Origin of the sequence: Pseudomonas fluorescens (assembly GCF_902498195.1) — a bacterium.
GTDB lineage: Bacteria > Pseudomonadota > Gammaproteobacteria > Pseudomonadales > Pseudomonadaceae > Aquipseudomonas > Aquipseudomonas fluorescens_BU.
The window spans coordinates 1-57,671 of the sequence record NZ_CABVIY010000003.1; the positions used below are offsets into that span (position 1 = coordinate 1).

Here is a 57,671-nt window from a genome sequence, read left to right on the forward strand (position 1 = left end):
CATCCCGAACTCAGAAGTGAAACGATGCATCGCCGATGGTAGTGTGGGGTTTCCCCATGTGAGAGTAGGTCATCGTCAAGATTAAATTCCGAAACCCCAATTGCGAAAGCAGTTGGGGTTTTGTTTTGCCTGCGAAAAAATGGCGTAAAGAAAGGGACAGCCTAAGGGCTGTCCCTGTTCCGTGGTATCGAGTCGCGCTCGGCGATGTTCCGAGCACTGTGTCGGTAACCTCAGAAATACACCAATGCTTCCACGGTTCCGGTCAGTTGGTTGCGAGCATCACCCTGGCCGAAAGGTCGGGCGTCGTCCTGGCCATTGAACCAGTCGTAGCGCAGTTCCGGGCGCAGTGACAGGTATTTGTTGAAGTCGTAGCGCAGCCCTGTGGTCAGTGCATTGAAGGCGCCGCGGGCGGTGGAGGAGGGGAACAGGACGTAGCCGTCCGGGTCATCAAAATGCTCGGCCCGTACGGAAAACGACAAGTCCTTGCGTTGCTGGTAAGTCAACACGAGGTTGGCTCCCCACCAATGTGCGCCATCAAAACCGGGGCCGGTGACGATGTCCACGGTCGACGACTTGCCGTCTCCGTCCTGGTGGCCATAGACCATTTCACCGCCCATCGACCAGCGCTCATTGAACCTGTGCCAGCCATTGAGCGAGTGTTGCTGTTTGAACTGGCCATCAGGGGAGATCACGCGGCCGCGGGGCGTTTGTATGTCGCTGCGGCTGTCGTTTTGTGAGTCGCCAACCAGAAATTCATAGTCGATCCAGGTGTTCATGTCTGGCGTACGCCAGCGAAGTGCGCCGAGCAACGCCTTGCTGTCGTTGTTGTCGCGCAGGTTGCCCTGGCCCTGAATCACGCCTAACTCGGCGCCGAACAACAGGCTGGAGTTGCTGATCAGGCGTTTGCCCAGCAGGAAACCGGACACCGCACCGGACTCGGTCATGAACGCATAGGAACGGCTGGCAAACGGGTTGCGCGCGGCACGCACGTTAGGCGGGATTTCATAGCCAAGGGCCGGGCCGAAAATACCGGCAATGGCAGTAAAACCGCCGGCATACGGCAGGTAAGCCGTGGCGGCGATGTTGGGTACGGCGAGGAAGTTCTGTTTATCGCGTCGGGCCTTGTCCGGATCGTCGTCGCCTGGAGAGTTGATGCCCCAATGCATGTCCCAGCCGTAAGTGCGGGCCTGTTGAGCATTGCGTCCGTAGGCCGCTTCGAGCGTGAAGCCAAACGACGCTTCGGTGGGGGCAGGGCCTGGCAATGGAGTGACACGGGGGACGAAGTTGGCCTTCAACGCTTTGTCGGCAAACAGGTGCAGCGTGGCTAGCTCAAAGCCTTCATCGCCGAACCCGGCCACTGGGGTGTTGGTCTGTCCGGACTCGCGATCCTTGTGGGATGAGTTGTTGTTGAGTGAATAACCGGCATCCAGCAAGCCAGACACCTTGATGCCGTAGTCACGCTCAAGCGAGTCGCCGAAGACGCTGCGAAACACAGTGCCTTCGCCGACGTCGGCAGGTTGACCGGCCAGGCAATGTCCCGTTGCGAGGGCGAGCAGAACCGCACCAAACGATTTGACGTTGATGTTCTTCATGGGGTTTCTCTTGTTCTTATTGGGCAGGCGGCCATCCACTGGCCGCTTTTTTGTGGGTACTTATTGGGTAACGGGCACAGCGGTGGTTCGATTCATACGCCAGAAGCCAATGATGCCGATGGCCGTAATGCTGGCGGGAACGGCGGCGGCCACCAGCAGATCACTGGTCGACCACTGCAGGGACAGGAGCAGGGCGCCGACAAAAGGCCCACAGATGCCCCCCAGTCGGCCGAGTCCCAAGGTCCAGCCCGTGCCGGTGGCGCGCAGCGCCGTTGGATAAAAGGTGGCGGTCATGGCATTCAGTGCGGCTTGACCACCGAGGATGCCGAAGCCGGCAACGGCAATGCTCAAGTAGGCCAGATTGATCGAGGTGTAGAAGTGGCTGAACAGAATGATGGCCACGGCGGAGACGATGAAAGTGGGGACCAGCACGGCACCGAAGCCGCGTCGGTCGACAAACCAGCCCAGTAGCCAGCCGCCCGCCAATCCACCGAGCCACATGGCTGTGCCTGCCAACACTGCTTGCGACGGTGAATGGCCTGCGCCACTCATCAGCACCGGTGTCCAGGACGCCAGGAAGTAGACGCAGAGCATGTTCATGAAGTTGATCAGCCACAGCAACAAGGTGCCGATCAGCCTGCCATCGACAAACAGGTGAGTGAGCGAAAGACCTTTTTTGCGCGGTTCACCGATTACCAGGGTCGTCTGTTCGCCGATCTGTAGGCCTGGCTCGATGCGGCCAAGGATAGTCCGGACGCGGTCGAGTTGGCGCGAGCGCAGCACACACCACTGCAGTGATTCGGGCAGTGCGACAAGCATCAGTAAACCCAGGCAAAACGGGGCGATGGCACCCAGATAAAAAACTGCCTGCCAGCCGTATAGCGGAATCAGCGCAGCAGCAATGGCGCCACCGACCAGCCCGCCGACAACCATCCCCGACGAGACCAGCGTCAACAACATCACGCGGTTGTGCCGGGGAGCGTATTCGGTCACGAGCGTGGCGACGTTGGGCACGATTGCACCCATCGCGATGCCGGTGAAAAAGCGCAGTACCAGCAGGCCATCCACTGTGGTGGCCTGAGCGGTGAAGTACATCAGAACCGCCATGACCAGGGATGCGGTCAGCAGCACGGGCCGTCGACCGACGCGGTCGGCAATCGAACCCAGGGCCAGTGAGCCGATCAACATGCCGAGCATGCTGATGCTGAACACCGGGCCCAGGTTTGCTTTGGCGATGCCCCATTCGGCGATCAGGCTGGGGGCGGCGTAGGCCATGGCTTGAATGTCGAAACCATCGACGACCATGCACAGGAAGCATTGGATGAGCACAAGCATCTGAAAGGCGCCCAAGCGACTCCTTTCGACAATCGCGCAGATGTCGAGTTGATTGTTCACGGGAATACCTCTGTTGTAATTATTTTCGGTAAGAGCGGTGTTCTGAACGAAGGGTCAAAGCGGTTGCCGTGCCTGGGAAATCCCCATTGAGGGCGTAGGCGAAGATAAGTAATCAGTCGGCGAGCCAGGCGCTGGCCTCAGCCCGCATGACTTGCTCCAGGTCGCTGCCGCGGGTGGCGAAAACTCGATTGAGCGGGAAGCCGCTTTTCTCCAGCAGATAGGCAAGCGGTGCGTACTCACGTGGGTAGCGCGACACGGTTTCACGATCGATCTCAACCAGGCCTTGAGGGAAAGTGAAGCTGCCCATGTCATAGATGCTCTGACGCTTGACCAGCTTCCAGGCACCGTCGCGTTTTTCCACCAGGTCATAGAAGCGGTTGTGCGCGCTGCAACCCAGGTTCAGACGGACGTTTTCAGCAACGATCACGGCATTGGTTTCGACGACCGCCTTGTTCCCGTTGAGGCTAACCACTGGCGTACCGATCAGGTGTTTGGTACGCAAGTCGGACTTGCCCATGCGCTTGGACCCCTCGACGAACTGCGCGAACGGGCCTTCAAACCAGGTGACTTCGATGATGCCGTCCGGGTGAGCCAGGTTGGCCAGTTGATCCCATTGGCCGAGATCGCGATGAATCCAGCCAGTGATCAGATCGGTGATTTGAAGACGGTCTTCCAGGTAAGTCTGCATGGGATGTCCTTGGCAGGTGGTGTGTTGTTGAATCAGCATCCACCTCTGGACAGACAACTTCAAATAGATTGATATGAACAATCAATCATTAAATCTGATGGAGTTAAGTGCCCATGGATCTGCGGCATTTGCGGTACTTTCTGGCGGTTGCGCAGGAAGGTCATTTCGGCCGGGCAGCCCAGCGTTTGCACATTGTCCAGTCTGCGCTGAGCATGCAGATCCGCGCTTTGGAAGAGGAGCTCGGTGGCCCGTTGTTCCTGCGGACCAGCCGTCGCGTGGAGCTGACCGAAGCCGGGGTGCTGTTGCGTGATGAAGCACAGCGCACACTCGACCAGGCCGCGCATGCCCAGCGTGTGGTGCAGCGTTCCTTGCGGGGCGAGATGGGGACTGTGCGCATAGGCTTTGCCGGTAACGCGGTGTTCAGTGGACGGTTGATGGCTGACGTTCGCGCCTTTCGAGCGGCGTACCCGGATGCTGAAGTGATCCTGCGCGAGCTGGCGCCACAGTTGCAGGTCGAGGCCATCCAGAACGGCCAACTGGACCTGGGTTACGCGCCCAGTCATGGCGGTCAGGTTCTGGATAGCGATCTGTTGTTTGAGCGAATCGGCACGTGGCCACTGGTCTTGGCATTGCCGCAGGACCATCTCCTTGCGAACCAGGAGTCCTTGCGCGTGCCCATGCTCGGTGGCGAATCGTTGATCATTTACGCAGCTCACGGCGCCGATGAGTACATGCTGGCGGGGTTGCGAAAAGCATTGGGGCGCGAGCCCAAGGTCCAGCGCACCACCAGCACCTTAAGCGTGCTGGCGCTGGTGGCGGCCGGCATGGGCGTCGCAATGGTGCCGGCACCGTTAATGCAGGTCACCATTCCGGGGCTGATCTATCGGACATTCGACGACGTTGAACCGCATACCGACTTGCTGCTGATCAGTCGTGCCAATGAAACCGGTGGTGCGGTGCGTGCGTTCCTGAGGGTTGCGCATCAAGGTGGCGAGGCGGCTGCGACGCTTTTCTAGAGCGCAAGATTGAGTTGTCGATCTGTCAGGCCGCGTTCAGCTTTCCGTATTGGCCGGAGAAGAATAGTAGTGGTCGCGCCTGTTCGGCCTCTACAAGTTCGACCACCTCAGCGATGTACAGTTGGTGATCGCCGGCGGCATGGATCTGGACAACCCGGGCAACAATGTGTGCCAGGCTGCCCTCGATGATGGGTACGCCCCGGACTTTGTTCATGGTCACGTTCAGTCCCTCCACAGTGCGGCCTGCGAAGTGTCCGCTGATGTGCTCCTGTTGTTCGGTGAGAAAGTTCACGCCGTAAAAGTCGCCTTGCCGGATGTGCTTGCAAAAGCGTGATTCGTTTTTGATCGAGACCAGAATCAGCTGGGGCTCCAGCGACACTGACAGGAACGCATTGGCCGTCATGCCCGCTGGCTCATTTTCTCGTTCGTAGGTCACCACTGTGACACCTGTGGCAAATCGGCCCATGACACGGCGAAACTTGGCGGTGTCATTGTGTGCATCATTCATTGTCGTTCTCCATTCGTTTGCCAAGCGGCCAGTGCGGCTGACCGCGCGAGACGTGCAATCACACCAGAGGGGTATTGGCCTCTTTGCCACACAGGATCCGACCAAACAGTTCCAGGTTGGTGGAGGTGCACACCACACCATGCAGATTGGCCACTCTGGCGTCGCGCCACAGGCGGTTGAATGGATTGGCGCTACCTGCCAGGGAACCGCCGCTTGCCGTTGCCAGCAAGTCGACACCTTCCCAGATCAACTGACTGGCATAACCCGTGTCGCGGCGGATGCGGGCCCGTGTTTGCCGGTCCATCGCCGATCCGGCAGAAGCGCAGGCGTCGATTTCCCCTACGCAACGCTCCACCACCAGGCGCGCGGCATCGAGCTTGGCCGAAGCCTCGCCCACCTGCAGGTGAGTGACCGCAGCTTCGTCCTGTTGGGTGTACCAGGTGTACTGGATGCCGCGGCCCGGTAGCTTGGCGAGAAAGGTTTCCAAGGCTGCCTTGGCAATGCCCAGGGCGGGGAATACCAGAATGATTGCCAGCAACGGGATGAATGCGCCGCGATAAAGCGCTTCGCCTTGCAAGTGGGTAGAGGCGTATTCGCCGGCGATCGCTTTGGACACCGAGGCAATGCGCTCATCGGGTACGAACAGATTGTTGACTGACACCGAGGTACTGCCACTTCCCCGCAGAGCCATGGTGTCCCAATCGTGTAGCAGCGTGATGTCTTCCACCGGTATGAGGGCCAGGCCCTGGTCCACGGTTTCACCCGCTTCATTGACAATTGGAATCCCGAGCAAGTCCCACTGTGCGTGATACACGCCGCTGTTGAATCCCCACAGGCCTTCTTCGATGAGGATACCGCCTGCCACACGCTTCACCTTGGCTTTGCGTGGGGACAGCACACCACTGCTGCGCACCTTGCTACCACTAGCGAAAATGGGATCACTGACGGTCTTTGGATACAACGTTGCGAGCATCCAGTTGCAAATATTGATCAGTGCACAGGCCCAGCCAGCCGAGGCATCACCACGGCCTATTTCACTGACCACTTCCATGTAGGTTCTGATGCTGGTTTGCAGACCGCCATGCTGGCGTGGAATCATCAGATCGAAGGCGCCGATGGCGTCAAGGTCGGCCACGGTTTTTTCGGGCAGACGCGCCAGTTCGTCGACTTCACGAGTACGCGAACGCAAAGTCTCGACCAGACCGCTGGCGCGGGCGATCAACTCGCTTTCATGAATGTGCTCATTGATCGTTGCATTGAGGAGGACAGAGTTCATGGCTTTTCCTGTTATTGAGATTATTGGATGAGCTTCTGACACAATAGTGACGAATTCGTCACGGTGACAAATTCGATACTAATAGAAATATATTTTTTTAGTAAAGATATAAATTCATCTATTCGCCGATGCGATTCGATGCGAAAAGGCATAACGCAAATGGAAATCACGGCAACACCTGTAAACGACCTGGACGTACCGCTGGATCACCGGAGCGTGACCGCCCAACGCAAGCGGGACGCGATGCGCGCGCGGATACTGTCGGCGACCATGGACTTGCTGGAGGACCCCGCCAAGGTGTCCGTCACCATCGAGGACGTCGCGCGGGAGGCGAAAATTTCCCGGGGAGCTTTCTACAAACATTTTTCTTCACTGGAGGAGGCAGTGGCAGCCATAGGCCAGGAAGCGACCGATGGCATGACGCTGCATATCCTGCCCGTGTATGACGTACTGACTCACCCGCTGGAGCGCATCAGCACGGCGATGCGTCTGTTTTTGCTTCGCGCACATACTGACCGTCGCTGGGCAGCGTTTTTCATCCGGGCGGACTTGATGCAGGACCAATCGATTTTGCTGAAGTACGTGTTGGCCGATCTGGAAGCTGGCTGTCATGCCGGCTTGCTTGACCTACCATCGATGCAGGCAGGCGTCGATGCCTTGATTGGTGCGACCCTGGAAGGGGTTCGGAGCATGAACCAACGCAAGGTGGACGATCCGCAGGCCTACATCGATGCAGTCATCTTGATGGTGTTGCGTGGTTTCGGCGTGGGGAACACGGCGGCGCATGAGGCCGTGGCGTTCTCCAGGTCCTACCTGCAAGCGCGAGCTCAATCGGATTTGAAAGATCCAGCGAGCCCCTGAGAAGGCTCGCTTTTTCCTTCAACCTGGCGTTCTGGCGGCCCATTCGATTCTCAATCGTGCCAGCACCGATACCAGCCGTTTTTCTCGCTGATGTGCAACGGGGTCTGGTACAGGTCCGAAAGGTGCGCGCTGGTCAATAGTTCGGACTTGGCACCGTCGGCCACTATCTGACCTTGCCTGATCAACACCACGCGGTCGATTTCCGGAATGATCTCGTCAACGTGGTGAGTGGTGATGAGCAAGGCTCGTCCCTCACTGCAAAAACTGCGCAGCAGCGTCAACATGGCCAGGCTGGCACCCATGTCGAGTCCATTGGCCGGCTCATCGAAAATCAGCGCCTCGGGATGATGCACCAGCGCTCGGGCCAGCAACAGGCGTCTTTTCTGGCCGGTGGAAAGGCGCTGGAACATGCAGGATTCATCCTGCGAAATCCCCAGGCTGGCCATCATGGCGCGTGCCTGCTCAAGCTGAAGCTCGGTCGGTCGCAGATGTTCATGACGGCCGATGGCGCCAAAAAAGCCGGAAACCACAACGTCCAATGCGCTGGTGTAGGGCGTGTAGTCCTCTTGCAGGTCCTGTGACACGAAGCCGATCCTGTTCCGCAGCTGCCACAGATTCAGGGTCTCGCTGCCGAACAGCTTCAGGTAACTGCCTTCCTGGGCCACCGGGTAAAGTTCCCGGTTGATCAACTTGAGCAGGGTGCTTTTACCCGCGCTGTTAGGGCCGAGAATGGCAACGCGCTCCTTCGGCCCGATCTTCAAGGACAACTGGTCGAGCACTCGAGTCTGTTGCTGATACGCGGTGACGTTATGGAGTTCAATCATCTGAAAAACCTTGCAGAAAGTAAGCCCGGGCTAGATGCGAAACCTGTCGATGTGCCCGCGCAGTCCGGCGGCCAACAGCGACAGTTCTTCGCTGGTCAAGTGTATCTGTGCAGCGCCCGCCGAGGTTTGCACGGACAGATCACGAATGCTGATCAAACTCCGGTCGATCTCTCGGGAAGCTTGGGCCTGTTGTTCTGAAGCGCTGGCGATGACCACGTTCATTTGACTGATGGTCTCCACCGCAACGGTGACCTCTTGCAAGGCAGTATCCGCTTGCCGGGCGATACCGAGGGTCGAGTGGACACGTTCAGTGCTCTCTTGCATGGAGCAAAGCGTGTGTGCCGCCACGCTACGCAAGGAACTGACCATGTGCTCGATTTCCTGCGTTGATTGTTGCGTGCGCAATGCCAGCGCCCGGACTTCTTCGGCGACGACGGCGAACCCGCGACCCGCTTCCCCGGCCCGTGCGGCCTCAATGGCTGCGTTAAGCGCCAACAGGTTGGTCTGTTCGGCAATCGACCGTATCACTTCCAGCACACGGTTGATGCCGGACACGCTGCCGGCAAGCGCTTCGACTCGATCGGCAGTAATCGAAATGCCCTCTGCCAACACCGATAACGATTCAAGGGTTTCCATGACCCGGGCTTTTCCGGTTTGCGCCGCGATGTCCGTGGTACGTGACGCCAGAGCTGTCGCTGATGCGTTTCTGGCCACTTCATCGACGGCAGCGGTCATTTCATTCACGGCGGTGGCGGCTTGCTCGATTTCCTTGTTCTGTTCTTCAAGCCCGCTGTTCGCGGTCGCGATCACGCCATGAAACTGCTGCGAAGACTGCGCCAGCCGGGTGGAAGAGTCCGTAATGCGCAGCACCGTGTCGTGAAGGTGCGCCTGCATGGTCCCAAGCGCCTGAAGCAACAATGCCGGTTCGTCTTTCCCTGTGTCATTGATGGTGGAAGTCAGATCACCGCGGGCAATGTTCTGCGCGACATGAAGCGCATCGAGCAGGGGCTGATTGATACTTCGGGTGTAGAGCGTCGCCAGCAGTACTGTCAGCAGGGCGGCCAGGGCCATTGCCGTGATGACCCCCACCACGACGCGCTGACGCGTTTGTTGTTCGAACCCGGCGCTCTGTTGATAGCGCTGCCGGTAAAAGTCCTGCAATTGACCCGAGCGCTCTCCCAGCTCCATGGCAAATTTATCGATAGGGCCATTGAGAATGTCCGTGGCTGCCTGGCGTTGACCTTCCGCTGCCAGCCGTATGACCTCAAGCTGTTCATGACGGAACGCATTTGAGGCGTCCAGGTATCGCTGGAAAATCTCCCGCTCCGCCGGCTGCCGCAGTTGCGCTGCAAACGTTTCTTGTTGCTGGCGCACATCGTCGAGGACCTGCATCAGTGCGCTCTGATTGGTCGCCAGGGCCGCCGGGTCACGCAGCACGACCATGCGAAACGTCATTATTCCGGCTCGATCCTCTGTTTTGTTCAGCGCCGCGAGCCGGATGAGACTCGGCACCCAGACTTCCCTGATCGCGTCGGACTCCACGCTTAATTGCCTGACCATGCTCAATGAGAACAGGCCCAGTAGCAGGACAACCAATCCAAACAAGCCAAATCCGAAAACCGAGCGCGGTGCCAACTTCATTTTTCTGAAAAACAACGGATTTTTCCTCAAAGAAGGGATCCTGACAGGCACCCCGAAAGAGCAGGCGCACTGTCATGTCGAACATCAAACGAACCGGCGCCAGCTTGTGGCCGGCGCCGTTATTTCAATGAAACGCTTGAGGGATAGTTCAGTTCCGGGCGGTCGTGGCACCTGGCACTGGCATGCACACCTTGCGCATGACGGGGAGAGTCGTTGTTGCCCATCGACACGCCCATTCCGACGTCCTGTCGCTCCCCGAATGGAGAGTGAATGCTTTACACGCTGTCGATGCCCTCGGCGGCCGGCGCAGAAACTCTGGCCGGAGCGGTTTCGCGCAAGCATGTCGCGACCAGCAAGCCGACCAGCACCGCGCCGAGTGCCAGGTACATGGTGTTTTCGATGCCGTGGTGCTGGGCGATGTACCCCGCGATGGCGGGTGCAACGCCGCCGCCGAAAATCTCGCCGATGCCCACCACCAGGCCCGTTGCGGTGGAGGTCAACGCCGCTGGAACGGATTCGCTGGTCAGTGGCCCGACTGTCATGCAGATCATGCTGAAGTTGAAAAAGATCGTCAGGAACAGCAAGGCGAACAATTTCATCGGTTCCGCTCCAGTACCCATCAGCAACCAGAGGAACACACCGGTGGCGACGAACGAAATCAGCACCACGGGTTTGCGTCCGATGCGGTCGGACACGGCTGGCATGATCAACTGCCCGAGAAAACCACCCAGGCCGATGGCCGACATCACGAAGCCCATTTGCTGCACGTCCAGGTGCAAATAGTCCATCAGGTAGTTGGGCATCATCACGCTGATGACAAACAGGCAGGTCAGCATGCAAAACATCCCGACGATGTTCAGCCATACGTTGCGATAGCGCAGGGCATCCAGCCAGCCGGTGTGCTTGGCGTCTGAGCGGGTTTCGGTTTTGGGCGGTGTCGCGACGCGGGTTTCCCGCAAGTGCCGGTACATCGCCAGGGCCAGCAGGAAGCCCGGCAACGACACGATCACGAACACCCAGCGCCACGACGGCACCACCAGCAACAGTTGAGTGGCGAGAATCGGCGCAAGCCCCAGGCCCAGGATCGGGAAGAAGGCCTGCTGGATACCAATGTTCATGCCGCGCCGGGCAGGGTGCGAGGACTCCGCCGTGGCCGCCAGGGCTGTCGGGGTAAAGGCGCCTTCGGAGATGCCCATGATCGCGCGGATCAGCAGCAATCCGCCGATACCGGTCGCCAGCCCCGAGAGGCCCGCCAACAGAGAAAATACCAGTACTGCCGGAATCAGCACTTTGCGTCGACCGATGCGGTCGGAAAGGCGCCCCATAAAGATCGAAGAAATACCCCAGGCCAACCCCAGAATGGCAGTCACGTTGCCCAGGTCCTGATAGTTCAGGCCCAAGTCTTTCATCATCACTGGGAACAGCGGCAGGATGATGAACCGGTCCAGGCCCACCAGGCCGAATCCCAAGGCCAGCAAGGCCACCGCTTTGAACTCGTATCGAACATCCCACGCGTGCTTATTGTTGTTCATGGTTGTCACTCGGATGGAGTTGAGAAAGGCAGCCATGGCCTGGCTGCCAGGGGCTTAGAAATAGATCAGGGCTTCGACCAGGCCGGTCAGCTGTGTGCGGTCACGTCCGGCGCCGAACGGGTGGTCGTCGGCGTTGCCGTCGAACACGTCGTACCGCACTTCGGGACGCAGCGAGATGTACTTGTCCAGGTCGTAACGCAGGCCGGCAGTGACGGCGTTGAAATTGCCGCGAGCGGTGGAGACGGGCAGCAGGATGAAACCGTCGGGGTCGGCGAAATGCTCGGCCCGTACCGAATACGAAAGATCGGGTCGTTGCTGATACGTCAGCACCGCGTTGGCGCCCCACCAATGTGCGCCGTCAAAACCGGGGCCGTTGATGATGTCGACAGTGGTGGCTTTGCCGTCACCGTCCTGGTGGCCATACACCACTTCGGCGCCCATCGACCAGTTGGCGTCGAATCGATGCCAGCCGTTGAGCGAGTGCTGTTGTTTGAACTGTCCATCCGGCGACACCAGCCGCGAGGTCGGTGCCTGCACGTCGCTGAAACTGTCATTCTGCTCATCACCAAGGATGAATTCGTAGTCGATCCAGGTCTGCATGTCGGCGGTACGCCAACGCAGGGCGCCCATCAGCGACTTGGTGTCGTTGTTATCGCGCAGGTTGTTCCAGCCCTGCACCACGCCCAACTCCACACCGAAAATGCCTGACTCGCCGTTGTACAGGCGTGAACCGAACTGGACGCCACCCACCGTGCCGGGCTCGCTGACAAAGGCGTAGGTTTTGCTGGCAAACGGGTTACGCGCGGCGCGGATGTTCGGCGGGATTTCATAGCCTAGCGCCGGGCCGAAGACACCCGCCATGGCGGTGATGCCGGGGCCGTAGGGCAAATAGGCGGTGGCGGCGATGTTGGGAACGGCGAGGAATTTCTGTTTGTCACGCTGGGCCTTGGCCAGGTCGTCGTCGCCGGGGGAGTTGATGCCCCAGTGCATATCCCAGCCTTGGGTGCGGGCGAACTGGGCGTTGCGGCCATAGTTCATTTCAAAGGTGAAGCCGAAAGAGGCTTCAGTGGGTTGCGGACCGGGCAGGGGGGTGATGCGCGGCACCATGTCACCCTTGAGCGCCTTGTCGACAAACAGATGCAGGCCGCCCCATTCCAGGCCTTCATCGGCGAAACCCACCAGCGGCAGATTGCTCAAGCCATCCTGGCGTTCGTCGTGGGTCGAGCGGTTGTTGCGCGAGTAACCCGTGTCGAATAATCCCGAGACCGTAATCCCGTAGTCCTTTTCCAGCGTGTCACCGAACAGGCTGCGAAACAGCGTGCCTTCGCCTGTTTCAGGGCTGTCGGCGGCGTGGGTATTGAGCGTTGCGAAGGCGGCCAGAACCGCACCAAGCGCTTTCACCTTGATGTTATGCATTGTCTCTCTCTTGTTTTTGTTGTCAGAGCTTTGAAGGGTGGGGCGTCCGTGCCCCCTGGAACTCGGTGTCAGACGTGGCAGGCCCTGGCCTGATTGACGACGGCGTTTTGCTGCAATTGCCCGCGCAGGGAGTTGAGGAGCTTCGGCAGCGCCGACAGCTCGGCGACCCCGCCATAGCAGTAGTAATCCGGACGCACCACCAGCACCTTGAGCCCGGCCTCGGCCATGAACTGCAAGTACTTGCCGGAGACGTCGCGGTAAATGCCTTTGGCGTTGTCAGCCACAGGTGCCAGCCGAACCACTTGCAGGCTGTAGTCACGGATAAAGCCCAGTTGCTGCGCATCGAGCTGCGCAAGCGGATCTTCGTCACCGCGCACCAGCAAGTGGAAGCCGCGTCCGATGACATCGTCGTAGCGACTGACCTTGCCATCGATTTCAATCGAGCCGTGTACCCCGAGAATGCCGCGCAATTGGCCATCCTTCTGTAAAAGTCCGTCGGTCAAACCGGGGAACGGCGGCAGCGGAGCGACGTTGCCGCTCAGGTACGCGGCGTCACGTTCGGCGGCCTTCACCGGGTCAGATACGCAGACCACTTTGCCCATCGCCATGGACGCTTCGATCACCGCGCGGATCTGTGGTTTGCGTTCCAGGGTGTAGCTGTCCAGCAGGTTGTCGTCAGCCAGGCCGCGCAGCAGCAAGTCCAGGCGCCAGGACAGATTCCATGCATCACGAATGCCCGAGCACATGCCCTGGCCCATGAACGGTGGCATCACGTGGGCCGCATCGCCGGCCAGCATCACCCGGCCGCTGTGCCAGTTCGAAGCAATGCGCGAGCGGAACTGATAGACCGCGTGGCGCACCAGGTCAGCGGTGTCCGGGGTGACCCAACGCGACAGCAGCGACCAGACCTTGTCGGTGTCTTGCAGGTCTTCGAGGGTTTCGTGGGGCAGGCGCATGAACTCCCAGCGACGATAACCGGGGCCGCCAGGGACCATGGTGGTCGGGCGCTCGGGGTTGCACCACTGGCCGATGTCCGGCACGTCCAGCTCCACGCCAGGCTTGGGCTGCAGGTCGACGACCAGCCAGTCCTCCTGGAAACCCAGGTCTTGCCATTCGATGCCCAGCGACTGGCGCACGAAGCTGTTGGCGCCGTCGGCACCGATCACATAGCGAGCGCGGACGCTTTGCTGTTCTTCGCCCAAGGAGAACTTGCCGTCTTCACGAATTACTCGGTTGAGCACCATGTCACAGCCATTGGCGTCCTGCTTGAGCGCGGTGGCTTCCCAGCCCTGATGGATCTGCACGTTGGCGATGCTTTTGGCTTTGCGGTCCAGTGCGGCTTCCAGCGACGGCTGGTTGAAGAGGTAGCCGAAGGGGCCGTCGCTGATGGACTCGGCCGACCAGTCGATCTCCACCAGGACTTTCCAGTCAGCGTTGAACCACTGATAGCGCGCCGACGGCTGGGAGATTTTCGCCAGCTCGTCACCGAGCCCCATGGACAGGAAAACCCGGCGGATTTCATGATCGTAGAAAACCGCGCGCGGCAGCGGATACAGCGCCGGCCAGCGTTCGAAGACGGCGACGGTGTAACCCATCTGGCCCAACAGAATGGCCAGGGTCTGGCCGACGGGGCCGTAACCGGCAATGGCGACATCGACTGTGGTGTGCTGATTCATGACTGTGCCTCGTGTACTTCTCAAAGATTTCCGGACATGGCCGGGCCCGTCGCGCGATCCAAAGGACGCGCGCCATGCGGGCAGGTGAGGTGTGCTGGAGCGGGGCAGGGAAACTCAGGCGGGGGCCGGGGTGTCCGCTTCAGTGTTGAAAATGAAGTTGTCCGGAACGTCCGGACCCCACAGGTACAGGGAGTTTTCGGGCGGGTAATCGCCAGCGGGCCATTCGCTGCCTTCGCTGATGTAGTCCATGTCCGCCGAGTATTCGCAGAAGGAGCCCCACGGGTCTTGTACGTAATGGAAGTAGTTCGAACCCAGGCAATGACGCCCCGTGCCCCAGCCTTTGGTGTGGCCAGCCGCGGCCATTTGCGAGGCGCCGGCGCCGACTTCGTCAATGCTGTCGACTTCCCAGGCGGCGTGGTGCCAGCCCTTGGCACTGCTCTTGGCGAACGCCACCAGATGGTGATCGCAGCCGTGGGCGGCGTGGCTGAAGGCGATGATGTCCATCGACTTGTCCGAAAGCTTCAGACCCAGCGCGTGTTCATAGAAGTGTAGGGCACCTAGGACGTCCGGGGTGAACAACAGGACATGGGACAGGCGGCGAGGGCGAATCTTCGCCAGGCCATCGCGGGTCGTCGCGCCGCGACGGTTGGCCGGGGTGGCGCTGTTGTGGTGGGCCGTCTTTTGGTCGGGCATGGTTTTGGTGCCGACCTTGACCTGCAACAGATTGCCGTCCGGATCACGGAACCAGATGCCGGAACCGGGGCGATCCTCAAAGCGACCACCCGCTGCTTCAATCTGCTGACGCAGGGCGCTGAAGTCCTGCTCATAGCAATTGAAGCTCAGGTACGCCAGTGACTTGGAAGCGGCGGGCAGGATCTTCGCCCACACGTGCCCGTCAGCTGCCCGCAGGAGGAGTTGCTGTGCGCCACGTTCGACTTCGAGGCCGAAGCTTTCGAAAAATTGGCAGGCTTCGTCCAGGGACGGAACGTTCAGCGCGTAATGATCGATTGAATGCACACCATGGGACACGCTCATGATTGCCTCCATTTTTAATTATTGTAGTTATTGCGCGCAGGGCTTGGGAGCGGCCCTGCGCCGAGTGTGAAGCGGCGTTATCAGGCTTCGTCAACCACCGGGTTTACCAGTTTGCCAATGCCCTCGATCGACACTTCGACAACATCGCCAGCCTTCAGGTAGACCTTTGGATTCATGCCAAAACCAACGCCGGCCGGGGTCCCGCTGACAATCACGTCGCCGGCTTCCAGGGTCACCGCTTCACTGAGCGTGGAGATGATGGTGGCCACGTCGAACAGCATGTCGTCGGTGTTGGCCGATTGTACAACCTTGCCATTGACCCGGGTTTCCAGCAGCAAACCCTTGCCACCGGCTGGCAGCTCGTCAGCCGTCACCAGCACCGGACCGAACGCGCCGGTGTCGTCGAAATTCTTGCCAACAGTCCATTGCGGCGAAATGAACTGGTAGTCACGCACCGAACCTTCGTTGAACAACGCGTAGCCGGCGACATGGCTGAGTGCATCTTCCTTGCGAATGTGGCGACCACCGCTCTTGAGCACCACCGCCATTTCGCCTTCGTAGTCGAGGGTGTCGGAAATGCGCGGGCGAATCAGCGGTTTGTTGTGGGCGGTCAGGCTGGAGTTCCAGCGCGGGAACAGGGTCGGGTAGCTCGGTTGGGCGTACGGCGACTCCTTGGTGTGGTCGGCATAGTTCAGGCCCACACACACGATCTTGGTCGGGCGCGCCATCAAGGGCAGGTAAGCGTCTTCGGCGATCTCGACCAGCGCACCGTTGGCTTCGGCACCGTGGGTGGTCAGATCGACGCCGCGGGCCAGCAGCGACTCAAGGGATTCGGTACCCAGTACGCGTACACCTTCGGCGGAGACGACACCCAGGACTGGTTGACCTTGATTGAGGAAACGGACGTAGCGCATGACGGTTTCTCTTATTGGCTTGAAAAGGGGTCGGTGTGGAAGGGCAGCCGACCGCGTAGTCACTAAGCTAGGCTCAATAAAATATATCGTCAACAAAAAATATATATTTTTCCAAATATGAGAAATTTTGCGATCTGTGTATGATTCGAACAGACAACGCGTAAATAGGAGTCAACCGTGAATTCCCCCCTGATCAACTGGCAATCTTCGGAACCCGCTGAAAAGCGCACCATGGCCTCGCAACTCGAAGCCAGGATTCGCCAGGACATCATCAATGGCCAACTGGCGCCCGGCAGTCGCCTGCGCCTCAAGGAACTGGCCGAGGCCTACGACGTGGGTGTGATTCCACTGCGCGAAGCCTTGTCGCGACTGGCCAGCAGCGGCTTTGTCTCGGCGGCGGATCAGAAGGGCTTCAGCGTTGGGCAGATCTCCGCAGCGGAAATCGCCGACATCACGGCTGCCCGGTTACACATCGAATGCAAGGCGCTGGCTGACTCCATTCGCCAAGGGGACGTGGAGTGGGAGAGCCGCGTGCTCGCCGCCCATCACCGGCTTGACCGCCTGACCATCGTCGAAGGCCCCGAACGCTTGCTCAAACCGGAATGGGAAAACGCTCACGAGCTGTTCCATCAGGCGCTCATTTCAAGCTGCAATTCACCCACATTGCTGCGCCTGTGTGCGTCTCTGCGGGATCAAACCGCGCGCTACCGCTTCCTGTCGATGCACTACGCCGAGAGCTCCGCGCGCGATGTGCCCCATGAACACCGGGAGTTGATGGACGCGGCGCTGGCCAAAGACATCGACAAAGCGTGCGAGCTGCTGGCCAGCCACTACCAGACCACCACCGACTCAGTGTTAAAGCACGCCCTGTTGATCCAGGCCTGAAATTTTTCCCTGCAAGGGCGAGATCAACGCCTCGACGGTGGCAGGAATGTGCTTGAGTTCGATTTCAGCCTGGTTGAGCAGCCACTCATAGATGGAACCGGTCAGCAGCGCCTTGATCGACGTCGCAATCGTTGGGATGTCTGTGCAAGGCGTGCCGTCGGCCTCCTTGAAGCGCATGTTCAATGCTGCGGTCACGTAGGTCTTGATTCGATTGAATATGCGCGTCAGCCGACGATACACCTGATCATTTTCAGCGATCAGTTCGGTGCGATGCAGCAGGATCAATGTGACCCGGTGCAGGCGTACATCACTGATAATTTCCTCCAGTCCATCTCCCAGGGCCCTGGACAATTGCGAGACCGTCGGTGCCTGGCTCAAACAACTGAATCGCTCGGGCAGTTGATCCCATGGCAATCGGGCACGGTTGAGCACCGCATCGAGCAACTCGGATTTATCCCTGAAGTGCCAATAGATCGCTCCCCGCGACAACCCGGCTCGCTCAGCGATTTCCTGAAAGGTGGCTTGGGCGTAACCACGATGACTAAACACTTCTTCAGCCGCCTCGAGTAACAGATGGCGGGTGATTTCTACATCTTCTTTACGTTTTCTGACCATCATCGATTCTCATCAATATTCGCCAGCCAGCCTGGAAATCGAGGCTCGGCAGGCCTCCAGTGCCTGGCGAAATTCTTCGGAGCGCATCTGAAAGCGTGAGGTGGGTGCCACAACGGCGACGGCGTGGGGGCCCATGAACGTCGGGATCAGGATGCTGCAGGCACTGATACCCACCGTGTGTTCCTGGTGATCGGTGGCAAAGCCGCTTTCACGAATCGATACCATCTCGTTGAGCAGCGATCGGATGTCATGGGTCGAGTCCGTCAGTTTTTCCGGGGATTGGCCCAATACTTCCAGGATCTGTTCGTCGCTCAAGGTCGAGAGCAGGACTTTGCCATCCGCTGTCGCGTGCATGGGCATCGAACGGCCCATGGGGAACACCACGCGCAATTCACGCTCGGCGATGACCCGGTCAATGACGTTGGTCTGCTGTCCGCTGATGCATGACAGGGTGACGCTCTCGTTCAGCTCCTGTGACAACTCCTCAAGGGATTTGCGAGCGATCGAGATGATGTCGGTGTGGGTCTGGTGAATCAGCTGGGCGAGGGCCGGGCCCAGGCGAAATCCGCTGCCGGGCCGAATGGGTTCGACCATGGCCTCCGATTCCAGGGCACTGACGATCCGTTGCACGGTTGAACGCGCCAACCCGACTTCCTGGGCAATCGCCCCCAGGCTCAAGCCTCGCGGATGGCTACCCAGCACCCGCATCACTGAACAGGCACGGGCGATGACCTGAATCCCGCCGCTGCGACTTTCGTCCATTTCGTTTTTTTCTTTCGACTCACTCATTTCCTACCTCGAGACCGGCGCGCCTGGTGTGTGGGCTTCAAGCCATGCAGCAGTTTACAGGCTGGACGGGGGTGTACCGCAATGCGGGTGCTTGCACCACAATGCGGATCGCATTACGATACACCGCATCGCATTGCGGGTCACTCGTTATGTGGTCAACCCCTCTCGACTGCCAATTCCCTTGCCAGCCCCGTGCACTGCAAGGCGTTGGGCGAGCTTTCAAAGGAGTATCAAATGAATTTCAGACCCTCCCGGCGCCTTGGCTACGCGCTGCCGCTGGCCGCGTTGATCGTGGCTGGCTGCCAGGAACCACAGGACACCGTGGTCCATAAGGTGCCCGACGTCGGGGTCGTGACCCTCCAGAATGAAGATGTCCTGCTCAGCAGTGACCTTCCGGGGCGTACCAGTGCCTATCGCGTGGCAGAGGTCCGGCCGCAGGTCAGCGGGATCATCCAGAAGCGTTTTTTCAACGAGGGCGCGCAGGTCAGCAAAGGTCAGCAGCTCTATCAGATCGATCCCGCCAGTTACCAGGCGGCCGTCGAAAAGGCGCAGGCGAACCTCGACACCACACGTAACCTGGCTGAACGCTACAAGCGTCTGGTGGAGAGCAAGGCAATCAGTCGCCAGCAATACGACGATGCCGACGCCAATTTCAGGCAGGCCGCGGCAGAGTTGAAGATGGCCCGGATCAATCTGGAGTACACCCGCGTTCTGGCACCGATCAGCGGGCGGATCAGCCGTTCGAACATCACGGAAGGGGCGTTGGTCACCACGGGGCAAGTCGACGCACTGGCGTCGATCAATCAACTGGACCCGATCTACGTTGACGTGACCCAGGCGTCCACTGAAATGCTCAAGCTGCGGCGCGAAATGGCGTCGGGTCAGTTGACCATGGCCGGGCCGGACCAGGTGCAGATCCGGCTCACGCTCGAAGATGGCTCGGCCTACGAGTTGCCGGGTGCGCTGAAGTTTTCCGAGGTGACGGTCGACCCGAGCACCGGGGCGGTCACCTTGCGCGCTGCATTTCCCAACCCAAACGGCATTCTGCTGCCGGGCATGTTCGTCCATGCCCGTCTCACCGAAGGTGTGCGCCAGCAAGCGATCCTGGTACCGCAACAAGGCATCACCCGCGACCTCAAGGGACAAGCCACCGCGTTGGTGGTCGGTGCCGACAACAAGGCCGAGCTGCGGGAGGTCAAGACCCAGCGCACCCTGGGCAACAAATGGCTGATCGAATCCGGCCTGAAGGCGGGTGACCGGGTGATCACCGAGGGCGTGCAACTGGCCAGGCCCGGCCTATCGATCAATCCCGTCCCCGCGAAAAACCTCGACGCCAACTCCGCTGTGGTCAGCGCCACCGAGTAGCGCATGCGCTGCTTACGTTCAAGGTAATACCTATGGCTAACTTCTTTATCAATCGGCCGATTTTTGCCTGGGTGATCGCTATCGTGATCATGCTCGCCGGCGCGTTGTCGATTCTCAAATTGCCGGTCAATCAGTACCCGAACATTGCCGCCCCGGCGGTGATCATCACCGTGACCTACCCCGGCGCATCGGCGCAAACGGTGCAAGACACCGTGGTGCAGGTGATCGAGCAGCAACTCAACAACTTGGATGGCCTGCGCTACCTCTCTTCGGAAAGTAACAGCGATGGCAGCACCAACATCATCGTGACCTTCGACCAGGGTACCAATGCGGACATTGCCCAGGTGCAAGTGCAGAACAAACTGCAACTGGCGACACCGCTCCTGCCGCAAGAAGTGCAGAAGCAGGGGCTGCGGGTCGCCAAATACCAGGTCAATTTCATGCTGATCGTGGGCCTCTATTCCGAAGACGGGTCCATGGACGACTTCGACATCGGCAACTACATCGTCTCCAACATGAAAGACCCGATCACCCGCACCAAGGGGGTCGGTGACTTCCTGATGCTGGGGGCCCAGTACGCCATGCGTATTTGGGTTGATCCACAAAAACTGAACAGCTACCAATTGACCTCCCAGGATGTCATCGACGCGGTACAAGCGGAGAACGTGCAAATCTCCTCTGGCTCGCTTGGCGGATTGCCCACCCATAAAGGGGTGCAGTTGAACGCGACGATTCTCGGGAAGTCGCGAATGAAAACCGCCGAGGAGTTCCGCGAGATCCTGCTCAAGGTCAATCCGGATGGCTCACAAGTGCGGGTCAAGGATGTGGCGGAGGTTGGGCTCGGCTCCGAAAACTTCTCGATCTCCGGCACCTACAACGGCAAGCCTGCCGCCGCACTGGCATTGCGCCTGGCGACCGGTGCCAACTTGCTGGACACGGTCAAAGGCGTCCGGCAAACCGTCGCCGAACTGGAACCGTACTTTCCCAAGGGCTTGAAGGTAGTGTTCCCCTATGACACTTCGCCTGTGGTGGGCGCGTCCATTCACGAGGTCGTGAAAACACTGTTCGAGGGCATCCTGCTGGTGTTCCTGGTGATGTACCTGTTCATGCAGAACATCCGCGCCACGCTGATTCCGACCCTGGCTGTCCCGGTGGTATTGCTGGGGACGTTCGGCATCCTCGCGGCCTTTGGTTTCACCATCAATACGCTGACGATGTTCGGCATGGTGTTGGCGATTGGCCTGCTGGTGGACGACGCCATTGTCGTGGTGGAGAACGTTGAGCGGGTGATGTCTGAAGAGGGCTTGTCACCCCGGGAGGCCACGCGCAAATCCATGGTGCAGATCCAGGGCGCACTGGTCGGTATCGCGCTGGTGTTGAGCGCGGTGTTTGTACCGATGGCCTTCTTCGGCGGCGCGACAGGCATCATCTATCGGCAGTTCTCGGTCACCATTGTCTCGGCCATGGCACTCTCGGTACTGGTGGCGCTGGTGTTTACCCCGGCCTTGTGCGCGACCATTCTCAAGCCCATCGATGCCGATCACCATCACAAGAAAGGCTTCTTTGGCTGGTTCAACCGCAGCTTCGATCGCGGTGCCGAGCGCTACAAAAACGGTGTGGCAACCATCGCCCGGCGCAAAGGGCTGTTCCTGGTGATTTACCTGCTGATCGTCGGTGCCATGGCCTGGCTGTTTCCACAGATTCCAACGGCGTTCCTGCCGGACGAGGATCAAGGCACGATGGTGGTCCAGGTGCAAATGCCGCCCAACACCAGCGCCGGCAGAACACAAGCGGTGCTGGATGAAATTCGCGGCTACCTGATGGAGCACGAAGGTGATGTCCTGGAATCGGCGTACACGGTCAACGGCTTCAACTTTGCCGGGCGCGGGCAGAACTCCGGGATGTTGTTCATCGGCTTGAAACCCTGGGAAGAGCGGGAGGGGAAAGACACCTCGATCTTTTCCTTCACCCAACGTTTGCAGGCGCGCATCTCGCAAATCAAGGACGGCACGGCAATCGCCATCGTACCGCCCGCCATCCTTGAAATGGGCAACGCCAAAGGCTTCGACATGTTCCTCCAGGATCGTACGGGCCTGGGCCACGAGACCCTGATGGCGGCGCGTAACCAGTTCCTGGAACTGGCCGCCCGAGACCCTGTGCTGATGAACGTGCGCCCCAACGGATTGAACGACGAACCGCAATATCAGGTGGTCATCGACAATGAAAAGGCGCGGGCGCTGCAGGTCAGCATCAGCGACATCAACAACACCATGAGTACAGCGTGGGGTTCTGCCTACGTGAACGATTTTATTGATCGTGGTCGGGTCAAGAAGGTGTACGTGCAAGGCGAAATCGACTCGAGGATCTCTCCTGACGATTTCGAGAAGTGGTACGTGCGCAATGCCCGAGGTGAGATGGTGAAGTTCTCGTCGTTTGCCAGCGGTTACTGGACTTATGGCTCACCGAAACTTGAGCGCTATAACGGTATTCCCGCGGTGGAAATCATGGGCGAGCCGGCGAGTGGCTACAGTTCGGGAGACGCGATGCAGGCGGTAGAGCGCATCGTCAAGCAACTGCCTGACGGCATCGGTGTGCAGTTCACCGGCATTTCCTATGAGGAGCGCCTCTCCGGTTCGCAGGCGCCGGCGCTCTACGCCATTTCGGTATTGATCGTTTTTCTGTGCCTGGCCGCGCTCTATGAGAGTTGGTCGGTGCCGGTCTCGGTGATCATGGTCGTACCCCTGGGAGTCATTGGCGCCGTGTTGGCGACGCTGATGCGCGGGCTGTCCAATGACGTGTTCTTCCAGGTCGGACTGCTGACCACCGTGGGATTGTCAGCGAAAAACGCGATCCTCATCGTCGAGTTCGCCAAGGCCTTGCACGAAGAGCATGGCAAACCCCTGCTGGAAGCCGCGGTAGAGGCTGCGCGCCTGCGTTTGCGGCCGATCATCATGACCTCACTGGCGTTCATGCTCGGCGTATTGCCCCTGGCGATCTCCAATGGCGCCGGCTCCGGCAGCCAGCACTCGATCGGCACCGGTGTGATCGGCGGGATGATTACCGCGACCTTCCTGGCGATCTTTTTCGTGCCGATGTTTTACGTGGTGATCTGCCGGTTGTTCGTTAAACAGAAACCTGGCCCGGTGCAGGCGCTTGAAGGAGAGCGAGCATGAAAACATTTCGTCGCAATGCCGCGCTGACGTGGGTATTGATGAGCGTGGGCGGCTGCTCGCTGATTCCCCACTATCAGCGGCCCGAGGCACCGGTGGACAGCACCTGGACGGTGCCTGTCGAAAAGCAGGCAGCCGGCGCGGAGCGGGTGACCTGGCAGGCCTTTTTCCACGATGAGCCGTTGCGTCAGTTGATTGCCCAGGCTTTGGACAATAACCGCGATGTGCGCGTGGCGGCATTGAACATCGAGAAAGCCCAGGCTCAGTACCGGATCAGCCGTTCGCAAACGCTGCCCTCCATCGAGGCCTCGGGCTCCGGCACGGCACAGCGCTTGCCCGGTGACGTGGCGCCCAACGGCTCGACCGGCGTCAGCCATCAATACACTGCCGGCATCGGGTTCACTGCCTATGAGCTGGATTTCTTCGGCCGGGTCGACAGCCTCAATCAGCAAGCCCTGGAAGGTTACCTGGGCACCCTTGAGGCGCAGCGTAGTGTCAGGCTGGCGCTGATTGCCCAGGTCGCGACGGCGTATTACCAGCTGCAGGCCGATCAGCAACTGTTGGCGATTGCCCGGCAAACGTTGACCAGCCAGCAGAGCAGTTATGAGCTGGTGCTCAACCGTTACCGCATGGACGTCGCCACCGAGCTGGACTTGAGTCAGGCAGAAAGCACGGTGCGCACGGCCGAGGCCAGTCAGGCGCAATATTCCAGGGCGGTGGAGCAGGACAAAAATGCGTTGGTACTGCTGGTGGGCAAGCCGTTGTCGACACAACAGTTCCCGGCTGTCCAGCTGGATACGGTGAGTGTGGAGGGCGAGCTGGCGGTGGGCCTTCCGTCCGATCTGTTGACCTGGCGACCGGACATCCTCGCCGCCGAGCACGCCTTGAAAGCGGCCAATGCCAACATCGGTGCGGCAAGGGCCGCGTTCTTTCCGAGCATCCAGCTGACCGCGTCGAGCGGGGCCGCCAGCGCCGATCTCGGCCAGCTGTTTGCAGGCGGGCAGGGTGCCTGGACGTTCGTGCCGTCGATCAACCTGCCGATTTTCAACCACGGACGCAATCAGGCCACGCTTGACGTGGCCAAGGTACAGGCGTCGATCGAGGTGGCCAATTACCAGAAGGCCATTCAGGTGGCATTCCGGGAGGTGTCCGATACCTTGGTCGCACGTGAGTCACTCGACATTCAGGTCAAGGCCGAAAGCCAATTGGTCCAGGCCAATGCCCGCAGCTATCGCCTGGCTGAAAGCCGATATCAGGAGGGCGTGGACACCTACCTCAATACTCTGGATTCCCAGCGCAACCTCTACAGTGCCCAGCAAACGCTGGTACTGACCCGGTTGTCGCGCATCAACAACCTGGTCTTGCTGTACAAGGCGCTGGGTGGCGGGGAAGCGGTAGGCGGCAGTTAACAGCAGCGACTGATTCAACAACCGGTTTCCTCCTTGGCCCATGATCGATTTTTTGTCATGGGCCTTTTTTGTGCTGTGGCATTCGCCCAGGGTAAATCCTGCCCATGGATTGTTCGCCACCGTGAACAATCAATTCAGGTTATTGCCGTAGTCAGGGCGACAGCGTCTGCCTACTGTAGGGGTGAAATTCACATTCATTCATCGCAGCGAGACCTGTCATGTCCCATGTTAGCGACAACAAAGAAATCGCCCAGTACATCCACGGCGCCCACGTCGTCGGCAGCGGTGCACGCACTCAACCCATTTACAATCCGGCCACCGGCGCCATCACTAACCATGTGCGCCTGGGCAATACCCAGGACGTAGACGCCGCCGTGGCGTCCGCCGAGGCGGCGTTTCCCGCCTGGTCGAACACGCCGCCCATTCGCCGCGCCCGGGTATTGTTCAAATTTCTGGAACTGTTGAATCAGCACAAAGACGAACTGGCGCACCTGATCACGGCCGAACATGGCAAGGTCTTCACCGATGCCCAGGGCGAAGTGGCCCGTGGTATCGACATCGTTGAGTTCTCGTGTGGCATTCCGCAGTTGCTCAAGGGCGACTTCTCCGACCAGGTCTCCACCAACATGGACAACTGGACACTGCGCCAACCCCTGGGTGTCGTTGCCGGCATCACGCCTTTCAACTTCCCGGTGATGGTGCCGATGTGGATGTTCCCGGTGGCGATCGCGGCGGGCAACACCTTTATTCTCAAGCCAAGCCCGACCGATCCCAGCGCCAGCCTGTTCATGGCTGATCTGCTGAAGCAGGCCGGTCTGCCTGACGGCGTGTTCAACGTGGTGCAAGGCGACAAAGAGGCGGTTGATGCGCTACTGGTGCACCCGGATGTGAAAGCCGTGTCCTTCGTCGGCTCCACGCCGATTGCCAACTACATCTACGAGACCGGTGCTCGCCACGGCAAACGCGTGCAAGCCCTGGGCGGCGCGAAGAACCACATGGTGGTCATGCCTGATGCTGACGTCGATCAGGTGGTCGACGCACTGATCGGCGCGGGCTATGGCTCGGCCGGCGAACGTTGCATGGCGATCTCGGTGGCCGTGCTGGTGGGCGACGTGGCTGACAAAGTCATGCCAAAACTGCTGGAACGCACCAAGGCGCTGAAGGTGCTCAACGGCAGCAACCTGGCGGCGGAAATGGGCCCGATTGTCACGCCAGCGGCCCATGCCCGTATCACCGGTTACATCGAGCAAGGCATCAAGGAAGGCGCGCAATTGCTCGTCGATGGCCGTGATTTCAACAGTGCCGACGCTGGCGAAGGGTGCGAGGAAGGCTTCTGGATGGGCGGCACGCTGTTCGACCACGTCACCCCGGACATGCGCATCTACAAAGAGGAAATCTTCGGCCCCGTGCTGGCCTGCATGCGCGTGCCTGATTTCGCCACCGCCGTGCAATTGGTCAATGACCACGAGTTCGGCAACGGCGTGGCCTGCTTCACCCGTGATGGCAATGTCGCGCGCGAGTTCAGCCGGCGTATCCAGGTCGGCATGGTTGGCATCAACGTGCCGATTCCGGTGCCGATGGCCTGGCAAGGTTTCGGCGGCTGGAAAAAGAGCCTGTTTGGTGACATGCATGCTTACGGAGAGGAAGGCGTGCGCTTCTACACCAAACAGAAATCCATCATGCAACGCTGGCCGGAAAGCATCGGCAAAGGCGCCGAGTTCGCGATGCCAACTGCGAAATAAAGCGAGTGCTTGAGCGAGGGGGATGGGTGGGTGAGAAAATCGATTGATTTATTAAGACGATCAGTCTATTAGTTGTCGCATGACGAACATTATCGCTCCCCCTCGCAAGCGCGGTCGCCCGGCCAAAGCCATGGGCGACCACCGGGAAACCCGTGAAACCCTGTGCCGTGCTGGCGTTGCCGCGCTGACGGAGAAAGGGTTTTCAGCCACCGGCATCGACGAGATCCTGAAGTCAGTCGGTGTGCCCAAAGGCTCTTTCTATCACTTCTTCGCCAGCAAGGAAGCGTACGGCAGTGAACTGATCACGCTGTACGCCCGCTACTTCGTGCGCAAGCTGGATCGCTTTCTGCTCGACGAAGGCCTGACCCCGCTCAAGCGCATCGAGGCCTTTTGCGAAGAGGCCGAGCGCGGGATGCAGCGCTTCGATTTCCGCCGAGGTTGCCTCGTCGGTAATTTGGGACAGGAGATGGGCGCGTTGCCGGAGTCCTTTCGCGCGCAATTGACCAACGTCCTGCTGGATTGGCAGGCCCGGTTCGAGCGCTGCCTGGAGGAAGCCAAGGCGGTGGGTGAATTGCGCGAGGAGGCGGACAGCGCGCGCCTGGCGGCGTTTTTCTGGATTGGCTGGGAAGGTGCGGTGCTACGCGCCAAGCTTGAGCGAAACGGCGAACCGCTAAGGGTATTCGCCGACCTGTTTCTGATGAGCCTGAGGTCTTAGGCTCTTTTTTTTCACCTTTTATATACGATCGGTCTAATTAATATGGAAGCCTGTGAATCGTTCGTGAGAAGTGAGGCGTCCCAATGAGTGAGCCAACTTTCGACTACATCATCATCGGTGCCGGCACCGCCGGTTGCCTGCTGGCCAACCGGCTCAGCGCCGATCCCACGCACCGCGTCCTGCTGCTTGAAGCCGGCGGCCCGGACAACTACCCGTGGATTCACATCCCCGTGGGCTACCTGTATTGCATCGATAACCCGCGCACCGACTGGCGCTTCCGGACCGCCCCGTCGGCCGGCCTCAATGGCCGCGAATTGCTCTATCCACGGGGCAAGACACTGGGCGGAAGCTCAAGCATCAACGGCATGATCTACATGCGTGGCCAGGCTCAGGACTACGATCACTGGGCCAGCGTCACCGGCGATGACGCGTGGAATTGGCAAGCCTGCCTGAAGGACTTCCGTGCCCACGAGGACCACTATCGCCTCGATGCCGCCATCGCCGAAGGCGAAAACAGCCAGGCGGCGCGCTTCCGGACCCTGCACAGCAACGGCGGTGAGTGGCGCGTTGAAAAACAGCGCCTGCGCTGGGACATCCTCGATGCCTTTGCCAAGGCTGCCGAGCAGGCGGGCATTGCGGCGACCGATGACTTCAACGGCGGCGACAACCGCGGTGTCGGTTACTTCGACGTCAATCAGCGCAGCGGCTGGCGCTGGAACGCCTCGAAGGCGTTTCTGCGGCCGATCCTCAAACAACGCCAGAACCTCACGGTGTGGACGGGCGCGCAAGTCGCCCGCCTGCGGTTTGAACAGCGTGATGACGGGCAGACCCTGTGCTGCGGCGTCGAACTGATTCATCAGGGCCAGCACCGTAGCGTCCGGGCCCGGCGCGAAGTGGTGCTCAGCGCCGGCGCCATCGGCAGCCCGCAGTTGTTGCAGCTTTCGGGTATCGGCGATGCCGCCTTGCTGAACGATCACCAGATCCCGGTGGTGCGGCATTTGCCGGGCGTGGGGGCCAACCTGCAGGACCATTTGCAGATCCGTTCGGTCTACAAGGTGCAAGGGGCGTCGACCCTCAACACCCAGGCGACCACGTTGCTGGGCAAGGCCGCGATTGCCCTGGAGTACGCGCTCAAACGCAGTGGACCCATGAGCATGGCGCCTTCGCAGTTGGGCATCTTCACCAGCAGCGATGAGTCCTATGCGCACCCCAATCTGCAATACCACGTGCAACCCTTGAGCCTGGAAGCGTTCGGACAACCCCTGCACGCGTTCCCCGCCATTACCGCCAGCGTCTGCAACATCCACCCGACCAGTCGCGGCACGGTGTCGATTCGCAGCGCGGATTTTCGCGATGCCCCGATCATTGCCCCCGACTACCTGAGCACCGACGAAGACCGTCGAGTGGCGGCCGATTCGCTGCGGCTGACCCGGCGCATCGCTGCACAGCCGGCGATGGAGCGCTTCAGCCCCGTGGAATACAAACCGGGCGTCCAGTACCAGACCGATGAGCAACTGGCGCGCCTGGCCGGCGACATCGGCTCGACGATTTTCCATCCGGTGGGCACGGCGAAAATGGGCAAGGCCACCGATCCGATGGCCGTCGTCGACAGCCATCTGCGCGTGCACGGCATCCACGGCTTGCGCGTCGTCGATGCGAGCGTCATGCCGACCATCACCGGCGGCAACACCAACAGCCCGACGCTGATGATCGCGGAGAAAGCCGCACGCTGGATCATCGCCGGTCTCTAATCCATCCAAATAGGAAACAACATTATGGATTTCCCGCAAGGCCTGCCTGCCAGGAAGGGGCCGCTGGACGGCATCACTGTCCTGGATTTCTCGCGCGTTCTCTCGGGGCCGTATTGCACCATGGTGCTCGCGGACCTCGGCGCCCGTGTGATCAAGGTCGAACGACTCGCCACCGGCGACGACACCCGAGCCTTTGGGCCCTTTGTCGAGGATGACTCGGCCTATTTCACCTGTTTCAACCGCGGCAAGGAAAGCATCGCGCTGGACCTCAAGAGTCCGCGGGACCGGGAGCTGGTCGAGCGCATGCTCGCCGAGGCCGATGTCCTGGTGGAAAACTTCCGGCCGGGGGTGATGGATCGCCTGGGCTATGGCGCCGAACGGCTCGCGCAGACCCATCCGCACCTGGTGTACGCGTCCATTTCGGGCTTCGGCCAGACCGGCCCGATGAGTGACTTGCCGGGCTACGACATGGTGGTCCAGGCCATGGGCGGCATCATGAGCCTGACCGGCTGGCCCGATGCACCGCCGGCGCGCGTCGGCACCAGTTTCGGCGATCTGAGCGCCGGGCTGTTTGCCGTGATCGGCATCCTCTCGTCGTTGTATAAACGCACCCGCGACGCCCAGGGCTCCCGCGTGGACATCGCAATGCTGGACTGCCAGGCCGCACTCATGGAAACCGCGCTGGCGACCTATGACGTCGAAGGCACGGTGCCCACCCGCACCGGCGACGCCCATCCCTCGCTCTCGCCGTTTGAGGCCTATGACGCGCAAGACGGGCGCTTCATCATTGCCGCGGGTAACGACCAGTTGTTCATGCTCATGGCCGACGCGCTGGGCAGCCCGCAAATGGCCCTGGAACCGCAGTTCCTCAGCAACGCCCAGCGTTGCCGCAACCGGCCGGCGCTGATCGAGGCGATCCAGGCGATCACGCTGACCGCCCCCATCGCGCACTGGATTGACCGGCTCAACGAAGCCGGGGTGCCATGCTCGCCGATCAACACCATCGACAAGCTGTTCGAGCACCCGCAACTGGCGGCACGCAACATGATCATCCAGGTGCAGGGCGAGGGCGGGCGGGCGTTCCGCACCGCCGGCAACCCGATCAAGCTCAATGCCTACGCCGACATCGATGCCGCCACGCCGGTGCGCGCCCCGGGCCTGGATGAGCACCGCGAACGCATCCTCTCGCAGCTGATGTCCCCCACCGGCGACTACGCGCCGGCCACGGGCGCCTTCGATGAACCACTGCTACAGAACGCTGGCTAGCCCATCGTCCGTCTTTCCACGCCTGCTTATTTTCCCGGGAGAATCTTCCATGACCGCCGCAACCGCTCCAGCCACCCAAGACAAAAAACCGGCCAGCAACCCCATCAAATCCAGCAACGAGACACCGGGCACTGGCGCCCCGGCGCCGCGCTACGAATCGATCCTGGTCGAACGACGCGAGCGCGTCGGGCTGATCACCTTGCATCGGCCCAAGGCCCTCAATGCACTGAGCGTGGCCATGTCCCGCGAAGTGGTCGCGGCGCTGCACGGCTTCGACGCCGACGACAACATCGGCGCCATCGTCATCGCCGGCAGCCCACGGGCTTTCGCCGCCGGTGCCGACATTGAGGAAATGGCCGACAAGAGCTTCGTCGATTTGCAGCGTCACGACGTTTTCGCGGCCTGGTCACAATTGCCCACGATCAGCAAACCGATCATCGCTGCGGTGAGCGGCTATGCACTGGGGGGCGGTTGCGAACTGGCGATGATGTGCGACTTTATTATCGCCTCCGAAGACGCGCAGTTCGGCCAGCCGGAAATCAAGTTGGGCATCCTGCCCGGGATCGGCGGCTCGCAACGCCTCACCCGTTCGGTTGGCAAGGCGCTGGCGATGGACATGATCCTCACCGGTCGCACCATCAACGCGACCGAAGCCAAGGCTGCCGGGCTGGTGGCCCGGGTCGTGCCTTCGGCCGATCTGCTGCAAACAGCGCTGGAGGCTGCCCATACCATCGCCGGCTACAACGCACCCGCCGTGAAAATGGCCAAGGAAGCGGTCAATCGCGCGTTGGAAGTGAGCTTGAGCGAAGGCCTGCTGCACGAACGCAGACTGTTCCAGGCCGCGTTCGCCACCGATGGACAGAAGGAGGGCATGCAGGCGTTCCTCGCCAAGCGGGCACCGGTGTTCCGCCATCGTTGAAGGACGGATCGAGGGCCGGGTGAAACAGCGGCAGGGGCACAGGAATTGATCCTGTGCCCCTGCAACCCTGCGGTGAAGGCTAGAGCTCGCCGGTCAGGAACTGCGCCCGTCCATGGCCGAAACTCCAGTCGGCATCGTCGTTGATCACAATGGACACCATCACGTCGCTGGGCTGGATATTGCAATGGGTCTGTAGCTCATGCGTGAGCAGCTCATAAAACCTGATCTTCGAGGCTTCACTGCGCGGCCTGCTGGTGACGCTGACAATGATCACGTCTTTCGTCCTCGGGATATCCAGGCCGGTGTCTTCGACGATCATCCGGCTGGGCCGGTGTTCATTGACGATCTGATAACGATCGCGTTCGGGCACTTCAAACGCCGCGACCATCGCACGATGCGCCGCGTCCAGTAGGGCTTTGAGCTGGGCGTCGTCACGACCTTCTACGACATCGAATTTCATCAGGGGCATGTGGGTCATCTCATCCAGGGAGGGAATGCCTGCACCGCAGGGCTTGATGCCCACACTAAGCGGTTGCTTTGTTCATGGCGAGGCGCAAAAATCGAATTAATTGTTTGCGTGGGAGAACAATCAAATCATGCTCAAAGTCGAAGTCGAAAGGCTCTGGACCCATTTGCACTGGCTGGCGATCCTGGCGGAGCAGGGCACCTATACCGCGGCGGCGATCCGGTTGGGGGTCAGCAAGTCCGCGGTGAGCCAGCGAATTGCCGAACTTGAGAAAGCCACGGGGCTGAGCCTGGTGTTGCGCACCACGCGCAGCGTGCGGTTGACCGATGCCGGCAACGCGCTGGTTCGCGACGTGCGCAGTGCCTACGAGCAAATCGCCTGCAGTTTTTCCGATGTCCGGGACTCGGCCGGTGTGGCGCGGGGCCTGATACGGCTGACAGCGCCGGTCGCGTTTGCCCGCCAGCAACTGGTCCCGGAACTGGCCGGGTTCTTCAAGGAATATCCCGAAGTCAAAGTGCAGCTCGACGTTTCCGATCACATTTCCTCCATCGCTTCGGAGGGTTTCGATCTGGCGGTGCGGCACAGCAATCAGATTCCGGATACCCATGTCGCCTGGAAGTTGTGCGCGACGCACTCGGTGCTGGTGGCGACCCGCAGTTACCTGGAGCGATTCGGCGAACCCCGGCGTCCGCAGGATCTGGTCGATCACAACTGCCTGTATTACCCGCGAGGCAAGGATACGCCGGCCTGGGCGTTCGAAGGCACCGGCCCGGCGCAAGGGGAGGAACAACGCTTGACCGTGCCCATCAAAGGCAGCTTTGCAACCAACAACAGCGAAGCCTTGCGTGATGCGGCCCTGACGGATCTGGGCATCGCGCTGTTGCCCGACTTCAGTGCGCAAGCCGGGCTCAAGAGCGGAGCCTTGGTGCAGGTACTGCCCACGTGGCGCCTGGTCGGCGCCTTCCCCGAGGACATTTATCTGGTGCGCCCTTACTCCGCCCGCGTGCCCAGGGCCGTCAGCGTGTTTGTCGATTACTTGCGCGGGCGCTTCACGACAGGCTTCATCTGAGCGCCCGTTACCGACCGGCGCTCTGGCCGCCGTCGACGTGCAGGATTTCTCCGGTGATGAACTCCGCCGAATCGAGGAACAGGATGGCGCTGGCGATTTCGCTGGCTTCGCCCATACGTCCCAGCGGATGGAGGGAGCCCAGCAATTCGTAGTACTCCTCATTGTGCATCGGCGTCTTGGTCACGCCCGGGGCCACGGCGTTGATGCGAATGCCGTGCTTGGCGTATTCGATCGCCAGCGATCGGGTCACGGCGTTCAAGCCACCCTTGGTCAGCGCCGCCAAGGCCGTATGCGCGCCGCTGATGCCGTTCTCTACGCTGCCGGTGACGGTCACCACATGGCCGCTGCCGTGCTTTTCCATTTCGGCGATGGCCAGTTGGGTGATGTGATAGAAACCGGCCACATTCACGTGGGTGACGGCGTTGAAGTCTTCGAGGCTGTGCTCGGTGAACGGCTTGCCGATGTAGATGCCGGCGTTATTCACCAGGGTGTCGACGCGGCCGAATCGCGCGACCGTTTCGTGAAGGACTCGCTGCGCCGTTGCCCGGTCACCGATATCGCCCGCCACCGTCAGGATGTCCGGGTCGTCCGACGGCTTGATCGTCCGGGACGTCGCGACGACGCGGTAGTCGAGTTTGCGGAACGCCTTGACGACTTCGGCACCGATGCCTTGTGACGCGCCGGTAACGATGACCACCTTTTGAGCTGCACTCATGTTTTATGACTCCACAGTAGTAATTGCTGCTTTCGCCGGCATCGGTCGCATGGGCGATCAGGGCCAACAGTGACGGGCGGGATAGCCGGATTGACTGACCCGGGAGGGATGCAGGCCCACTGATGAGCAAAGGCCATGGCGCCAGTTTAAAGATCCGGCCGGTGGCGTCTGCTATGCGTTGGTAAGGGCGGTGGATACATGCGTATGAGCGATTTAGTACCCAAGTATGGCGGGGTGTGGCACAAGCGAGTGGCGAGCACGAAGGGAGGGCAACCGCCGGCAGTGGCGGCAGCCCGTCGAGCGGTGATCGACGACCCCGGGGTCGCCGATGTTCAAGCGGTGATCTGCCTCAGACCGACCGGGCTTGCCAGTCACGCAACCATTGCAAGCCCTCGGAGGTGTTACCCCGTGGCCGGTATTCGCACCCGATCCAGCCGCTGTAGCCCAACTGATCGATCAACTCGAACAGGTAGGGATAATTCAACTCGTTGCCCAGGTCCGGTTCGTGGCGATCCGGCACGCCTGCGATCTGGATATGGCCGATGCCGGCGAAATCCCGGCGCAGCTTGGTCGCCACGTCGCCCTCGACGATCTGGCAGTGGTAAACGTCGAACTGGACCTTGAGGTTGTCCTTGCCGATGGCCTTGCAGATGGCCTGTGCCTGATGCTGGTGGTTGAGGAAAAAGCCGGGGATGTCGCGGGTATTGATCGGTTCCAGCATCACGGTGATGCCATGCCTGGCCGCTTGCGTCGCCGCGTGGCTGAGGTTTTCCAGGTAGGTCTCGTGGTGCCTGGCACGATCGGCTTCGTTCGCCAACAGTCCGGCCATGACGTGAATGCGGTCGTTGCCCAGGACCGCGGCATATTCCAGCGCCTGGTCGAAACCGGCGCGAAACTCCGATTCGCGGCCGGGCAGGGACACCGTGCCTTTTTCACCGGCCGCGATGTTGCCGGGCGGTGCGTTGAACAGGGCCTGGACCAGGCCGTTGTCGTCGAGCCGCTGTTTCAGTTCGCGGGCGCTGTAGTCGTAGGGAAACATGTACTCCACCGCCTGGAAACCATCGGCGGCGGCCGCGGCGAAGCGGTCAAGGAAATCGTGTTCCGGGTAGAGCATGCTGAGGTTCGCAGCGAAACGAGGCATGGAGACTCCTGACATCAAAAAGGGGGTGTTACCACTGGACCGCGAACACCTCGCGCAACTCTTCCAGCGCCGCCTGGCTCAGCGGGCTCGGCCGGGGATTGCTCATCAGCCAGAGGCGCGCCGTTTCTTCCAGCTCTTCCAGGGCATAGCTGGCCCTGGACACCGAACTTTCCCAGACCACCGGCCCCAGGCGCTCAAGCATGACCCCGCGCACGCGGTTGGCCAGTTGCGCCACCCGTTCGGCCACCTTCGGCGAGCCGGGACGTTCATAGGCAATCAGCGGGATGTGCCCGACCTTCATCACCTGATAGGGGGTCAGCGGCGGCAGGATGTCATCCTCGTGCCAGACCCCGGCCAAGGTCAATGCCACCAGATGGGTCGAGTGGGTGTGCACCACGCCGCCGACCCCCGGGTTGCGATCATAGACCTGACGGTGCAAGGCCAGGGTTTTCGACGGTTTGTCGCCGCTGACCCATTCCCCGGCCAGGTTGACCTTGGCAATCGAAGCCGGGTCCAGCCGGCCCAGGCACGCGTCCGTGGGCGTGATCAGCCAGCCATCGTCCAGCCGGGCGCTGATGTTGCCGGCACTGCCCACCGTGTAGCCACGGCCATACAACGAGGCGCCGACCTCGCAGATCTCTTCGCGCAGGGCGATTTCGTTGCTCATGCCGGGGCTCCCGCCAGGTGCTTGAGGGCCTTGTCAAAAAAGTCAGGACCGCCGAAATTGCCGGACTTGAGGGCCAGGGCCAGCGGTTCTCCGGGCGTGCTGACGCAAGCGGGCACCCCCGGATCGATTTGCGCACCGATCTGCAGCAGCTGGACGTTCAGCGCCTGGACCACGGCCCCCGACGTTTCCCCTCCGGCGACCACGAAGCGGCGAACACCGGCCATGCGCAATCCGCTGGCGATCCGGCCCATGGCCTGCTCGACCAGGTGCCCCGCACGCTCGGACCCCAGTTCGCGTTGTACGGCCTTGACCTCGTCCGGCGTGCTGGTGGCGTAGATCAGCACCGTTTGCCGGTGGTCAGCGACGAAGGCCAGCGCCTGCTCGATGACCGGTTGTCCTGCGGCCAGGGCCAGCGGGTCGACCCGAAAGGCCGGGCGACCGGCCTGCAGCCAGGTCGCCACCTGGCCATTGGTGGCTTGCGAAGCGCTGCCCGCGAGCACCACTTCGCCACCTTCGACCGTGGGCACTTGCGCAGCGTCCAGTTCGCGCAGTTTACCGGCACGGCGAAAGTTGTCCGGCAAGCCCAGGGCCAGCCCGGAACCGCCGGTGAGCAGGGCAAGGTCGGCGCAGGCTTCGCCCAGCACATGCAGGTCGGCATCGGACAAAGCGTCGGCGATCGCCATGCGGCAGCCGTCGGCGCGCAGTTGGCCGATGCGGGTTCGAATGCTCTCCACGCCGCCGGACACCGTGTCATGCCGCAGCAAGCCGACCTTGCCCCGGGTCTGCGCTTGCAGCACGCGAACCAGGTTCGCGTCGGTCATGGGCGTCAGCGGGTGATGCTGCATGCCCGACTCGCTGAGCAGCTGGTCCTGGACGAACAAATGCCCGCGAAAGACCGTGCGGCCGTTTTCCGGAAAGGCAGGGCACGCCAGGGTGAAATCACTGTTCAGCGCGTCGAGCAAGGCGTCGCTGACCTGGCCGATGTTGCCGGCAGCGGTCGAGTCGAAGGTCGAACAGTACTTGAAGAAAATCTGCTCGCAGCCGCGCTCACGCAGCCAGTGCAACGCTTCGAGCGACGCCTTCACGGCCTCGGCGGCGGGCACGGTGCGGGACTTCAGGGCAATGACGATTGCATCGGCGTCGAGCTGGCCGGCCACATCGGCCGCGGGGATGCCGATGCTTTGCACGGTGCGCATGCCACCGCGCACCAGCATGTTGGCAAGGTCGGTGGCGCCGGTGAAATCGTCGGCGATACAGCCCAGCAACGGCCGGGCAGGGGCGTTCAACATAGCGGGTTCCTCAATCGGGTTTAGCCGGGCAGATACTCGTTGCGGAACTGCTCGATCACATCGGTGAAATCTTCATCCGCGGTGAACCCCAGGTCCCGGGAGTAGGTCGCGCTGAAGGCGCCAGGCCACGACCCGACAATCCGCTCGATCGCCGGATTGCGTTCCAGGCGAATCCGCCCGGCCACCTCGGCGCCAGCGGTCTGGCGCAGCGCGTCGATCATCCGTTCGACGGTAATCGACAGCCCCGGCATGTTGATCACCCGGCCCTGGGTCAGTTGCTCGCCGGACAGTTCGTGACCATGGATCAGGTTGCGGATCGCCTGCGCTGGCGACATCAGCCACAGCCGGGTTTCAAGCGGCACCGGGCACACGCTGGGCTGGCCGTTGAGCGGTTCGCGGATGATGCCGCTGGCGAAACTGGATGCGGCCATATTGGGTTTGCCCGGACGCACCACGATGGTCGGCATGCGCAGGCTGCGGCCATCGACGAACGCACGCCGGCTGTAGTCGGCGAGCAGCAGGTCGTTCATGGCCTTTTGCGTGCCATAGGAACTCTGCGGCGCCCAGACCTGATCGTCGCGCACGATCTGCGGCAATTGCCCGCCGAACACCGCGACCGAACTGGTCATCACCCATTTCGGGCACGTGCCCAGCTGGCGAATGCGTTCGAGCATGTTCTGGGTCGCCGTGAAATTGATGCGCATGCCCAGTTCGAAATCGGCTTCGGCCTGGCTGGAGACCACCGCCGCCAGATGGAAGATGCTGTCGGTGCTGGCGTCGATCAGGCGGTCGAGCACCTGCGGATCGGCGATGTCGCCACACACCACCTTGACCCGCGGATCGTCGATCCCTTCGAGGGCGACCATGTCGAAGGCGACGATTTGCCTGATGGCTTGAGTCTGGCCAGCGCGGTCGGTGAGCGAACCACGCAGCAGCAGGGCTTCGATCAGACGGCGGCCAAGGAAGCCGGCTGCACCGGTCACGAGAATATTCATGAGTTACTCCAAACGTCAGCGGTTGACGAGTTTTCCGGGAATTCTGAAGACCAGCAGGGCACCCAGGAACAGGGCGCTTGCCATCACGTACATGCCGATCGTGGTGCTGTGGGTGGTGTCTTTGAGGAAGCCCATCAGGTACGGCGAGACGAAGCCCGCGAGGTTGCCCCAGGAGTTGATCAGGGCGATGCCGGCGGCGGCGGCCGTGCCACCGAGGAAGGCGGTCGGCAGGCTCCAGAACAACGGCAGGGTGCTCATGGCGCCCATGGAACCGAGGGTCAGGCCGATCATGGACACGGTGAAGTTGTCGCTCCAGGTGGCGGAAATGAACAGGCCGATGCCCCCGAGCACTGCGGTCAGCGCCAGGTGCCAGCGACGTTCGCGCAGCCGGTCGGCGCTGCGCGACACCAGGATCATGGTCATCGCCGCGGCGGCGTAAGGGATGGCGGTGAGCATGCCGACCTGCAACACATCGCTGACGCCGGCCTGGCGGATGAGGGTCGGCAACCAGAAACCGACGGTGTAGAAACCGGCGATCATGCAGAAGTAGATGGCCGTCAGCAGCCAGATGCGCGGCTGCAGGAACACCTCTTTGAGGCTGTGTTTCTGGTGGCCGGCGGACTCCGCGTCGATGCGCGTCTGCAGCAGGTTTTTTTCTTCCCGGGTGAGCCAGCCAGCACTGGAGATGCGGTCGCTGAGGCAGAAAATCACCAGGATACCGACGGCGATCGAAGGCAGGCCTTCAAGAAAGAACAGCCACTGCCAGCCGGCAAACCCGTGGTCACCGTTGAAGGCGCTCATGATCCAGCCGGACAAGGGCGCGCCGATCAGCCCGGACAGCGGCACCGCCGTGGCAAACAGGGCGTACATCTTGCCGCGCCGATGGGTCGGGAACCAGTAGGACAGATAGAGGATCACGCCGGGGTAGAACCCGGCCTCGGCGATCCCCAGCAGGAACCGCATGATGTAGAAGGACATCGGCGTACTGACCAGTGCCATGGCCGAGGAAATGATGCCCCAGGTGATCATGATGCGGGCGATCCACAACCGCGCGCCAACGCGATGCAGGATCAGGTTGCTGGGAATTTCCACGAGGAAGTAGGCAATGAAGAAGATCCCTGCGCCCAGGCCATAGACGGCTTCGGAAAACTGTAGGTCGTCGGACATTTGCAGCTTGGCGAAACCGACGTTGACCCGGTCCAGATAGGCGACCAGGTAGCACAGCAACAACAGCGGCAGGATGCGCCACGCCACTTTGCGATACGCCAGATCCTCGAAGCGATCGGCGGGCACGGCGGCACCGGTTTGAATCACTGATTCAGTCATGTGTTTCCCCCATCCTTATTTTTGTAGTGGGTGACGTTGTTTTTGTCGGATTACATGATGTGGCGTTTTTTATCATAATACGTCATACGAATTCAACCGCGAGATTCAGAGAGGACGGCAGGTCTAAAATGCAGTACCGTTCACCGATTTGACCCCTGAGATGCCTATGCCCATTCCTGACAAATCTTCCTGTGCCGCCGATGCGCTGGCGGTCCTGAAGGACTCCGCCAAAGGCACGCTGTCCGATCAGGTGACGGCCGCCCTGAAGGCCTATATCGCCAGCGGCGAAGCGCTGCCGGGCGATCGCCTGCCCACTGAACCGGTGCTCTCGGAGCGTTTCGGGGTCAGCCGGACGGTGATTCGCGAGGCGATTTCGCGCCTCAAGTCAGCCGGCCTGGTCGAGGTTCGCCAGGGCAGCGGTACCGTGGTCAACGAAGGCGCGCACATCAAGGCGTTCACCATCGATCTGGATGTCGGCGGGTCGATCGAGGCGGTATTGCGGGTTACCGAACTGCGCCGAGGTATCGAAGGCGAGGCGGCTGCCCTGGCCGCGCAGCGGCACTCATCGGCACAGCTCAAAGCCATTCACCAGGCACTGAAGGCCATCGATGCCGCCGAGCAGGCGGGGCGCGATGGCGTGGAGGAAGACCTGGCGTTCCATCACTCCATTTCCCGGGCGACCGGCAATCCGCTGTACCCGTCGCTGCACGAGTTCATCGCGCAATTCATCAAGGAGGCGATCCGCATTACGCGCTCCAACGAGGAACGCCGCCGCGACCTGGCCAAGACCGTGCAGGCCGAGCACTTCGCGGTGTACGCGGCCATCGCCGAGCGTGACCCGGAGGCTGCTCGCCAGGCGGCGCTCACCCACATCAATAACGCGGTCGAGCGGCTCAAGAGTGCCGATCCCTCGTTCTGGCAAAATCCGGGGAAGAGGACTTCCTAGTCCTGTGCGTGCCTGATCGCGACGACCAGGCCGCTGCATAGCCACCCCACGAAACATCTGCTAAAAAATTAGCCCCTCTGCTGCATCGACCGGTTGAACCCCCAACCGGTAGCGGCCTGTCCCCGCTGCGCCGTTATCCGCGTGGCCTGCGTCCGCATGTCCGGATGCCATTTACGGCTGATCGGCGCTGAACCCACTAAGGGAAACCTTTAGCCGGGTTGGAGATTTCCCCCTTGGCGATGCTGTTCATCTTGATACCGGCGCAGCGTCCGGTGACTTACCTTGCGTGGACAAGCGGCGTGCCGTCGTGGCGGACACTGTCATTCAGTCCGCCTGGCGTTTTACCCCATAACAACAAGAGGCCAGACAATGCTCGTACCCAATGTCCCCTATCTCTCTCCTGCAATCCGCCAGAAGTTGCCAGGCCACTGCCCCGCAGCTTCCCGGTCGCCAGGTTTTTAGTTTGATCCTGCTCCTATAAATACAAGTGCCCAGGCACATACAGATGTGGAGATGTCAGATGTTTCAGGGAAAGCAATCGTGCCGTGGGCTCGGCATTGCCGGCGTGGTGGGGATGATCTGTTCGCCGTTGGCCGCACAGGCCGATGTGATAGATGACAGCCACTTCAAGGTGGATACACGTAACTTCTACTTGCACCGCAACTACACCAACACCAACGCGCCGGATTCCGAAGTGCACAGTTGGTCCCAGGGTTTCGATGCGCAGTTCACCTCCGGCTACACCGACACCACGCTGGCCATCGGTCTTGATGTGGATGCGCAATACGCCGTGCGCCTGGATTCGTCGGGCAATGACGGTTCGCTGCCGTACAGCGTGCGCGACCGGCAAACGGCCGACGACTACAGCCGCGCCGGCGCAACCTTGAAGATGCGCTACAGCAAGACCGAGCTGAAAGTGGGCGATCTTCGCCCACAATTGCCGGTGGCCTTCGATGACCCCAGCCGGCAACTGGATACCATCTACCAGGGCGCCGTGGTCGAGTCGAAGGAAGTGGAAGGGTTGACGTTGACCGGCGGGCGCTTCTGGTCTGCCGTGACACGGGAGTCGTCCAACCACGAGAAACTGTACAAATATGGCTCCACCGACAATCTCGACAGTGACGGCCTGGACTTCGGCGGCGCCACTTACGACATCACCAAGAACCTGCAAGCCAGTTACTTCTACGGCGTGTTGCACGACATTTACCAGCAGCACTATTTCGGCCTGATGCACATGGCCGATCTGGGCAATGGCTACCGACTCAAAACCGATTTGCGCTACTTCAATAACAACGAAGACGGCAATGCCTTGAATGGCGTGATCGACAACCGTTCCTGGGGCACCTTGTTCTCCTTGCTCAAGGGCGCTCACATGTTTGGCGTCAGTTACCAGCGCATGCTCGGTGACAGCGTGTTCCCGACCATGAACGGCTATATCCCGCAACCTTACCTGGTGCACTGGTCGTCCCTGGGGTTTGTCCGCCCGGGTGAAAAATCCTGGGGCGTGCGCTACGGCTATGACTTTGCCGCAATGGGCCTGCCGGGGCTGAAGTTCTACACCCGCTACATCAAGGGTACGAACTGGGACCGTGGTGCAAACCTGAGCGACAACCAGGAAAGCGAACGCTACCTGGGGCTCAGCTACGTGGTGCAGAGCGGGGCGCTGCAAGGCTTGGGCGTGGACTTGCGCAATATCGACGTGAAACAGAAGTACGGCTACGACTACAACGAATTCCGTGTCGCCACCACTTACACCTGGAAGTTCTGGTAAGCCCAGTCCGCCCGCAGAAGACCCCCATAACAATAAGAGGCCTGACCATGTTGCAACCACTTGTCCTTTACATCTGCCCCGCAACTTCCCCGTCGGTGCCCCGTGCACCGTCACCCGGCGCGCTGCGCGCATGAGCGGATTCCAAGAGGAGCACACCCTAGTGAATATTCAGGTCGATAACGCGATCCTGCAGCAGAAGAAAACCTACCTGTACGAGTGGTATGTGGTTGGCCTGTGCATGGTCGCCTACATCTTTTCGTTTGTGGATCGGCAGATCCTGGCGCTGATGATCGAGCCGATCAAGGCCGACCTGCAGATCAGCGACACCCAGTTCAGCTTGCTGCACGGCCTGGCGTTTTCGTTGTTCTACGCCTTCATGGGCATGCCCATCGCCTACCTGGCCGACCGCTTCTCCCGACCGAAAATCATCGCCGTCGGCGTGGTCTTCTGGAGCCTGGCGACCGCCGCGTGCGGCCTGAGCAAGAACTTCCTGCACATGTTCCTCGCGCGCATTGGCGTCGGTGTCGGCGAAGCGGCCCTGTCGCCCTCGGCGTACTCGATGTTCAGCGACATGTTCCCCAAGGAAAAACTCGGTCGCGCCGTCGGCATCTATTCGATCGGTTCGTTCGTGGGCGGCGGCCTGGCCTTCCTGGTGGGCGGCTATGTGATCGCGATGCTCAAGGACATGAACACCATCGAGGTGGCCTTTCTCGGCGCGATGAAGGCCTGGCAGCTGGCGTTCTTCATTGTCGGCCTGCCCGGTATCGTCGTCGGTTTGCTGATCTGGCTCACCGTGCGCGACCCGGCGCGCAAGGGCTTGCAGGTCGATGCGCAGGGCCGGCCGAAGAAGGTCGCGCTGGGTGACGGCATGCGTTTTCTCGGCCGCCACCGTGCCACCTTCACCTGCCATTACCTGGGCTTTTCGTTCTACGCCATGGTCCTGTTCTGCATGATGAGCTGGAGCCCGGCGCTGTACATCCGCAAGTTCGGCCTGACGCCGGTCGAGGCGGGCTACATGCTCGGCACCGTGCTGTTGCTGGCCAACACCGCCGGGGTGTTGTTCGGCGGATGGCTCACCGACCTGTTAGCCAAGCGCGGTCATCAGGACGCGGCGATGCGCACCGGGGTGATTGGCGCAATCGGCATGGCGGTGCCGGCGGTGCTGTTCCCGCAAGTCGACTCGCTGTGGCTGTCGGTGACCCTGCTGGTGCCGGCGATGTTCTTCGCCTCGTTCCCGATGCCGGCGTCCACGGCGGCGATGCAGATCCTCGCGCCAAACCAGGTGCGCGCGCAGGTCTCGGCGGTGTTCCTGCTGATCAGCAACCTGCTGGGCCTGGGCCTGGGCACCACGCTGGTGGCGCTGTTGACCGACCGCTACTTCGGCTCGCCCGCGGCGGTCGGTTCGTCGATGTCGCTGGTGATCGTCGGTGCATCGGCCTTGACCGTGCTGTTGCTCTGGCGTGGCTGCGGTCATTTCCGCGAAAGCTATGCCCGGGAGTATCCGGGCCGCGCTTGATTGGTCATAGTCCATGATCGGTGCCCCGGCCTCGCTCCTGTAGAAGGGAGCGGGGCCGAGGCGCTCCAGATCAGGAGAACCCTTGATGTTGAATGATGTACACCTGCTGGAACGGCACAGCCTGCTCAGCTCGGCCGATTACCGTGAGATCAAGGACAAGGTCAGCCACTACCTGTGCCCGCACAGCTTCAACGTGTTGCGTGACGAGCCGATCCATACCCGGCTCAACGGCGTCTTCTTCGGCGATTCGGCGCTGCTCGACTTGCGCTATGGCGCGCCGGTGGAGATCACCATCGGCGACATTGCCGACCAGTACCTGTTTCGCATCACCTTGCAGGGCCATTGCGAAGTGGCCCACGGGCGGCGCAGCGCGGCGATGCAGTCGGGGTGCCTGAGCGTTTCCTCGCCGTTCGCGCAAAGCCGCATCGTCACCGATAGCCAATGCCGCAACCTGATCCTGCGGGTCGACCGTGATGCCCTGGAGACGCAACTGCAACGCCTGCTCGGCCGCAGCCTGCGGCAGTCGGTGATCTTTGATGTCAGCGTCGACCCCCTCGGCGCCGGCGTCGTCAGCCTCTATCACACCCTGGACTACATTTGCCGGCTGTATGGCAGCGGCGTGGACGGTTCGCGCCTCGCCAGCGGCCTGTCCGACTACCTGATGCAACTGCTGCTGACCCAGCTGCCGCACAACTACTCCGCGGACCTGTTGATCGATACGCGCGCGCCGCTGCCGCACCACGTGAAAAAAGCCCGCGACTACATCGAGGCGCACCTGGACGAACCGATCAGCCTGGCAACCCTGAGCGAGCTGTGTGGCGTCTCGGTCCGCACCTTGCAGAGCGGCTTCCGGCAGTTTCTCCAGCAAGCGCCGGTCGAGTACATCCGTGACCGCCGCCTGGCGCTGATCCACGAGTCGCTCAAGCAGGGCAATGGCGGCGATACCGTCACCGATATCCTGTTGCGTCACGGCATCAACAGCTTCGGGCATTTTTCCAGCGCCTACCGGCAACGCTATGGCTGCCTGCCGTCGGACACCCTGCGCCGACGCCCGCATTGAGACGCCTGCGCAATCCGTCAGTCGGCTGCGCAATCGGATAAGTCCGCGGCGGTGCGGCCCGCTAGCATCGAGTCTCTTACAAGAGGAGCGACTCCATGAAGATTACGGTGCTGGGTGGTGGACACGGTTGTTATGCCGCGGCTGTCGAAATGGCTGAAAAGGGGCATCAGACCCGCCTGTGGCGCCGTGATTCGGCAGCGCTCAGGGAACTGCTGGCCATCGGCAGCCTGACCATCAAGGACTATCGGGGCACCCGCCAGCTCTCCGTCGGCCAGCCGGGCGACACGCTGTCACTGACCGACGACCTGGCCGAAGCCCTGGGCGATGCGCAACTGATCATCATCCCGCTGCCGTCGACCTCCCACGAAGACCTGGCCAAACAAGTGGCGCCGCACCTGCGCGACGGTCAGGTGGTGTTCCTGCCGCCCGGCACCTTCGGCAGCTACGTATTCGCCAAGGCCATGGCCGATGCCGGTAACCAGAGCAAAGTGGCCTTCGCGGAAACCGGCACGCTGCCGTACCTGGTGCGCAAGCACGGGGCCAGCGACCTGGTGATCAGCTGCTACGCGACCCGTCTGCCGACCGGTGTGTTTCCAAGCAACCTGTCCGAACACGCGTTCGCCGTACTGCGCGAGGCCTACCCGAGTGTCGAGCCGATCGAAGACGCCCTGAGCGGCGCGTTGATGAACGCCGGCCCCATCATCCACCCGCCACTGATCATGATGAACGCCGGTCCCCTGGAGCATTTCGAGGCCTGGGACATTCACAACGAGGGCACCCAGCCGTCGATTCGCCGCGTGACCAACCAGCTGGATGCCGAGCGCATGGCCGTGCGCGAGGCACTGACCTACGGCGCACCGCACTTTCCCCTGGCCGATCACTACAACAAAAGCGAAGGCGAGGAGTGGATGTACGGTCGCGGCGCCCACGGCAAGCTGACCGACAGCGGCGACTGGCGCGAAGACATCGATCTGCAGAAACACCGCTACATGCTCGAAGACACCCGCCTGGGCTTGTCCTTCCTGGTGTCGGTCGGCCGTTGGGCCGGTGTGCCGACCCCGGTTGCGCAGGGCCTGCTGAGCATTGCTTCGGTCGTTGCCGGGCGCGACCTGTATGCCGAAGGGCGCACCCTGGAAAACCTCGGCCTGGACAAGCTTGACCGGGTGCAAATGACCGAGCTGCTGAGCAGGGGGTTCAACTGATGGACGCTGCGTTGCCCCATGTCAGCGTGGTCGGCGCCGGGCGGATGGGCGAGGGCATTGCCCTGGCGTTCATCCATGCGGGCCTGCCGGTCACCCTCATCGATATCAAGGATCGCGCCGAGGAGGAGCGCCTCGGTTACTTCGAGCGTGTGCGTAACAACATCCACAGCGAACTGCAGATGCTGGTGCGCCTCGGCCTGCTCCAGCCGGCGCAGGCGGACATTGCCCTGTCCCGGTTGACGCTTAAATCCAGGTCCCAGGCCGACGAAACACTGCGCCAGTGCGACCTGGTGTTCGAAGCCGTGCCGGAAGTCGTCGAGGTCAAGCAGCAGACCTTCGCCTGGATCAGCGAGCAGGTCCCGGCGTCGACCATCATCGCCTCGACCACCTCGACCTTCCTGGTCACCGAGTTGAGCGAAATGGTCAGTGAGCCTGCGCGCTTTGTGAACGCGCACTGGCTCAACCCGGCGTACTTGATGCCGCTGGTGGAAGTCAGCCGCAGTGAAGCGACCTGCCCGCAGGTGGTCGAGCGGCTGCTGCAACTGCTCAAGCGGATCGGCAAGGTGCCCGTGGTGTGCAATCCGGTGGCGGGCTACATCGTGCCGCGCATCCAGGCCCTGGCGATGAACGAAGCCGCGCGGATGGTGGAAGAGGGCGTGGCCAGCGCGGAAGATATCGACACCGCGGTGCGCGTCGGCTTTGGTTTGCGCTTCTCGGTGCTGGGCCTGCTGGAGTTCATCGACTGGGGCGGCGGCGACATTCTCTACTACGCCTCGCGTTACCTGAGTGGCGCACTGTCGCCGCGTTTCGAGTCGCCACAGGTGATTGCCGACAACATGCACAACGGCCGCAATGGCTTGCGCGATGGCCAGGGTTTCTACGATTACCGTGACCTGGACGTGGACGCCTACAAGCAGCAGCGGCTTGGCGCCTTTGTCCGCAAGCTGGAGTTGTCGGGGTTGACGCCTGCGTTCGATGGCGCCTTGAAGCAGCCCTGACGGCGCATGCTCCCCTGTAGGAGCGAGCCTGCTCGCGAAAAACGCCCAGACACCGCGTTCATCCTGACAGGGCGCGTTATCGTTGACGACCATCGCGAGCGGGGCTCGCTTCTACAGGGGATCGGGGCACCCGCCAAAGCCAGGTCGGCTTTATACTTTTACGGATGTACGCATTCCCTTGTAGGAGCGAGCCCTGCTCGCGAAAAACGCGCAGACACCGCGATCATACAGACAGCCCGCGTTATCGTTGGCGTCCATTGCGAGCAGGTCGAATGCGTTATTCGACCGCTGTCCGGTGGTAGGCCGGATAGTCGGTGTAGCCTCGGGTGGGGCTGCCGTTGATGCCGTAAAAGGTCTTGCGATCAGCTTGTGCCGTCGGTCGCCTGCCGCCCCTCTTTTCGCCCCGGGGTGCAAACTTTGAGGTGCGACTCTAATGGAGGCGTACAACCATGAGCATAACCCTACCGAGCGCAATGAGCGCAGCGCTGCTGGCCGCAGCCTGCCTGCCAGCGCTGGCAGACTCATCCACGCAACAAAACCTGACCCGCACCGTGGCTGAACCCGTTGCCTTCCAGGTCTCGACAGTCTCGGCTCCAGCCGCTGGAGCCAACGACGCTGCCGACGACGCCTCTGGCTACATCCAGGCAGTCGGAAGAACGGGTTCACATTCGATGCATCCCAATGCGCCTGTACCCGCCGAGCAATTGGCTGACGATGTCGAGGTGCTACGGCAACCCGCAGATCAATAGCCACAAGCTCCCGGGAGCAATCACCGCCTGAGTGCTCGAAGCCCGCAGCCGTCAACGGCCGTTGCTGGAACGACAATCATCCAGCATGGCACCCACCCTGCGGCTCTTGCGGGCTTCGATCACTCGCGATTCAACCATCACGCGATGGCGTCGAACGCCGGGCCTGTCAGGCCCCGCGCTTGCTTCATTTGAGTTGCGTTTTGATTTGCGTTCCGGGCACGAAATATTGACCGGGATCATCGGCCTGCTTCAGGTCGACAAAGGCCCGGCATATGCAATGGGAGAATTGTTCCTGCAGCGCTTCGGGGTCTTTCCATGTCATGGGTGATGCTTGCGCGGGTTGTCCCCCGGACGCCTTGTAGCAGACACAATTGTCCAGTCGGGTGACGCCGTCGTTGGTGCTCTGACAAGCCGTGACAAGCAACGAGATCGCGATGAGCATGGCGAAGCGCTTCATTGGCTTCCCTCCGAGGCTTTGGTGAAGGGCTGACTCTCAACAGGCAGTAGATGCAAGCTTAGCTCGCAATTTTCGCCGCTCCATCCCTTGGCTGCTTTTGGTGGCGGCCGCCCTCCATGAATGCTGCCTTGAACCCCTATTGGCAGGGGGGGAGCGGCTTGACCCGCCCGGATTCAGTCGGAGAACAGCTCGAACATCAGCTGCCGCAACCAGCGGTTGGCCGGATCCTTGTTGTATCGGGCATGCCAGAACAGGTTGATTTCGATGGTCGGTAAATCCACCGGTGGCGGTATGACCGTGAGTCCGAAGGGCTCTTCGCAACTGCTGGCAAACCGTTCGGGCACCGTCGCCAGCAAGTCGGTGCGTTGCAGTATCTGGCCGATCGCGACGAAGTGCGGAACCTCCAGCCGTATGTTGCGCTCGATGCCGGCGCGCGCGAGGAAGTTATCCACGATGCCGTGCCCGGTGTTCGCCGCGACCACACGAACGTGGTGAAAGCTGCAGTAGCGCGCAAGCGTCAAGGGTTCCCGGGTGGCAGGATGGCCTTTGCGACACAGGCAGACGTAGCGGTGGTGGAACAGGCGTTGCTGGAAAAAGCCCGCTTGAAGGTGCGGCAACAACCCGACTGCAAGGTCTATTGAACCGTTTTGCAGCCCTTCGGCCAGGGTGTCTGCGTTGTTGCTCAAGGTGCTGATGGAGCAACCGGGCGCGCGCTCGGCCAGGGCATCCATCAGCCGCGGCATGAAGTAGATTTCACCGATGTCGGTCATTGCCATGCTGAATCGGCGATGGCTGGTGAGCGGGTCAAACGTATCCTGGCGACTCAGCGCATCGCGCAGCGTCTGGATGGCCAGCGCCACCGGCTCGGCCAACTGGTGCGCATAGGGCGTGGGCTCCATGCCCTGGTAAGTGCGCACGAACAGTTCGTCGTTCAAGGTCGTGCGTAATCGCTTCAGCGCGTTGCTGACAGCGGGTTGGGTCAGTTGAAGATTATCCGCCGCCGTCGAGACCCTGCGGTCGATCAACAGTTGGTTGAACACCAACAGCAGGTTGAGATCCAGCTCTCGTAATTCCATAACGCCTCAAGCGCTGAAAGACAGCGAGCCTATCAAGTGCCGCGCCGTCGCGTCCATCGCAAGCGCGGCATGGCGTATGAGTGTCCGCGATCTTTATTCACGCTCGAAATAACGGGTATGCGGATCACTGCATTTCACAGGCGGCAGGCCTTGGCCATGATCACCGCACGGCCCGGGTTGCGGAGGGCCTGCGTCACGCGGGAGCGAGAGCTGCGTGATTTCCGGAGGCTTGTGAACCTCCGGCTCTAATAACAACGACAAAAAAGAGCGATGCCATGCGTACGATCGATGTATCAGCCCTGATTGACGGGGCTCGTTTCAATACCTTCCATGCGCGCGTGCTGTTCTGGTGCGCGCTGATCATCATCTTCGACGGATATGACCTGGTCATCTATGGCGTCGTATTGCCCTCGTTGATGGCCGAGTGGGGCTTGAGTTCGCTGCAGGCCGGGGCGCTGGGCAGCTGCGCGCTGATCGGCATGATGCTGGGGGCACTGTTTTTCGGCTCATTGTCGGACCGGATAGGCCGACGTAAAACCATCATGATCTGCGTCACCCTGTTCAGTGGGGTCACGGCGCTCAACGGCCTGGCGCAGAGCCCGGAAACGTTTGCGTTATGCCGATTCATTGCCGGTCTGGGCATCGGCGGCGTGATGCCGAACGTCGTCGCGCTGATGAACGAGTACGCGCCGAAGAAATCCCGCAGCACCCTGGTGGCGCTGATGTTCAGTGGCTATTCGTTAGGGGGCATGTTGTCTGCCGGCCTGGGCATGGCGCTGATTCCTCAGTGGGGATGGCAGGCGGTGTTTTACGTCGCCTTGATTCCACTGTTGGCCTTGCCCTTTTTGATCAGGCAACTGCCCGAGTCGATGGAGTTCCTGCTGCGTTCCGGGCAGACCTCCAGGGCTCAGGCCTTGTTGATGCAGGTCGAACCGAGCCACGTGCCGGGTGCAGCCGACCAGTTGAACCGCCAGGTGGCCCAAGGCGCGGACGTGTCGATTGCGCAGTTGTTCCGTGAGGGGCGCAAGCTCAGCACGTTCATGCTGTGGCTGGCGTTTTTCTGTTGCCTGTTGATGGTCTATGCACTGAGTTCCTGGTTGCCAAAGCTCATGAGTGCCGCCGGCTACGGTTTGAATTCGAGCCTGGCGTTTCTGGTGGCCCTGAACCTCGGGGCGATTATTGGCGCCGTGGCGGGCGGTTGGCTGGGTGATCGAGTCGGCATCGCCAAGGTGTTGTTTGTCTTCTTCGCAGGCGGCGCCCTGGCGTTGAGCCTGCTGGCGCTCAAGGCGCCATTGCCGGTGCTCTATCTGCTGATCGGCGTGGCGGGGGCCTGCACCATCGGCACGCAGATCCTCGCCAACGCTTGTACCGTGCAGTATTACCCGCCGCAGATTCGCTCGACCGGCCTCGGCTGGGCGATGGGGGTGGGGCGCACGGGGGCGATCATCGGCCCGCTGCTGGGCGGCGCACTGCATGCGTCGTCCTTGTCGCTTCAGGCGAGCTTCCTGATTTTTGCGCTGCCGGGCTTGATCGGCGCCATCGCGATCCTGGTCTTCCTGATCGCAAACGTCCCGGGCCGGCAGGGCTCCCGCGCCAGGCAAACCGTCGCGCAATAAACCCACGCAGCTGACATAAAGACGAGCCCCAGAGGCTCGTTTTTTTATGGGCGCCTTTCGATCATCGAGCGATGGGGCTGCCCAGTAATATTCACGTCGATGATGCGGTGTATTGAAGTGGCGGTATTTATCAATAGCACTCGGCGCACGATGATTGAGCGACTCCAATAACAATCAGTCACACGGGTAATAGCCATGCGTACATCTCAGTCTGCCTTGCACATCGGTATTGTCGGCGGCGGCATCGCCGGCGTGGCGTTGGCCCTCGATCTGTGCCGCCACGCCCATCTCAGCGTCCAGTTGTTCGAAGCGGCGTCGGCCTTTGGCGAAGTAGGGGCGGGTGTCTCCTTCGGCGCCAACGCTGTGCGCGCCATCGCCGGCCTGGGCATTGCCGAACCCTACCGGCAGATCGCCGACCGCACGCTGGATCCGTGGCAGGACATCTGGTTCGAATGGCGTCGTGGCGAGGATGCCGGTTACCTGGGCGCGAGCCTGGCCGAAGGCGTCGGACAGTCGTCAGTGCACCGTGCGGATTTTCTCGACGCGCTGGCCCGTCAGTTGCCGGAAGGGATCGCCCGATTCGGCAAGCGTGCGGTGAGCGTGGAGCAGGATGCCGGGCAGGCCCGCGTGCTGTTCACCGATGGCAGCGAGCATCGCTGTGACCTGCTGATCGCGGCGGACGGGATCAAGTCTTCGATTCGTGATCACGTGCTTCAAGGCCTCGGCCAGCCCCTGGCGGCACCGCGCTTCAGCGGCACCTGCGCCTACCGCGGGATGATCGACAGCCAGGCGTTGCGCGCCGCCTACCGTGCCCGTGGTATCGACGAACACCTGGTCGACGTGCCGCAGATGTACCTGGGGCTCGACGCTCACATCCTCACCTTCCCGGTCAAGCAGGGGCGGCTGATCAACGTGGTGGCATTCACCTCCGATCGCAGTCGGCCGGACCCGTCCTGGCCAAGCGATGCGCCCTGGGTCCGCAATGCCAGCCAGGCGGAAATGCTCGCCGCGTTCGCCGGCTGGGGCGATGCCGCGCGGGTGCTGCTGGAGTGCATTGCGCAACCGACACTGTGGGCGCTGCACGAACTCGATGAACTGGCGGGCTACGTCCACGGCCGGGTGGGGCTGATTGGCGACGCGGCTCACGCCATGTTGCCGCACCAGGGCGCCGGGGCAGGGCAGGGGCTCGAAGATGCCTGGCTGCTGGCGCGATTGCTGGCCGATCCACAGGTGCTGGCGAGCCGGCCACAAGCGGTGCTCGAAGTGTATGACGCCATTCGCCGTCCCCGTGCCTGTCGTGTGCAACGCACGTCCTGGGAAGCTGGCGAGCTTTACGAAATGCGCGATCCGGCAGTCGCCGACGACGATCAATTGCTGGGCAAAACCCTCGCCGAACGTTTCGACTGGTTGTGGAACCACGATCTGCAATCGGACCTGACACAGGCGCGTGAGCGGTTGGGGTGGGACGCGCTCGCTTAGGCACGTTCATGGCTTGTCCTCCACGTTGAGGGAGGACAAGTGTCAATCAGTCACAACCCGCGGTGGTCGCTATTCGACCCGATCCGGACAATGAAGCGCCTGGCCAGGCACGATGGGTTCACGCTGCATGTTCGCTCCTTGCATTCCTTGAAATAGAGGCCCCCAGGAAGTAAAGCATCCCACCCGCAATGATGAAGAGCAGGAGCATGTAGAACATGTAGTGGGCAGGCTGCGTTGCCAGGACCATTCCGCACAGGACAGGCCCCAATGCCGAGCCGAGGTTGCTCAGGTTTTGAGCACCGTAGTACATGCCCCGCAGGTGACTGGGCGCGATGTTGTCGATGAACATGTATTCAGCGGGAAATACGATCATTTCGCCCACGGTGAAAATGGCCATGGAAATCACCCAGAAAACCAGGGTGGTGGACAGGGCGAAACCCGCCAGCCCCAGGATGAACATGCTGAGTCCCCCCGCGAGCCACAGATTCAGATGTTCGTGAGAAATCCTTTTGCCGACCCTGTGTTGCAGGCTGATCACCATCAGCGCATTTGTCGCGACAACGGTGCTGATAATCCGGTAGGTCGCCTCGGGTGTCGTGGTGACCACCAGGTATTGCGAGAGATAAGCGGTGAACTGGCCGAAAACCACGGCACTGAGCAATCCGCCCAGGGTAAAGCACACCAGCCGGTAATCGCGCAGAAGAAGCATGCCCACTGCCAGGAACGGCGCCGGTTGCCGGCTTGCCTCGACGCTCGCCAGGCGTCCGTCGCCCCACACGAAGTAGATTGAAAAGAACCCGGCCCCAAGTCCCGCCGACATCAGAAATGGCAGGCTGGGATCCAGCGTGGCCATCCCCGCACCGAGAAAGGGCCCGACGGCATAACCGATGTTGGTCAACGTGTATTTGATCGAAAACACTTCGCTGCGCCCGGCGACAGGGAGCAGGCGGCCAAATCCGGATTTCACAGCGATATCGATGACGGCATACGCCAGGTTGATGGCCACCAGGCAGAGGTAGAACTGCCAGAGATCGCGCGCTATGTAAGTCCCAAGAAAGCCCGTTGTGAACACGCCACTGAAGCCCAGGATGAGTCGGTAACTGGATAATCTATCCACCAGAAAGCCGCCATACAGGCTCAATAGCGAGCCGATGATCAGCGTGCTTCCGATCACCAGGCCGATATCGGCGACGCTCAATCTGAAATTCCCCGCCAGGTAGATGACCAGGTAAGGCAGCGTGATCGCGCGGGCCAGTGTCAGTACCAGTGACGCAGAGAGCAGCAGGTTTACCGTCGTGGGATAGTTTTTTAGCGTGGTCAGCATCCGAGCCTCATCGTCATGTTTACAAAGGTCGCGCCCGCGACTCCTTGAGGGTGTGGTCGAAGCTTACTGTTGAATTAAGTTCTGATTTATGATGATTTTTACCGAGTTGCCCGAACTCAATTCATGAATACAGGCCGTCTATGTTTTCCTCCGAACGCTTGAAGGGTATCGATGTGTTTGTCTGCGTGTCGGAATTCGGCAGCTTCACGGCTGCCGCCGAACAGTTGAACCTGACGGCTTCTGCCGTTAGTAAAAGCATCGCCCGGCTGGAAAAACGGCTGGGGGTTCGACTGTTCCAGCGCACGACACGGCGGTTGTCGCTGACCGATGCCGGGGTTGCGTTCCATCGAACGTGCACGGGTGTGCTTGCCGACCTGGAAGAAGCCGAGCTTTCACTCCAGGCCGAAAACACCGAGCCTCGCGGGCGTGTGCGAATTGACCTGCCAGGTGCGTACGGTCGCGTACAGGTGATGCCGATCCTCCTGCAATGGATGCAGGATCATCCGTTGCTGATACCGCACCTCTCCTTCAGCGACGGTTTCATTGATCCGCTCAAGGAAGGCGTGGACATTGTGGTGCGTATCGGTGGCGCGCAGGCCTGGCCGGAGACGGTGGGGCATCGCCTTCTCGCTCGTGAGCGGCATACCTTCTGTGCATCCCCCTCGTACCTGGCCCGCCACGGCATTCCCCTGTCTGAAAGCGACCTTGAGCACCACCCGTGCATTGCCTATGGCTGGGTGGACGGAAGCATCAGCCCCTGGAGCTTCGCAGGCGAGCAGGGCGCAACCCTGCGCAGGCAGATAACGCCTCGACTGGTGGTGGGTAATGGCGATGCGCTGATGATGGCTGCGCTGGCAGGCCTCGGTATCGCACAGCTGCCGTCGTGGCTGATAAAACAACAGCTGCAAGAGGGGAAACTGGTGGAAGTATTGCCTCAGCTGGCAACCGAAGGGATGAGTATCAACCTGGCCTGGATCAAAAGTCGCCAAGCGCTTCCCAAGGTTCGTCTGTTGCTGGAGGCACTGATCGCGGGGCTGACGTCGCTTGATGGCAGTAGCCGATGACTGCTTCTGGCTGTTTTGTGCCGGTGGTGAAGGGCTGCAACCCATAGCTGCCCCTCGCGACAGGTAGAAATCGACACAAAGCGGTCTTTTTAAAGTATGAACCGCTGCTGATATCTCAAAGCAATCTTCGACTGCACTCCTCTTTCTCACAGTTAAAACATGGGGGTTGCTTCGACCTGATTAGGCCACCCAACGTAGCCCGGCGACACTCACCAGGATCAAGCCGATCCACACAAGCCTCCAGAACGACACCACGTCACCCAACCAATACATGCCCACGATAGCTGTGCCCGCGGCGCCGATGCCAGTCCAGACCGCATAGGCAGTGCCTACCGGCAGCACCCGCAGCGCCATCGTGAGCAAACACAGGCTGCCGGCCAGCACGACGACGGTGCCGAACAGCAGCCAGGGCCGTTCAAGGCCGTTAGCCGATTTCAACCCGACCGCAAAGAGAATCTCTAGAAATCCGGCAACGATCAGCAGTAACCACGAGGTGTTGTAGGTCATTGGATGAAACCTGTATGGGGAAAAAAAAGCGAGCCGGTGAAGGCTCGCTAAGGGGGAGGTAAACGATCAGTTGGCCAGCAGTTTTCCGCTGAACAGGCTTTTCAGGGTTTTCACCAACAGCACGGCCAGTGCCACAGTGAGGAACAGCAGAATCATGGCAGCGATGACCATCAGCAGTGTGTTGTCCTGGGCATGTGCGTATTTCAGCGCCGCGTTGCTCAGGGCTGCGATGGGGAAGCTGATTGCCCACCACGAAGGGGCAAAAGGCACATCGCGACGGAAAACCTTGAAGCTCAACACCACGAACAAAAACAGACCGAAGAAGAACAACACGCTGGCAAACCGATCGATCTCGCCGAACACATTGGTGTATGCCAGGAAACCTACTTCAAAAGGAGCGATCAGGACCATCAACGAAGGCACCATGCCTTTGGCCAGAGGGGCTCCATGCACCAGCCGCGAAAAGATCCGGGTGAAGAAAACCAGCGCCAGCACCGCGCCCACGGCGAGGGCAAACAGGTTGAACTCCGCGACCCATGGCATGGGCATGTGCGCACCGGTTACCGCGATATCGAGGGTGGCAACACCTGGAATCAGCCAGGCAGGCACGGCATTCAACGAATCCTGATTGCCCGACAACAGACGGGAAACCACCAAGCCTGCGAGCAACACCGTCAGTGCGCTGCCGAGAATCCACAGCGCCTGTCCGAGCATTTCACTGTGGGGCGCCGCGACGGCCGACAGCAGCAACAGTGCGATGGTGACGGTGCCAAAGAAGTTGCTGGCTATCGGATGATTGAACTCGGCCTTCACAGCTCCTGGGTGTTTCAGCCATTTGCCCAGGTAGCCCAGGGTCAACAACACGAATACCAGACCAGCCAATGCGCCAATCGCTTCACCCAACATGCCACCGATCCCGAAATACTGACCACTCAAACGCCAGGCCAGTCCCAGGCCGGCCAGACCCATCACTGAACCGAACAGATTGATGGGCAGGTTTTTGATGGACGTCGTGCTGGCCGGTACTGATTGAGCTGCAGCGACGTTGGGAATGTATGCAGTGTTCATGGTCGTCTCCCGGTGGACTGATTTTGCTGTTGGGGCTATTTTCAGCCATATTGGACTTGGCTGAAATAGTCACGTAACGACGTATTCAGCCAATGATTCGACGAGGACAGACATCCTGCGCATAACCCTCCTGGCATTCCCCCGCGTGCAGTTGCTGGACATCATCGGTCCCGCCGACGTCTTCGCCGAAGCGGCTAAACAGTTGGGCAATCAGCGGGTTTATCAAGGCAAGTCATCGGTACCGACAAAGGCATGATTAAAGAAGCCCGACGGCATCTTCATCAAGGACGGCAATATCTACTCCTCGGCGGGATTAGCCCACGAACAGCGTGCGGATCATCAGCTAACGATCAATCGTAGGGCGTCCCACTGGGCAGAAGAGGTCGGTGGGGTAATGGCGCAGGTCGTTCAGATCGAGTGACAGATCAATGCTGTGCAGAAGGTGATTAGGTGGGATGTGATCTTCAAGGTTGAACGAGTAAAGCGCATGCACCCTTTTATAATCGGCGTTGCAAAAAATGCGTATTCGCTTTGATTAGGCTAGCCGACGTATCCCGGTGAGACTCAACAGGATCAAACCGATCCAGACAAGCTTCCAGAACGATACCGAATCACCCAGCCAATACATTCCGACGATGACCATGCCGGCAGCAACGATGCCAGTCCAGATCGCATAGACGGTACTTACGTGCAAAACCCGCAATACATCCATCAACAAACACAAACTTCCAGCCAACACGACGGAGTTGCCCACCAGCAGCCAGGGCCGATCAAGAGCGTGTGAAGGTTTCAACCCGACTGCAAAGGCGATCTCCAAAAGTCCGGTGACGATCAGCAGTAACCAGGAAGTGGTGTAAGTCATTTGATGAAACCAGATCGGCAAAAAAAAGCGAGCCGATGAAGGCTCGCTAAAGGGAGGTAAAAGGTCAGTTGGCCAGCAGTTTGCCGCTATACAGGCTAATCAGGGTTTTCACCAATAACACGGTCAGCGCCACAGTGAGGAACAGCAGGATCGCCGCGGCGATGACCACAAGCACGGTGTTGTCCTGGACGTGTGCATATTTCAGCGCCGCATTGCTCAGGGCTGCGATGGGGAAGCTGATTGCCCACCACGAAGGAGCAAAAGGCACATCGCGACGGAATACTTTGAAGCTCAGCACCACGAACAGGAACAGGCCGAAGTAGAACAACACGCTGGCAAACTGGTCGACTTCACCGAACACATTGGTATATGCCAGGAAACCGACTTCAAAGGGCGCAATCAGGACCATCAACGAAGGCACCATGCCTTTGGCCATGGCGGGCTGATGCACTAACCTCGAAAAAATTTGTGAAAAGAAAACCAGCGCCACTACCGCACCCACGGCGAGGGCAAACAGGTTGAACTGTGCAACCCAGGCCATGGGCATGTGCGCGCCAGTGACGGCAATATCTAGGGTGGCAACACCTGGAATCAGCCAGGCGGGTACGGCATTCGATGGGTCTTGACTGCCCGACAACAGGCGATAAACCACCAGGCCGGCGAGCAACACAGTCGACACACTTCCCAGTATCCAGAGCACTTGTCCCAGAATCTGGTGGTGGGGTGTAGCCACCGCTGACAGCAACAGCAGCGCGATAGTGACGGTACCGAAGAAGTTGCTGATGATCGGGTGGTTGAAGTCCGCCCGAACCGCTTCGGGATGTTTCACCCACTTGGTCAGGTAACCCAGGGTCAGCAGCACGAATACCAGGCCGGCCAGTGCGCCAATCGCTTCACCCAACATGCCGCCGATGCCGTAATACTGATCACTCAAGCGCCAGGCGAGACCTAAGCCGGCTAACCCCATCACTGAACCAAACAAATTGATCGGCAGGTTTTTGATCGATGTCGTGCAGGTATGTATCGATTGAGCTGAAGCGACGGAAGGGGGATATGCAGTGTTCATGGCGGACTCCCGTTTGACTGAACTTGCTGTTGGGGCTATTTTCAGCCCAACAGCCTATGGCCGATATTGTCTTGTTGCGACGTATTCAGCCAATGTTTCGACGAGGACGGACATTTGTGAATATTACTCTTCTGGCATTTCCCCGTGTACAGCTGCTAGACGTTATCGGTCCTGCGGACGTCTTCGCCGAAGCGGCTAAACAGCTCGGTAATCCGCGTGCTTACCGAGTCGAAGTTATCGGC

51 protein-coding genes (1 of these 51 running past the window's edge) are annotated in these 57,671 nt (G+C 60.7%); 23 read left to right on the forward strand and 28 right to left on the reverse strand.

From position 1 onward, the window contains the following. Positions 1-230: 230 nt before the first annotated feature. From F8N66_RS10850 to F8N66_RS10860, 3 genes are all read right to left on the reverse strand, one after another. On the reverse strand, positions 231-1,592 hold the full coding sequence (locus tag F8N66_RS10850; protein ID WP_150770164.1) for an outer membrane beta-barrel protein: 1,362 nt from the start codon (positions 1,590-1,592) through the stop codon (positions 231-233). Between the two features lie 60 nt (positions 1,593-1,652). Continuing rightward, on the reverse strand, positions 1,653-2,927 hold the full coding sequence (locus F8N66_RS10855) for an MFS transporter (RefSeq protein ID WP_224790457.1): 1,275 nt from the start codon (positions 2,925-2,927) through the stop codon (positions 1,653-1,655). A 172-nt stretch (positions 2,928-3,099) separates the two neighbouring features. Then, a complete protein-coding gene (locus tag F8N66_RS10860; protein ID WP_150770166.1) occupies positions 3,100-3,675 on the reverse strand; it encodes a nuclear transport factor 2 family protein in 576 nt (191 codons plus the stop codon). A gap of 113 nt (positions 3,676-3,788) precedes the next feature. Here F8N66_RS10860 and F8N66_RS10865 point away from each other — a divergent pair, with 113 nt between their 5' ends. Further along, entirely contained in the window at positions 3,789-4,691 is a 903-nt protein-coding gene (locus F8N66_RS10865) for a LysR substrate-binding domain-containing protein (protein ID WP_150770167.1), read from the forward strand. Positions 4,692-4,716: 25 nt separating this feature from the next. On the opposite strand, the gene F8N66_RS10870 is transcribed toward F8N66_RS10865, so the two are convergent. Then, a complete protein-coding gene (locus tag F8N66_RS10870) occupies positions 4,717-5,199 on the reverse strand; it encodes a flavin reductase family protein (protein ID WP_150770168.1) in 483 nt (160 codons plus the stop codon). Positions 5,200-5,257: 58 nt separating this feature from the next. After that, entirely contained in the window at positions 5,258-6,475 is a 1,218-nt protein-coding gene (locus F8N66_RS10875) for an acyl-CoA dehydrogenase family protein (protein ID WP_150770169.1), read from the reverse strand. A gap of 159 nt (positions 6,476-6,634) precedes the next feature. Here F8N66_RS10875 and F8N66_RS10880 point away from each other — a divergent pair, with 159 nt between their 5' ends. Beyond that, positions 6,635-7,336, forward strand: a complete 702-nt coding sequence (locus F8N66_RS10880; protein ID WP_150770170.1) for a TetR/AcrR family transcriptional regulator — start codon at positions 6,635-6,637, stop codon at positions 7,334-7,336. A 50-nt stretch (positions 7,337-7,386) separates the two neighbouring features. On the opposite strand, the gene F8N66_RS10885 is transcribed toward F8N66_RS10880, so the two are convergent. The 7 genes from F8N66_RS10885 to F8N66_RS10915 form a co-directional block, all read right to left on the reverse strand. Further along, a complete protein-coding gene (locus F8N66_RS10885; RefSeq protein WP_150770171.1) occupies positions 7,387-8,160 on the reverse strand; it encodes an ABC transporter ATP-binding protein in 774 nt (257 codons plus the stop codon). Between the two features lie 30 nt (positions 8,161-8,190). After that, positions 8,191-9,801, reverse strand: coding sequence for a methyl-accepting chemotaxis protein (locus F8N66_RS10890; protein ID WP_150770905.1), 1,611 nt, complete (start codon positions 9,799-9,801; stop codon positions 8,191-8,193). A 275-nt stretch (positions 9,802-10,076) separates the two neighbouring features. After that, complete coding sequence (locus tag F8N66_RS10895; RefSeq protein ID WP_150770172.1) at positions 10,077-11,333, reverse strand: MFS transporter; 1,257 nt, start codon at positions 11,331-11,333, stop codon at positions 10,077-10,079. Positions 11,334-11,387: 54 nt separating this feature from the next. Next, positions 11,388-12,749 (reverse strand): outer membrane beta-barrel protein, encoded by a 1,362-nt coding sequence (locus F8N66_RS10900; RefSeq protein WP_150770173.1) that lies wholly within the window; start codon positions 12,747-12,749, stop codon positions 11,388-11,390. 68 nt (positions 12,750-12,817) lie between these two features. Further along, the gene (locus F8N66_RS10905; protein ID WP_150770174.1) at positions 12,818-14,425 is read right to left on the reverse strand and encodes a bifunctional 3-(3-hydroxy-phenyl)propionate/3-hydroxycinnamic acid hydroxylase; all 1,608 of its coding nucleotides are present in this window, start codon (positions 14,423-14,425) and stop codon (positions 12,818-12,820) included. A 114-nt stretch (positions 14,426-14,539) separates the two neighbouring features. Then, on the reverse strand, positions 14,540-15,460 hold the full coding sequence (locus tag F8N66_RS10910) for a VOC family protein (RefSeq protein WP_150770175.1): 921 nt from the start codon (positions 15,458-15,460) through the stop codon (positions 14,540-14,542). A gap of 80 nt (positions 15,461-15,540) precedes the next feature. After that, positions 15,541-16,374 carry a fumarylacetoacetate hydrolase family protein gene (locus F8N66_RS10915; protein WP_150770176.1) on the reverse strand — a complete coding sequence of 278 codons (834 nt, stop codon included), beginning with the start codon at positions 16,372-16,374 and terminating at the stop codon, positions 15,541-15,543. A 177-nt stretch (positions 16,375-16,551) separates the two neighbouring features. Between F8N66_RS10915 and F8N66_RS10920 the strand changes: the two genes are divergently transcribed. After that, positions 16,552-17,259: a GntR family transcriptional regulator gene (locus tag F8N66_RS10920; protein WP_150770177.1), complete on the forward strand. Its 708-nt coding sequence runs from the start codon at positions 16,552-16,554 to the stop codon at positions 17,257-17,259. Here the strand turns inward: F8N66_RS10920 and F8N66_RS10925 are convergent. Beyond that, positions 17,230-17,877, reverse strand: coding sequence for a TetR family transcriptional regulator (locus F8N66_RS10925; protein WP_150770178.1), 648 nt, complete (start codon positions 17,875-17,877; stop codon positions 17,230-17,232). The two genes, F8N66_RS10920 and F8N66_RS10925, sit on opposite strands and share 30 nt — an antisense overlap. A 9-nt stretch (positions 17,878-17,886) precedes the next feature. After that, entirely contained in the window at positions 17,887-18,663 is a 777-nt protein-coding gene (locus F8N66_RS10930) for an IclR family transcriptional regulator (protein ID WP_150770179.1), read from the reverse strand. Positions 18,664-18,897: 234 nt separating this feature from the next. Here F8N66_RS10930 and F8N66_RS10935 point away from each other — a divergent pair, with 234 nt between their 5' ends. The 8 genes from F8N66_RS10935 to F8N66_RS10970 all read left to right on the forward strand — a co-directional run bounded on the left by F8N66_RS10935 (position 18,898) and on the right by F8N66_RS10970 (position 31,000). Next, on the forward strand, positions 18,898-20,028 hold the full coding sequence (locus F8N66_RS10935) for an efflux RND transporter periplasmic adaptor subunit (protein ID WP_150770180.1): 1,131 nt from the start codon (positions 18,898-18,900) through the stop codon (positions 20,026-20,028). A 32-nt stretch (positions 20,029-20,060) separates the two neighbouring features. Beyond that, on the forward strand, positions 20,061-23,201 hold the full coding sequence (locus F8N66_RS10940; protein ID WP_150770181.1) for an efflux RND transporter permease subunit: 3,141 nt from the start codon (positions 20,061-20,063) through the stop codon (positions 23,199-23,201). Continuing rightward, complete coding sequence (locus F8N66_RS10945; RefSeq protein WP_150770182.1) at positions 23,198-24,607, forward strand: efflux transporter outer membrane subunit; 1,410 nt, start codon at positions 23,198-23,200, stop codon at positions 24,605-24,607. The genes F8N66_RS10940 and F8N66_RS10945 overlap by 4 nt, the downstream gene beginning before the upstream one ends. Positions 24,608-24,825: 218 nt before the next feature. Continuing rightward, positions 24,826-26,349, forward strand: coding sequence for a CoA-acylating methylmalonate-semialdehyde dehydrogenase (locus tag F8N66_RS10950; protein WP_150770183.1), 1,524 nt, complete (start codon positions 24,826-24,828; stop codon positions 26,347-26,349). 79 nt (positions 26,350-26,428) lie between these two features. Next, positions 26,429-27,064, forward strand: coding sequence for a TetR/AcrR family transcriptional regulator (locus tag F8N66_RS10955; RefSeq protein ID WP_150770184.1), 636 nt, complete (start codon positions 26,429-26,431; stop codon positions 27,062-27,064). 83 nt (positions 27,065-27,147) lie between these two features. Next, the gene (locus F8N66_RS10960; protein WP_150770185.1) at positions 27,148-28,815 is read left to right on the forward strand and encodes a GMC family oxidoreductase; all 1,668 of its coding nucleotides are present in this window, start codon (positions 27,148-27,150) and stop codon (positions 28,813-28,815) included. Between the two features lie 24 nt (positions 28,816-28,839). Next, on the forward strand, positions 28,840-30,081 hold the full coding sequence (locus tag F8N66_RS10965; RefSeq protein WP_150770186.1) for a CaiB/BaiF CoA transferase family protein: 1,242 nt from the start codon (positions 28,840-28,842) through the stop codon (positions 30,079-30,081). 49 nt (positions 30,082-30,130) lie between these two features. Next, on the forward strand, positions 30,131-31,000 hold the full coding sequence (locus F8N66_RS10970; protein ID WP_150770187.1) for an enoyl-CoA hydratase: 870 nt from the start codon (positions 30,131-30,133) through the stop codon (positions 30,998-31,000). 79 nt (positions 31,001-31,079) lie between these two features. Here F8N66_RS10970 and F8N66_RS10975 read toward each other — a convergent pair whose 3' ends face one another. Next, positions 31,080-31,469 carry a tautomerase family protein gene (locus F8N66_RS10975; RefSeq protein WP_150770188.1) on the reverse strand — a complete coding sequence of 130 codons (390 nt, stop codon included), beginning with the start codon at positions 31,467-31,469 and terminating at the stop codon, positions 31,080-31,082. A gap of 127 nt (positions 31,470-31,596) precedes the next feature. On the opposite strand from F8N66_RS10975, the gene F8N66_RS10980 reads away from it, so the two are divergent. Continuing rightward, entirely contained in the window at positions 31,597-32,535 is a 939-nt protein-coding gene (locus F8N66_RS10980) for a LysR family transcriptional regulator (protein WP_150770189.1), read from the forward strand. A 7-nt stretch (positions 32,536-32,542) separates the two neighbouring features. On the opposite strand, the gene F8N66_RS10985 is transcribed toward F8N66_RS10980, so the two are convergent. The 6 genes from F8N66_RS10985 to F8N66_RS11010 form a co-directional block, all read right to left on the reverse strand. After that, positions 32,543-33,250 carry an SDR family NAD(P)-dependent oxidoreductase gene (locus F8N66_RS10985; protein WP_150770190.1) on the reverse strand — a complete coding sequence of 236 codons (708 nt, stop codon included), beginning with the start codon at positions 33,248-33,250 and terminating at the stop codon, positions 32,543-32,545. Positions 33,251-33,599: 349 nt separating this feature from the next. Continuing rightward, a complete protein-coding gene (gene otnI, locus F8N66_RS10990) occupies positions 33,600-34,391 on the reverse strand; it encodes a 2-oxo-tetronate isomerase (protein WP_150770191.1) in 792 nt (263 codons plus the stop codon). Positions 34,392-34,419: 28 nt separating this feature from the next. Beyond that, on the reverse strand, positions 34,420-35,058 hold the full coding sequence (locus tag F8N66_RS10995) for an aldolase (RefSeq protein ID WP_150770192.1): 639 nt from the start codon (positions 35,056-35,058) through the stop codon (positions 34,420-34,422). Next, the gene (gene otnK, locus F8N66_RS11000; RefSeq protein WP_150770193.1) at positions 35,055-36,347 is read right to left on the reverse strand and encodes a 3-oxo-tetronate kinase; all 1,293 of its coding nucleotides are present in this window, start codon (positions 36,345-36,347) and stop codon (positions 35,055-35,057) included. The genes F8N66_RS10995 and otnK overlap by 4 nt, the downstream gene beginning before the upstream one ends. A 20-nt stretch (positions 36,348-36,367) precedes the next feature. After that, entirely contained in the window at positions 36,368-37,342 is a 975-nt protein-coding gene (denD, locus tag F8N66_RS11005; RefSeq protein ID WP_150770194.1) for a D-erythronate dehydrogenase, read from the reverse strand. Between the two features lie 15 nt (positions 37,343-37,357). Then, positions 37,358-38,668, reverse strand: a complete 1,311-nt coding sequence (locus tag F8N66_RS11010; RefSeq protein WP_150770195.1) for an MFS transporter — start codon at positions 38,666-38,668, stop codon at positions 37,358-37,360. A 160-nt stretch (positions 38,669-38,828) separates the two neighbouring features. Here F8N66_RS11010 and F8N66_RS11015 point away from each other — a divergent pair, with 160 nt between their 5' ends. The 7 genes from F8N66_RS11015 to F8N66_RS11045 all read left to right on the forward strand — a co-directional run bounded on the left by F8N66_RS11015 (position 38,829) and on the right by F8N66_RS11045 (position 46,910). Further along, positions 38,829-39,614 (forward strand): FadR/GntR family transcriptional regulator, encoded by a 786-nt coding sequence (locus F8N66_RS11015; RefSeq protein WP_150770196.1) that lies wholly within the window; start codon positions 38,829-38,831, stop codon positions 39,612-39,614. A gap of 520 nt (positions 39,615-40,134) precedes the next feature. Next, positions 40,135-41,385: an OprD family outer membrane porin gene (locus F8N66_RS11020; protein WP_150770197.1), complete on the forward strand. Its 1,251-nt coding sequence runs from the start codon at positions 40,135-40,137 to the stop codon at positions 41,383-41,385. A gap of 160 nt (positions 41,386-41,545) precedes the next feature. Continuing rightward, a complete protein-coding gene (locus tag F8N66_RS11025; protein ID WP_150770198.1) occupies positions 41,546-42,901 on the forward strand; it encodes a spinster family MFS transporter in 1,356 nt (451 codons plus the stop codon). Between the two features lie 85 nt (positions 42,902-42,986). Beyond that, entirely contained in the window at positions 42,987-43,961 is a 975-nt protein-coding gene (locus F8N66_RS11030) for an AraC family transcriptional regulator (protein ID WP_150770199.1), read from the forward strand. 95 nt (positions 43,962-44,056) lie between these two features. After that, positions 44,057-45,163 carry an NAD/NADP-dependent octopine/nopaline dehydrogenase family protein gene (locus F8N66_RS11035; protein ID WP_150770200.1) on the forward strand — a complete coding sequence of 369 codons (1,107 nt, stop codon included), beginning with the start codon at positions 44,057-44,059 and terminating at the stop codon, positions 45,161-45,163. Continuing rightward, the gene (locus tag F8N66_RS11040) at positions 45,163-46,161 is read left to right on the forward strand and encodes a 3-hydroxybutyryl-CoA dehydrogenase (RefSeq protein ID WP_150770201.1); all 999 of its coding nucleotides are present in this window, start codon (positions 45,163-45,165) and stop codon (positions 46,159-46,161) included. The genes F8N66_RS11035 and F8N66_RS11040 overlap by 1 nt, the downstream gene beginning before the upstream one ends. A 449-nt stretch (positions 46,162-46,610) precedes the next feature. Then, positions 46,611-46,910 carry a hypothetical protein gene (locus F8N66_RS11045; protein ID WP_150770202.1) on the forward strand — a complete coding sequence of 100 codons (300 nt, stop codon included), beginning with the start codon at positions 46,611-46,613 and terminating at the stop codon, positions 46,908-46,910. Positions 46,911-47,094: 184 nt separating this feature from the next. On the opposite strand, the gene F8N66_RS11050 is transcribed toward F8N66_RS11045, so the two are convergent. After that, positions 47,095-47,367 carry a hypothetical protein gene (locus tag F8N66_RS11050; protein ID WP_150770203.1) on the reverse strand — a complete coding sequence of 91 codons (273 nt, stop codon included), beginning with the start codon at positions 47,365-47,367 and terminating at the stop codon, positions 47,095-47,097. A 173-nt stretch (positions 47,368-47,540) separates the two neighbouring features. Further along, positions 47,541-48,443 (reverse strand): LysR family transcriptional regulator, encoded by a 903-nt coding sequence (locus F8N66_RS11055; RefSeq protein WP_150770204.1) that lies wholly within the window; start codon positions 48,441-48,443, stop codon positions 47,541-47,543. A 275-nt stretch (positions 48,444-48,718) separates the two neighbouring features. Here F8N66_RS11055 and F8N66_RS11060 point away from each other — a divergent pair, with 275 nt between their 5' ends. Beyond that, the gene (locus tag F8N66_RS11060) at positions 48,719-50,059 is read left to right on the forward strand and encodes an MFS transporter (protein ID WP_150770205.1); all 1,341 of its coding nucleotides are present in this window, start codon (positions 48,719-48,721) and stop codon (positions 50,057-50,059) included. A gap of 195 nt (positions 50,060-50,254) precedes the next feature. Continuing rightward, a complete protein-coding gene (gene salA, locus F8N66_RS11065; RefSeq protein WP_150770206.1) occupies positions 50,255-51,538 on the forward strand; it encodes a salicylate 1-monooxygenase in 1,284 nt (427 codons plus the stop codon). Between the two features lie 118 nt (positions 51,539-51,656). Here salA and F8N66_RS11070 read toward each other — a convergent pair whose 3' ends face one another. Next, the gene (locus tag F8N66_RS11070; protein WP_150770207.1) at positions 51,657-52,862 is read right to left on the reverse strand and encodes an MFS transporter; all 1,206 of its coding nucleotides are present in this window, start codon (positions 52,860-52,862) and stop codon (positions 51,657-51,659) included. A 140-nt stretch (positions 52,863-53,002) separates the two neighbouring features. On the opposite strand from F8N66_RS11070, the gene F8N66_RS11075 reads away from it, so the two are divergent. Further along, positions 53,003-53,926, forward strand: a complete 924-nt coding sequence (locus tag F8N66_RS11075) for a LysR family transcriptional regulator (RefSeq protein ID WP_150770208.1) — start codon at positions 53,003-53,005, stop codon at positions 53,924-53,926. 180 nt (positions 53,927-54,106) lie between these two features. On the opposite strand, the gene F8N66_RS11080 is transcribed toward F8N66_RS11075, so the two are convergent. From F8N66_RS11080 to F8N66_RS11100, 4 genes are all read right to left on the reverse strand, one after another. Continuing rightward, entirely contained in the window at positions 54,107-54,433 is a 327-nt protein-coding gene (locus F8N66_RS11080; protein ID WP_150770209.1) for a DMT family transporter, read from the reverse strand. Positions 54,434-54,499: 66 nt separating this feature from the next. Continuing rightward, positions 54,500-55,501, reverse strand: coding sequence for an SLAC1 anion channel family protein (locus F8N66_RS11085; protein ID WP_150770210.1), 1,002 nt, complete (start codon positions 55,499-55,501; stop codon positions 54,500-54,502). A gap of 535 nt (positions 55,502-56,036) precedes the next feature. Further along, positions 56,037-56,363, reverse strand: a complete 327-nt coding sequence (locus tag F8N66_RS11095; protein WP_150770211.1) for a DMT family transporter — start codon at positions 56,361-56,363, stop codon at positions 56,037-56,039. Positions 56,364-56,427: 64 nt separating this feature from the next. Beyond that, positions 56,428-57,429, reverse strand: coding sequence for an SLAC1 anion channel family protein (locus F8N66_RS11100; protein ID WP_150770212.1), 1,002 nt, complete (start codon positions 57,427-57,429; stop codon positions 56,428-56,430). A 116-nt stretch (positions 57,430-57,545) separates the two neighbouring features. On the opposite strand from F8N66_RS11100, the gene F8N66_RS11105 reads away from it, so the two are divergent. Next, positions 57,546-57,671 carry the beginning of a GlxA family transcriptional regulator gene (locus tag F8N66_RS11105; protein ID WP_150770213.1) on the forward strand. Its footprint extends 831 nt past the window's final position, so 126 of the gene's 957 nt are visible here — the first part of the coding sequence; the start codon lies at positions 57,546-57,548; its stop codon lies beyond the right edge, outside the window.

Bases quoted from the DNA above. Each gene is read 5' to 3' on its own strand.
- F8N66_RS10850 (WP_150770164.1), bottom strand. From the start codon at position 1,592: ATGAAGAACATCAACGTCAAATCGTTTGGTGCGGTTCTGCTCGCCCTC.
- F8N66_RS10855 (WP_224790457.1), bottom strand. From the start codon at position 2,927: ATGCTTGTGCTCATCCAATGCTTCCTGTGCATGGTCGTCGATGGTTTC.
- F8N66_RS10860 (WP_150770166.1), bottom strand. From the start codon at position 3,675: ATGCAGACTTACCTGGAAGACCGTCTTCAAATCACCGATCTGATCACT.
- F8N66_RS10865 (WP_150770167.1), top strand. From the start codon at position 3,789: ATGGATCTGCGGCATTTGCGGTACTTTCTGGCGGTTGCGCAGGAAGGT.
- F8N66_RS10870 (WP_150770168.1), bottom strand. From the start codon at position 5,199: ATGAATGATGCACACAATGACACCGCCAAGTTTCGCCGTGTCATGGGC.
- F8N66_RS10875 (WP_150770169.1), bottom strand. From the start codon at position 6,475: ATGAACTCTGTCCTCCTCAATGCAACGATCAATGAGCACATTCATGAA.
- F8N66_RS10880 (WP_150770170.1), top strand. From the start codon at position 6,635: ATGGAAATCACGGCAACACCTGTAAACGACCTGGACGTACCGCTGGAT.
- F8N66_RS10885 (WP_150770171.1), bottom strand. From the start codon at position 8,160: ATGATTGAACTCCATAACGTCACCGCGTATCAGCAACAGACTCGAGTG.
- F8N66_RS10890 (WP_150770905.1), bottom strand. From the start codon at position 9,801: ATGAAGTTGGCACCGCGCTCGGTTTTCGGATTTGGCTTGTTTGGATTG.
- F8N66_RS10895 (WP_150770172.1), bottom strand. From the start codon at position 11,333: ATGAACAACAATAAGCACGCGTGGGATGTTCGATACGAGTTCAAAGCG.
- F8N66_RS10900 (WP_150770173.1), bottom strand. From the start codon at position 12,749: ATGCATAACATCAAGGTGAAAGCGCTTGGTGCGGTTCTGGCCGCCTTC.
- F8N66_RS10905 (WP_150770174.1), bottom strand. From the start codon at position 14,425: ATGAATCAGCACACCACAGTCGATGTCGCCATTGCCGGTTACGGCCCC.
- F8N66_RS10910 (WP_150770175.1), bottom strand. From the start codon at position 15,460: ATGAGCGTGTCCCATGGTGTGCATTCAATCGATCATTACGCGCTGAAC.
- F8N66_RS10915 (WP_150770176.1), bottom strand. From the start codon at position 16,374: ATGCGCTACGTCCGTTTCCTCAATCAAGGTCAACCAGTCCTGGGTGTC.
- F8N66_RS10925 (WP_150770178.1), bottom strand. From the start codon at position 17,877: ATGATGGTCAGAAAACGTAAAGAAGATGTAGAAATCACCCGCCATCTG.
- F8N66_RS10930 (WP_150770179.1), bottom strand. From the start codon at position 18,663: ATGAGTGAGTCGAAAGAAAAAAACGAAATGGACGAAAGTCGCAGCGGC.
- F8N66_RS10935 (WP_150770180.1), top strand. From the start codon at position 18,898: ATGAATTTCAGACCCTCCCGGCGCCTTGGCTACGCGCTGCCGCTGGCC.
- F8N66_RS10940 (WP_150770181.1), top strand. From the start codon at position 20,061: ATGGCTAACTTCTTTATCAATCGGCCGATTTTTGCCTGGGTGATCGCT.
- F8N66_RS10945 (WP_150770182.1), top strand. From the start codon at position 23,198: ATGAAAACATTTCGTCGCAATGCCGCGCTGACGTGGGTATTGATGAGC.
- F8N66_RS10950 (WP_150770183.1), top strand. From the start codon at position 24,826: ATGTCCCATGTTAGCGACAACAAAGAAATCGCCCAGTACATCCACGGC.
- F8N66_RS10955 (WP_150770184.1), top strand. From the start codon at position 26,429: ATGACGAACATTATCGCTCCCCCTCGCAAGCGCGGTCGCCCGGCCAAA.
- F8N66_RS10960 (WP_150770185.1), top strand. From the start codon at position 27,148: ATGAGTGAGCCAACTTTCGACTACATCATCATCGGTGCCGGCACCGCC.
- F8N66_RS10965 (WP_150770186.1), top strand. From the start codon at position 28,840: ATGGATTTCCCGCAAGGCCTGCCTGCCAGGAAGGGGCCGCTGGACGGC.
- F8N66_RS10970 (WP_150770187.1), top strand. From the start codon at position 30,131: ATGACCGCCGCAACCGCTCCAGCCACCCAAGACAAAAAACCGGCCAGC.
- F8N66_RS10975 (WP_150770188.1), bottom strand. From the start codon at position 31,469: ATGCCCCTGATGAAATTCGATGTCGTAGAAGGTCGTGACGACGCCCAG.
- F8N66_RS10980 (WP_150770189.1), top strand. From the start codon at position 31,597: ATGCTCAAAGTCGAAGTCGAAAGGCTCTGGACCCATTTGCACTGGCTG.
- F8N66_RS10985 (WP_150770190.1), bottom strand. From the start codon at position 33,250: ATGAGTGCAGCTCAAAAGGTGGTCATCGTTACCGGCGCGTCACAAGGC.
- otnI (WP_150770191.1), bottom strand. From the start codon at position 34,391: ATGCCTCGTTTCGCTGCGAACCTCAGCATGCTCTACCCGGAACACGAT.
- F8N66_RS10995 (WP_150770192.1), bottom strand. From the start codon at position 35,058: ATGAGCAACGAAATCGCCCTGCGCGAAGAGATCTGCGAGGTCGGCGCC.
- otnK (WP_150770193.1), bottom strand. From the start codon at position 36,347: ATGTTGAACGCCCCTGCCCGGCCGTTGCTGGGCTGTATCGCCGACGAT.
- denD (WP_150770194.1), bottom strand. From the start codon at position 37,342: ATGAATATTCTCGTGACCGGTGCAGCCGGCTTCCTTGGCCGCCGTCTG.
- F8N66_RS11010 (WP_150770195.1), bottom strand. From the start codon at position 38,668: ATGACTGAATCAGTGATTCAAACCGGTGCCGCCGTGCCCGCCGATCGC.
- F8N66_RS11015 (WP_150770196.1), top strand. From the start codon at position 38,829: ATGCCTATGCCCATTCCTGACAAATCTTCCTGTGCCGCCGATGCGCTG.
- F8N66_RS11020 (WP_150770197.1), top strand. From the start codon at position 40,135: ATGTTTCAGGGAAAGCAATCGTGCCGTGGGCTCGGCATTGCCGGCGTG.
- F8N66_RS11030 (WP_150770199.1), top strand. From the start codon at position 42,987: ATGTTGAATGATGTACACCTGCTGGAACGGCACAGCCTGCTCAGCTCG.
- F8N66_RS11035 (WP_150770200.1), top strand. From the start codon at position 44,057: ATGAAGATTACGGTGCTGGGTGGTGGACACGGTTGTTATGCCGCGGCT.
- F8N66_RS11040 (WP_150770201.1), top strand. From the start codon at position 45,163: ATGGACGCTGCGTTGCCCCATGTCAGCGTGGTCGGCGCCGGGCGGATG.
- F8N66_RS11045 (WP_150770202.1), top strand. From the start codon at position 46,611: ATGAGCATAACCCTACCGAGCGCAATGAGCGCAGCGCTGCTGGCCGCA.
- F8N66_RS11050 (WP_150770203.1), bottom strand. From the start codon at position 47,367: ATGAAGCGCTTCGCCATGCTCATCGCGATCTCGTTGCTTGTCACGGCT.
- F8N66_RS11055 (WP_150770204.1), bottom strand. From the start codon at position 48,443: ATGGAATTACGAGAGCTGGATCTCAACCTGCTGTTGGTGTTCAACCAA.
- F8N66_RS11060 (WP_150770205.1), top strand. From the start codon at position 48,719: ATGCGTACGATCGATGTATCAGCCCTGATTGACGGGGCTCGTTTCAAT.
- salA (WP_150770206.1), top strand. From the start codon at position 50,255: ATGCGTACATCTCAGTCTGCCTTGCACATCGGTATTGTCGGCGGCGGC.
- F8N66_RS11070 (WP_150770207.1), bottom strand. From the start codon at position 52,862: ATGCTGACCACGCTAAAAAACTATCCCACGACGGTAAACCTGCTGCTC.
- F8N66_RS11075 (WP_150770208.1), top strand. From the start codon at position 53,003: ATGTTTTCCTCCGAACGCTTGAAGGGTATCGATGTGTTTGTCTGCGTG.
- F8N66_RS11080 (WP_150770209.1), bottom strand. From the start codon at position 54,433: ATGACCTACAACACCTCGTGGTTACTGCTGATCGTTGCCGGATTTCTA.
- F8N66_RS11085 (WP_150770210.1), bottom strand. From the start codon at position 55,501: ATGAACACTGCATACATTCCCAACGTCGCTGCAGCTCAATCAGTACCG.
- F8N66_RS11095 (WP_150770211.1), bottom strand. From the start codon at position 56,363: ATGACTTACACCACTTCCTGGTTACTGCTGATCGTCACCGGACTTTTG.
- F8N66_RS11100 (WP_150770212.1), bottom strand. From the start codon at position 57,429: ATGAACACTGCATATCCCCCTTCCGTCGCTTCAGCTCAATCGATACAT.